The sequence below is a fragment of the Myxococcus sp. CA005 genome (genome assembly GCF_006518205.1).
GTDB lineage: Bacteria > Myxococcota > Myxococcia > Myxococcales > Myxococcaceae > Myxococcus > Myxococcus xanthus.
Genome location: NZ_SRLV01000043.1, coordinates 1 through 56,514, shown reverse-complemented (window position 1 = coordinate 56,514; position 56,514 = coordinate 1). Strand labels below are relative to the sequence as shown.

Annotated in this window: 53 protein-coding genes (1 of these 53 only partly in view); 20 read left to right on the top strand and 33 right to left on the bottom strand. The window is 70.0% G+C overall.

The annotated features are described in order from the left end of the window. On the top strand, positions 1-171 hold the 3' end of the coding sequence (locus FMQ63_RS20020) for a sigma 54-interacting transcriptional regulator (protein ID WP_020478381.1). Its footprint begins 1,179 nt before the window's first position; the window shows 171 of its 1,350 coding nt (coding positions 1,180-1,350); its start codon lies off the left edge, out of view; it ends in the stop codon at positions 169-171. A gap of 57 nt (positions 172-228) precedes the next feature. Here the strand turns inward: FMQ63_RS20020 and FMQ63_RS20015 are convergent, their stop codons facing one another. The 3 genes from FMQ63_RS20015 to FMQ63_RS20005 form a co-directional block, all read right to left on the bottom strand. Next, on the bottom strand, positions 229-639 hold the full coding sequence (locus tag FMQ63_RS20015) for a hypothetical protein (protein WP_011555626.1): 411 nt from the start codon (positions 637-639) through the stop codon (positions 229-231). 303 nt (positions 640-942) lie between these two features. Continuing rightward, a complete protein-coding gene (locus FMQ63_RS20010; RefSeq protein ID WP_225909467.1) occupies positions 943-2,094 on the bottom strand; it encodes a hypothetical protein in 1,152 nt (383 codons plus the stop codon). 173 nt (positions 2,095-2,267) lie between these two features. After that, a complete protein-coding gene (locus FMQ63_RS20005; RefSeq protein WP_225909468.1) occupies positions 2,268-2,960 on the bottom strand; it encodes a type IV pilin protein in 693 nt (230 codons plus the stop codon). A gap of 136 nt (positions 2,961-3,096) precedes the next feature. On the opposite strand from FMQ63_RS20005, the gene FMQ63_RS20000 reads away from it, so the two are divergent. From FMQ63_RS20000 to FMQ63_RS19980, 5 genes are all read left to right on the top strand, one after another. After that, the gene (locus FMQ63_RS20000) at positions 3,097-4,110 is read left to right on the top strand and encodes a DUF2157 domain-containing protein (RefSeq protein ID WP_011555629.1); all 1,014 of its coding nucleotides are present in this window, start codon (positions 3,097-3,099) and stop codon (positions 4,108-4,110) included. A gap of 1 nt (position 4,111) precedes the next feature. Then, positions 4,112-5,209 (top strand): DUF4401 domain-containing protein, encoded by a 1,098-nt coding sequence (locus FMQ63_RS19995; protein ID WP_011555630.1) that lies wholly within the window; start codon positions 4,112-4,114, stop codon positions 5,207-5,209. Then, positions 5,209-5,697, top strand: a complete 489-nt coding sequence (locus tag FMQ63_RS19990) for a GDYXXLXY domain-containing protein (RefSeq protein ID WP_171452316.1) — start codon at positions 5,209-5,211, stop codon at positions 5,695-5,697. Before FMQ63_RS19995 ends, FMQ63_RS19990 begins: the two co-directional genes overlap by 1 nt. A 138-nt stretch (positions 5,698-5,835) precedes the next feature. Continuing rightward, entirely contained in the window at positions 5,836-6,090 is a 255-nt protein-coding gene (locus FMQ63_RS19985) for a hypothetical protein (RefSeq protein WP_026113777.1), read from the top strand. After that, on the top strand, positions 6,087-6,890 hold the full coding sequence (locus FMQ63_RS19980; RefSeq protein WP_020478384.1) for a heme oxygenase (biliverdin-producing): 804 nt from the start codon (positions 6,087-6,089) through the stop codon (positions 6,888-6,890). The genes FMQ63_RS19985 and FMQ63_RS19980 overlap by 4 nt, the downstream gene beginning before the upstream one ends. A gap of 18 nt (positions 6,891-6,908) precedes the next feature. Here the strand turns inward: FMQ63_RS19980 and FMQ63_RS19975 are convergent, their stop codons facing one another. The 8 genes from FMQ63_RS19975 to FMQ63_RS19940 all read right to left on the bottom strand — a co-directional run bounded on the left by FMQ63_RS19975 (position 6,909) and on the right by FMQ63_RS19940 (position 15,769). Next, positions 6,909-8,633, bottom strand: coding sequence for a sigma-54 dependent transcriptional regulator (locus tag FMQ63_RS19975; protein ID WP_026113778.1), 1,725 nt, complete (start codon positions 8,631-8,633; stop codon positions 6,909-6,911). Between the two features lie 338 nt (positions 8,634-8,971). Further along, entirely contained in the window at positions 8,972-9,856 is an 885-nt protein-coding gene (locus tag FMQ63_RS19970; RefSeq protein ID WP_011555634.1) for a bifunctional 2-polyprenyl-6-hydroxyphenol methylase/3-demethylubiquinol 3-O-methyltransferase UbiG, read from the bottom strand. A 9-nt stretch (positions 9,857-9,865) separates the two neighbouring features. Next, positions 9,866-10,654: a ZIP family metal transporter gene (locus FMQ63_RS19965; protein ID WP_011555635.1), complete on the bottom strand. Its 789-nt coding sequence runs from the start codon at positions 10,652-10,654 to the stop codon at positions 9,866-9,868. A 30-nt stretch (positions 10,655-10,684) separates the two neighbouring features. After that, positions 10,685-11,941 carry a COG3014 family protein gene (locus tag FMQ63_RS19960; protein WP_011555636.1) on the bottom strand — a complete coding sequence of 419 codons (1,257 nt, stop codon included), beginning with the start codon at positions 11,939-11,941 and terminating at the stop codon, positions 10,685-10,687. A 15-nt stretch (positions 11,942-11,956) separates the two neighbouring features. Beyond that, on the bottom strand, positions 11,957-12,565 hold the full coding sequence (gene lpoB / locus FMQ63_RS19955) for a penicillin-binding protein activator LpoB (RefSeq protein WP_011555637.1): 609 nt from the start codon (positions 12,563-12,565) through the stop codon (positions 11,957-11,959). Positions 12,566-12,579: 14 nt separating this feature from the next. After that, positions 12,580-13,407: a hypothetical protein gene (locus FMQ63_RS19950; protein ID WP_011555638.1), complete on the bottom strand. Its 828-nt coding sequence runs from the start codon at positions 13,405-13,407 to the stop codon at positions 12,580-12,582. A 15-nt stretch (positions 13,408-13,422) separates the two neighbouring features. After that, positions 13,423-13,989, bottom strand: coding sequence for a hypothetical protein (locus tag FMQ63_RS19945; RefSeq protein ID WP_011555639.1), 567 nt, complete (start codon positions 13,987-13,989; stop codon positions 13,423-13,425). 121 nt (positions 13,990-14,110) lie between these two features. Further along, positions 14,111-15,769: a mechanosensitive ion channel family protein gene (locus FMQ63_RS19940; protein ID WP_011555640.1), complete on the bottom strand. Its 1,659-nt coding sequence runs from the start codon at positions 15,767-15,769 to the stop codon at positions 14,111-14,113. Between the two features lie 188 nt (positions 15,770-15,957). Here FMQ63_RS19940 and FMQ63_RS19935 point away from each other — a divergent pair, with 188 nt between their 5' ends. From FMQ63_RS19935 to FMQ63_RS19925, 3 genes are all read left to right on the top strand, one after another. After that, the gene (locus FMQ63_RS19935; protein ID WP_002634498.1) at positions 15,958-16,341 is read left to right on the top strand and encodes a PleD family two-component system response regulator; all 384 of its coding nucleotides are present in this window, start codon (positions 15,958-15,960) and stop codon (positions 16,339-16,341) included. A 5-nt stretch (positions 16,342-16,346) separates the two neighbouring features. Then, entirely contained in the window at positions 16,347-17,900 is a 1,554-nt protein-coding gene (locus tag FMQ63_RS19930; protein ID WP_026113779.1) for a multiheme c-type cytochrome, read from the top strand. A 151-nt stretch (positions 17,901-18,051) separates the two neighbouring features. Further along, a complete protein-coding gene (locus FMQ63_RS19925) occupies positions 18,052-20,082 on the top strand; it encodes a LysM peptidoglycan-binding domain-containing protein (RefSeq protein WP_011555642.1) in 2,031 nt (676 codons plus the stop codon). On the opposite strand, the gene FMQ63_RS19920 is transcribed toward FMQ63_RS19925, so the two are convergent. Then, entirely contained in the window at positions 20,069-20,422 is a 354-nt protein-coding gene (locus FMQ63_RS19920) for a hypothetical protein (RefSeq protein WP_020478385.1), read from the bottom strand. The two genes, FMQ63_RS19925 and FMQ63_RS19920, sit on opposite strands and share 14 nt — an antisense overlap. 88 nt (positions 20,423-20,510) lie before the next feature. Between FMQ63_RS19920 and FMQ63_RS19915 the strand changes: the two genes are divergently transcribed. Further along, positions 20,511-21,503, top strand: a complete 993-nt coding sequence (locus FMQ63_RS19915; RefSeq protein ID WP_011555644.1) for a L,D-transpeptidase family protein — start codon at positions 20,511-20,513, stop codon at positions 21,501-21,503. Between the two features lie 46 nt (positions 21,504-21,549). On the opposite strand, the gene FMQ63_RS19910 is transcribed toward FMQ63_RS19915, so the two are convergent. From FMQ63_RS19910 to FMQ63_RS19860, 11 genes are all read right to left on the bottom strand, one after another. Further along, positions 21,550-23,001 (bottom strand): DNA/RNA non-specific endonuclease, encoded by a 1,452-nt coding sequence (locus FMQ63_RS19910; protein ID WP_011555645.1) that lies wholly within the window; start codon positions 22,999-23,001, stop codon positions 21,550-21,552. 69 nt (positions 23,002-23,070) lie between these two features. Continuing rightward, entirely contained in the window at positions 23,071-23,628 is a 558-nt protein-coding gene (locus FMQ63_RS19905; protein ID WP_026113780.1) for a hypothetical protein, read from the bottom strand. A 60-nt stretch (positions 23,629-23,688) separates the two neighbouring features. After that, complete coding sequence (locus FMQ63_RS19900) at positions 23,689-25,446, bottom strand: ATP-binding protein (RefSeq protein WP_011555647.1); 1,758 nt, start codon at positions 25,444-25,446, stop codon at positions 23,689-23,691. Positions 25,447-25,521: 75 nt separating this feature from the next. Beyond that, positions 25,522-28,044, bottom strand: a complete 2,523-nt coding sequence (locus tag FMQ63_RS19895; protein ID WP_011555648.1) for a serine/threonine-protein kinase — start codon at positions 28,042-28,044, stop codon at positions 25,522-25,524. 100 nt (positions 28,045-28,144) lie between these two features. Further along, complete coding sequence (locus FMQ63_RS19890; RefSeq protein WP_011555649.1) at positions 28,145-28,924, bottom strand: hypothetical protein; 780 nt, start codon at positions 28,922-28,924, stop codon at positions 28,145-28,147. Continuing rightward, the gene (locus tag FMQ63_RS19885) at positions 28,921-30,204 is read right to left on the bottom strand and encodes an ABC transporter permease (protein WP_011555650.1); all 1,284 of its coding nucleotides are present in this window, start codon (positions 30,202-30,204) and stop codon (positions 28,921-28,923) included. Before FMQ63_RS19885 ends, FMQ63_RS19890 begins: the two co-directional genes overlap by 4 nt. Continuing rightward, entirely contained in the window at positions 30,201-30,902 is a 702-nt protein-coding gene (locus FMQ63_RS19880) for an ABC transporter ATP-binding protein (protein ID WP_011555651.1), read from the bottom strand. The genes FMQ63_RS19885 and FMQ63_RS19880 overlap by 4 nt, the downstream gene beginning before the upstream one ends. Next, a complete protein-coding gene (locus FMQ63_RS19875) occupies positions 30,899-32,554 on the bottom strand; it encodes a hypothetical protein (RefSeq protein ID WP_011555652.1) in 1,656 nt (551 codons plus the stop codon). The genes FMQ63_RS19880 and FMQ63_RS19875 overlap by 4 nt, the downstream gene beginning before the upstream one ends. 109 nt (positions 32,555-32,663) lie before the next feature. Further along, the gene (locus FMQ63_RS19870; RefSeq protein ID WP_011555653.1) at positions 32,664-33,467 is read right to left on the bottom strand and encodes a hypothetical protein; all 804 of its coding nucleotides are present in this window, start codon (positions 33,465-33,467) and stop codon (positions 32,664-32,666) included. A 15-nt stretch (positions 33,468-33,482) separates the two neighbouring features. After that, entirely contained in the window at positions 33,483-34,670 is a 1,188-nt protein-coding gene (locus FMQ63_RS19865) for an ABC transporter substrate-binding protein (protein WP_011555654.1), read from the bottom strand. A gap of 10 nt (positions 34,671-34,680) precedes the next feature. Continuing rightward, the gene (locus FMQ63_RS19860) at positions 34,681-35,418 is read right to left on the bottom strand and encodes a PspA/IM30 family protein (RefSeq protein ID WP_011555655.1); all 738 of its coding nucleotides are present in this window, start codon (positions 35,416-35,418) and stop codon (positions 34,681-34,683) included. Positions 35,419-35,697: 279 nt separating this feature from the next. On the opposite strand from FMQ63_RS19860, the gene FMQ63_RS19855 reads away from it, so the two are divergent. Then, positions 35,698-37,047: a sensor histidine kinase KdpD gene (locus FMQ63_RS19855; RefSeq protein ID WP_228556453.1), complete on the top strand. Its 1,350-nt coding sequence runs from the start codon at positions 35,698-35,700 to the stop codon at positions 37,045-37,047. 3 nt (positions 37,048-37,050) lie between these two features. Here the strand turns inward: FMQ63_RS19855 and FMQ63_RS19850 are convergent, their stop codons facing one another. The 4 genes from FMQ63_RS19850 to FMQ63_RS19835 form a co-directional block, all read right to left on the bottom strand. Continuing rightward, a complete protein-coding gene (locus FMQ63_RS19850) occupies positions 37,051-38,397 on the bottom strand; it encodes a 5'-deoxyadenosine deaminase (RefSeq protein WP_011555657.1) in 1,347 nt (448 codons plus the stop codon). 20 nt (positions 38,398-38,417) lie between these two features. Beyond that, positions 38,418-38,822 (bottom strand): cytidine deaminase, encoded by a 405-nt coding sequence (locus tag FMQ63_RS19845; protein ID WP_011555658.1) that lies wholly within the window; start codon positions 38,820-38,822, stop codon positions 38,418-38,420. 34 nt (positions 38,823-38,856) lie between these two features. After that, complete coding sequence (locus tag FMQ63_RS19840; RefSeq protein WP_043611561.1) at positions 38,857-39,222, bottom strand: TIGR02266 family protein; 366 nt, start codon at positions 39,220-39,222, stop codon at positions 38,857-38,859. 299 nt (positions 39,223-39,521) lie between these two features. Then, positions 39,522-39,932: an SET domain-containing protein-lysine N-methyltransferase gene (locus FMQ63_RS19835; protein WP_011555660.1), complete on the bottom strand. Its 411-nt coding sequence runs from the start codon at positions 39,930-39,932 to the stop codon at positions 39,522-39,524. A gap of 427 nt (positions 39,933-40,359) precedes the next feature. Here FMQ63_RS19835 and FMQ63_RS19830 point away from each other — a divergent pair, with 427 nt between their 5' ends. Then, a complete protein-coding gene (locus tag FMQ63_RS19830; RefSeq protein ID WP_225909471.1) occupies positions 40,360-40,953 on the top strand; it encodes a DUF4328 domain-containing protein in 594 nt (197 codons plus the stop codon). Between the two features lie 82 nt (positions 40,954-41,035). Here FMQ63_RS19830 and FMQ63_RS19825 read toward each other — a convergent pair whose 3' ends face one another. Then, entirely contained in the window at positions 41,036-42,340 is a 1,305-nt protein-coding gene (locus tag FMQ63_RS19825) for a thymidine phosphorylase (RefSeq protein WP_011555662.1), read from the bottom strand. 74 nt (positions 42,341-42,414) lie between these two features. On the opposite strand from FMQ63_RS19825, the gene FMQ63_RS19820 reads away from it, so the two are divergent. The 5 genes from FMQ63_RS19820 to FMQ63_RS19800 all read left to right on the top strand — a co-directional run bounded on the left by FMQ63_RS19820 (position 42,415) and on the right by FMQ63_RS19800 (position 48,672). Then, entirely contained in the window at positions 42,415-43,605 is a 1,191-nt protein-coding gene (locus FMQ63_RS19820) for a BMP family protein (protein WP_011555663.1), read from the top strand. A 44-nt stretch (positions 43,606-43,649) separates the two neighbouring features. Continuing rightward, entirely contained in the window at positions 43,650-45,128 is a 1,479-nt protein-coding gene (locus FMQ63_RS19815; RefSeq protein ID WP_225909991.1) for an ABC transporter ATP-binding protein, read from the top strand. Next, on the top strand, positions 45,121-46,236 hold the full coding sequence (locus FMQ63_RS19810) for an ABC transporter permease (RefSeq protein WP_011555665.1): 1,116 nt from the start codon (positions 45,121-45,123) through the stop codon (positions 46,234-46,236). Before FMQ63_RS19815 ends, FMQ63_RS19810 begins: the two co-directional genes overlap by 8 nt. Then, complete coding sequence (locus FMQ63_RS19805; protein WP_011555666.1) at positions 46,229-47,158, top strand: ABC transporter permease; 930 nt, start codon at positions 46,229-46,231, stop codon at positions 47,156-47,158. Before FMQ63_RS19810 ends, FMQ63_RS19805 begins: the two co-directional genes overlap by 8 nt. A gap of 350 nt (positions 47,159-47,508) precedes the next feature. Then, on the top strand, positions 47,509-48,672 hold the full coding sequence (locus FMQ63_RS19800) for a sensor histidine kinase (RefSeq protein ID WP_026113782.1): 1,164 nt from the start codon (positions 47,509-47,511) through the stop codon (positions 48,670-48,672). Here FMQ63_RS19800 and FMQ63_RS19795 read toward each other — a convergent pair whose 3' ends face one another. The 4 genes from FMQ63_RS19795 to deoC form a co-directional block, all read right to left on the bottom strand. Then, positions 48,673-49,314, bottom strand: coding sequence for a hypothetical protein (locus FMQ63_RS19795; RefSeq protein ID WP_026113783.1), 642 nt, complete (start codon positions 49,312-49,314; stop codon positions 48,673-48,675). Between the two features lie 65 nt (positions 49,315-49,379). After that, the gene (locus tag FMQ63_RS19790; protein WP_011555669.1) at positions 49,380-51,107 is read right to left on the bottom strand and encodes a phospho-sugar mutase; all 1,728 of its coding nucleotides are present in this window, start codon (positions 51,105-51,107) and stop codon (positions 49,380-49,382) included. Between the two features lie 64 nt (positions 51,108-51,171). Next, positions 51,172-51,564 carry a TraR/DksA family transcriptional regulator gene (locus FMQ63_RS19785; protein WP_011555670.1) on the bottom strand — a complete coding sequence of 131 codons (393 nt, stop codon included), beginning with the start codon at positions 51,562-51,564 and terminating at the stop codon, positions 51,172-51,174. A 15-nt stretch (positions 51,565-51,579) separates the two neighbouring features. Further along, positions 51,580-52,401, bottom strand: a complete 822-nt coding sequence (deoC, locus tag FMQ63_RS19780) for a deoxyribose-phosphate aldolase (protein ID WP_020478387.1) — start codon at positions 52,399-52,401, stop codon at positions 51,580-51,582. A 113-nt stretch (positions 52,402-52,514) separates the two neighbouring features. Here deoC and FMQ63_RS19775 point away from each other — a divergent pair, with 113 nt between their 5' ends. Genes FMQ63_RS19775 through FMQ63_RS19765 form a run of 3 tightly spaced genes read left to right on the top strand, consistent with a single transcriptional unit; the run spans position 52,515 to position 55,310 of the window. Continuing rightward, positions 52,515-53,711 carry a ComEC/Rec2 family competence protein gene (locus FMQ63_RS19775; RefSeq protein ID WP_011555672.1) on the top strand — a complete coding sequence of 399 codons (1,197 nt, stop codon included), beginning with the start codon at positions 52,515-52,517 and terminating at the stop codon, positions 53,709-53,711. Then, positions 53,708-55,051, top strand: a complete 1,344-nt coding sequence (locus FMQ63_RS19770) for a ComEC/Rec2 family competence protein (RefSeq protein ID WP_011555673.1) — start codon at positions 53,708-53,710, stop codon at positions 55,049-55,051. Before FMQ63_RS19775 ends, FMQ63_RS19770 begins: the two co-directional genes overlap by 4 nt. Before the next feature lie 13 nt (positions 55,052-55,064). After that, on the top strand, positions 55,065-55,310 hold the full coding sequence (locus FMQ63_RS19765; RefSeq protein ID WP_011555674.1) for a DUF3006 domain-containing protein: 246 nt from the start codon (positions 55,065-55,067) through the stop codon (positions 55,308-55,310). 4 nt (positions 55,311-55,314) lie between these two features. Here FMQ63_RS19765 and FMQ63_RS19760 read toward each other — a convergent pair. Further along, positions 55,315-56,514 (bottom strand): AgmX/PglI C-terminal domain-containing protein (locus FMQ63_RS19760; protein WP_141276681.1); only part of this gene is annotated, 1,200 nt, incomplete at its 5' end.

The window sequence follows — 56,514 nt, the reverse complement described above, 5'->3', positions numbered from 1 at the left end:
GAGCGGCTCATCGAGGTCTTCGAGCGGGACTACCTCCAGGGCCTCATCGCACGCTGCGACCGGAACATCTCCCGCGCGGCCCGCGAGGCAGGTATCGCCCGGGTGTACCTGCGCAAGCTGCTCACGAAGCACGGGATGATGCTCGTGGACGACGACGATTCACGGGATTGAGGGAGACGACGCATGCGACCGCCCGTCCGCGCATGACCGCTCACGAAAGCGTGCGCGTCAGTCCTTCAGGTCGTTCATGAAGTGGAGGGGCTCACCAGGATTCACAGGCTGTCCATCCAGCCCGGTGAGTTCCTTCGAGGAGATGAGCCACACGTCCAGGTCGCCATCCCGGTCGAGATTGGCGACACAGGCGGCCGTGATGGCACAGTCAGGGCACTCCCCCGAAAGGCCGACCTGCTTGGCCACGAGCACCGGCAGTTCGCCGAACTGGATGGCCTTCAAGGCCGGGTTCGTCGCCACGTCCACGCCCACGGCGACGGCGTCCTCCACCGCGGCGGCCCCAGCCGTGTCACGCGCATCCGCCGGCTCGACACCCGCCAGGAAGGCGAAGTGATTGCCCCGCGGAATTTCATGGTTCAACTTCGCGAAGACAGGCTCATAGGCGTCGTGCTCGGCGTAGTGAACCATCTGGGCGATGTACCACTGACGAAGAATCCCCCAGTGAATGTCCGCCCCCCAATGAACGGACAGCGCGACACCCTATCCCCCCCCCATCTCGCCAATGAGCCATCCCTCGCAACCGCCTCATCAATAGCAGGGAGTGTCCCTTGCTCCCCATCCGATGCGAACAGCGCAGGCGCGGTCCCCTCACCGCGCGGGATGCCTTCGCTGACCTGCGGATGCTCGCCTGGGAGGATGGCTCCGCCTGGACTGCGCGGAGCCCCTGTTCACGCCCGAATTCGGCCCTCCCACGGCCGAGCCTGTCTCCGCTCAGCGCGTCTGCGGCTCGCGGCTGGACTCACGCGTCGAGTGGATGCTCTGGAAGCCCGCGATGCACAGCTCGGCGCGCAGCGGCGCGGAGTTGTAGTACGGGCCACCGTCATACGGGGTGTCGATGCCGTTGCGGCGGTCCGGGTGCGAGTAGCCGGCGATGTGCATCATCTCGTGGATGAGCGTCTGGGCAATCTCCGTGTCCCCCTGAGGGAAGAGCACGCCGAAGTTGATCCAGACATCGTCTCCCCCCAATTCCGCCCGCGCGTTGATGCCGGCCTCGTTCGTGCCCGTGTGGCGGATGGCCTTGCGGTAGGCACTGCGCAGCGCGGACTTCTCCAGGGTGGTCAGGTGGGTGCAGGTCTGGATGGAGTCCTGCGCTGCCTCGTGGCGCCGCAGCGTCCGGGCCCAGTTGTCGCCCGTGACGGTGGCGGTGTCGGAACTGAAGCGGTCCTGCATCGCCAGCACGTCCGCGAGCACGTCCCGCGAATCGGCGTAGCCCGGACGGATGAGGTGCATGCCATACACCCTCGTGCCGCTGTAGATGGCGGAGTGGAAGGTGGGCAGGCCCCCGGCGAAGCCGTTCGAGGAGGCGTAGTCGCTGGCGGCGCGCATCATGGCCCCGGCGTCCGTCACGTCCGGGTAGCCAATGGCCCAGCCCGGGACGTCGCGGAACTCGACGACGCTGGGGTGGAGGAAGTGGACGCCGTACTCCACGACGGAGCCGTTGAGGCCCTGCTCGAACGAGGGCAGCGCGATGCCCAACCCGTGCGCGTTGCCGTAGTCCTGCGCGCGGCGGAACAACTCCGGGATGTTGCTCAGCGCAGTGTTGCCCAGCGAGGAGCGGGGCACTGCGAGGTAGTGCGCCACGGTGCCCGGCTTGAGCAGGATGGTGCCACGCACCACGCCCGCGCCGTAGTTGGCTTCATGAAAGTTGCCGTAGCCCGCCGCGTAGCCGTGAATGCCCGCGTAGCGGTTGGCGGTGCGAAAGCGGAAGTCACTGGCCGTCTCCACCGCGGACGCGGTGGTGCCCACGGCCTCCTCGGGCAGCGCCATGTCCGCCATGGCGTCGGCGTCCATCATCTCGCCGCCGCACCCCAGCAACGCCATCGACGTGGAAATGCATACACCCAGGGAGAGACGCTTCATCATTGAGCGCACGGTTGAAACCTTTCTGTGGATTGGCGGGCGAGGTGGAACGGGATTCAGGCCCGTCCATCCGTCGGTCGCTCTCAAAGTCAGATACGAAAAGCGCGGGATTTCCGGGTCGTCCGCCCATGGCGATTTCGCCGGGCGAAGCGACGGCTCCCGGCGGACCGGGCCCGTCAACCGTCGACGTCGTTCACGACATTCGTCGGGGTGCCAGGAGGAACGGCCTCGCCGTACTCATCCTTGAGCGGCTTCGTGGAGATGAGCCAGACGTCCACTGTGTCATCGATGTCGATGTTCCCCGCGCAGCCCATGGTGACGTAGCAGTCCGGGCACGTGCCAAAGACGCCCACCTGCCGGGACACCCAAGCAGGAAGGTCCGCCAGGGTAATGGCTCGGCGGCTCGCGTCCCGAGAGCGGTCCACGCCAATACCACCGGCGTCCGCCGGAACCGCATCCCCTTCCGCGTCGCGCGTCACCAGCGGCCCCGTGCCCGTGAAGTACGCGTAGCGGTTGCCTCGCTCCGGGATGAAGCCCGCATTCACGATGCGCGGCTCGAAGGTGCCGTGCTCGGCGTTGTGGTTGCGTTGGGCGGCGTAGAGGCCACGGAGGTTCGCCTTGCACTCCTGCTGCTTGGAGCGCACCGGAAGCTTGTTGTAGTTGGGGATGGCGATGGCGGCCAGGATGCCCACACAGGGGCAGAGCAAGAACACCCCCAGGGCCAGCGCCACGCCGCGCGGGCTCGCCCAATAGGAGCGCTTCGGGACGGCTGACAGGTTCCCGCAGGCACAGCGAATGATGGCGCCCGGGCCCCGCCCCGTCACGTCGAGCTCGCTGCCGCACTTCGGGCACTCCAGGTTCGCCGCCATGGACAGGGCCCCTTGGCACATGTGCGAGCCGCGCACGAGGGCCGGCAACCTACCATGCCCCTGGGGCCGCTCTCCGGCCAGGGGCGGCAGGCATGCCGATGGACGCGCTCCCCGGCCGGACAGCTAGACTGCGCCCGTGTTGAAACCCTTGCTCGACCTTGACGCGACGCCGGAGCGACTCCGGGCACTCGCGGACGCTGGCATCCTGATGCCGACCACCCTGGAACGCGCGCTGCACCTGTCCGTGGCCACCCCGCCGCGGCAGGACTGGCGGCGCTTCCTCTCCACCACGCTGATGGGCCTGGGCGCGCTGCTGGTGCTCGCGGGGGTCATCTACTTCTTCGCGTACAACTGGGCGGACATGCACCGCTTCGCGAAGCTGGGCCTCATCGCGGCGGCCATCACGGGCACGGCCGTGGGCGCCTGGAAGCAAGGCGCGACGCTGGGCGGGCAACTGTCGCTGTTCGCGGCCTCGGTGCTCGTGGGCGCGCTGCTGGCCGTCTACGGGCAGGCGTATCAGACGGGCGCGGACCCGTATGAGCTGTTCATCGGCTGGGCCGTGCTCATCCTTCCCTGGGTGGCGGTGTCGCGCTTCGCGCCTCTGGGGTTGCTGACGCTGGTGCTGGTCAACACCGGCATCCTCCTCTTCTGGGAGCAGGTGCTGGATACGGAGCTGGACCAGACCTACTGGCTGGCGGTGGTCCTGGGCGGGCTCAACGGCTTCACCTGGGCCACCTACGAGCACTTCGCCAACCTGCGCGTGTCCTGGCTCCAGGCGCGCTGGGTGCCCCGGGTGCTGGCGGTGATGGCGGTGGCCCCGGTGCTCATCGCCTCGGTGCCATTCATCATGCACCCGGCGCGAGCCCCCACCGGCGCCGTGGTGGCGCTCCTCCTGGTGCTGGCCTCGCTCGCGGCCGAGTACGCCCTGCACCGGCACCTGAAGGGCGAGCTGTTCATGCTCACGCTCGGCGCGGTGAGTGTGATGACGCTCCTGACCTCCGGCGCCGTCAGCATCGTCTTCGACTCCTACCAGGACGTGGAAGTCCTGGGCCTCTTCGTGCTGCCGCTCTTCGTCATCGCCCAGGTGGCGCTCGCGGTGTGGTGGCTGCGGCACGAAGCCCGCGTCACCGGCGCCACGGAGGAGTCCTGACATGGCCCTGCGTCCCTCGTTGCAGGACGTGTTGAACGCGCTCCAGGCCGAAGGCCAGCTCGAGCCCGACTCTGTGGACCGGGCCCGCGTGGCCCTGGAAGCCCATCAGCGCCAGTCCGTGGCCGTGCCCTGGTTCGTGAAGGCCTTCGCTGGCGTCGGCGCCTGGCTGTCCGCCATCTTCGTGCTGAGCTTCTTCGCCTGCGCGGGCCTCTGGGAGGAGCAGGTCGTGATGGGCGTGGTGGGCCTGGGCCTGTGCGCGGGCGCGACGATGCTGCGCCGCACGCTGCGCGGCGTCTTCGTGGAGCAGCTCGCGCTGGCGCAGTGCCTGGCCGGCGCCGCCATGGCCTCCGCCAGCTTCGGCATCGAAACGGAGAACGAAAACGTCGCCGCGACGCTGGTGCTGGTCATCAGTGGCGTGCTGCTCTTTGTCTACCCAGACGCCATCCTCCGCTTCCTGAGCACGTTGGGGGTGGTGGGCGCGGCCGGCTTCCTCGCCTGGCACGTGGTGGGCGGCTTCGCGCTGGACCTGCTGATTCTGGGCTGCGCGGCGCTGATGTACTTCCTCTTCCTGGAGCAGGCCCGGCTGCGACGGGGAACCCCGGGCGAGCTGGTGGGGCCGGTGGCCTTCGCGCTCGCGTGCGCCATCCCCGGCGTGCTGCTGGCGCGCGGCATGCGGGACGTGGCCCGGCACCTCTTCGACACCGTCTCCGCGCTCCCGGATGCGGTGCTGACACTGGGGCTGACGGTCCTGACGCTGTACACGGCGTGGCGGGTGCTGCGTGAGCTGGCGCTGGAGCCCACCGGCGTGGCGGGCGCGGCGGTGTTCGCGGCGCTGACGCTGGTGGCCGTGCTCACGCCCCATACACCGGCGGTCATCACCGCCGTGGGCATGCTGGTGCTCGGCTTCCACCGGCGCAGCAACGTGCTGCTGGGGCTGGCGGTGGCGTACCTGCTCGCGTCCGGCAGTTGGTACTACTACGACCTGGGCCTCACGCTGCTGGCCAAGTCGCTGGCGTTGATGGGCAGCGGCCTGGTGTTCCTGGGCCTGCGTTCGTTCCTGCTGCGGCGCTTCCCCGCCCCGGCGTCGGAGGTGCGGTGATGGTGCGCACGGCGGTCATCTTCGGCGGGCTGGCCTTCGCGCTGCTCGTCCCCGCGGGGCTCGTCGTCCAGAAGGAGCACGTGCTGCGCTCGGGTACGCCGGTGCTGCTGGAGCTGGCCCCCGTCGACCCGCGCTCGCTGATTCAGGGCGACTACATGGTGCTGGACTACGCCATCAGCCGCGAGCGGGACGCGAATCCCGTCACCACCGCCAAGGACGGAAACATGGTGCTGCGGCTGGACGCGAATGGCGTGGGCTCCTTCGTGCGCTTCGACACGCCCGACACCCCGCTGGCGCCCGGCGAGCTCAAGCTCCGGTACCGCCTGCGCAAGGAGCGCTTCCGCCTGGGCGCAGAGGCCTTCTTCTTCCAGGAAGGTCACGCCGACCGCTACGAGGGCGCACGCTACGGCGAGCTGCGCGTGGCGGACAGCGGCTCCAGCGTGCTGGTGGGCCTGAGGGACGCACAGCGCCAGCCCCTGGGCCGCTGACGCCCCGCTGTCCCACGCCGTTCTCCTTCCCCACACTCGGAGCAAGTCGAGAAAAGGCCGGGGCTTGCTCTCCGCCGGCCTTTGGCGCATCATTCATTTTGATTTCGATACTCAAAATCAAAATCAAGGATAGCAACGATGCCCGGTCAGGGATGCGGCAAGACGGTACTGGCGCGAGGTCCATGCGCGGAAGTGACGCAGTGCTCGTGCGGGCACATCCACCTGGCCATGGGGCCGGTGACAATTCGCGTGGAGGAGGAGGTCCTCCGCGCCATCGGGATGACGCTGGCGGAGGCGCTCCAGCAACTGGGGACACCGCTGGAGGCCCTGTCGAACGAGGACGCCGGGCCCCTCGCGATGAGCACGCTGGCCGGTGGCGGGTGGAAGCAGTGAGCGCCACCGGCACGTTGCGGCTGCCGCGGACGGATGTGTCCGCGCGTGTGAAGCGGCTGGTGGAGCCCCAGCTCCCTGCGTCCCCGCAGCAGCCCCAGGCCGCCACCCCGGCGCCCCTGTCCGTGCTGCTGGCGGAAGGCACGGCGAAGCTGGCCGCGCAGGCGGAGCGCTCGCTGTTCATCCAGTCCCTCTTCTTCGACGCGTGGGAGGGCGGCATCTATGGCCAGTACGTCCGGGCGCAGCACTACGTGAGCCACCTGCGGCAGCTCCACACGCTCTACGCGGCGTTCGAAGCGGCGCTGCCCCACGTCATGGGCACCACGCTCACCACCGCGCTGCTGCTGCCCGAGCTGCGGCTGGCCTCCGCGCTGGAAGCGGACCTGACGTACTTCTGCGGCGAGTCCCGGGCGGACACCTTCGCCTGCGTGGAGACGCGGCTGCACGCCGAGCGCATCCGGGAGGTGGCCGAGGACGCCCCTCACCTGCTGGTGGCGCACGCCTACGCACGCTGCGTGCTGGACGTCTTCAGCGGGCATCGCCGGGCGCGGCGAATCACGGACGCCTTCGAGTTGGCGGAAGGCCAGGGCACCACCTTCTACGGCACGGTGCCCGAGGCCGGGCTGGCGGCCTTCCGCGTCCGCTTCCACTCGCGCATCGACGGGCTGGAGCTGGCCGAGGACGAGACGCGCGAGGTGGTGCAGGAAGCGCGCATGGCCTTCCGGCTCCACGCGCTCGTGTGTGACGAGCTGGCCCGGGGCGCCACGGGCATCGCCGCGGGCCCCCACGCCGACGCCCGGTAGCTTCCCGGGCGCCGCGAGTCAGACGGCTTCGACCTCCGACAGCAAGTCGGAGAAGGGCGAGCCCTCCTCGCCCAGTGCCTTGTAGAGCGAGTCCACCTTCTCCAACTCGCGCTTGAGCGCCTTGTGGTGGTTGCGGTTCTTCACCAGGCTCTCGCGGCCCAGCAGCTTGAAGCCCTCGTCCCGCCCCACCTGGCGGATGGCGAGCCCCAGCACCATGCCGCGGAAGGCATCGGCCAGGTCCAAATCCAACGGGGCATTGCGGCGGCGTGCTTCGGCGACGAAGGCCTGCGCGGCCGCGCGCAGCGCCTCCGGCAGCGGCCGGGCTCCCGGGGCCTGCTCATAGTCGAGCGCCCGCGCGACATGCTTCTCGTGCAGCACCAGCTCGCCCGAGGCGTCCGCGTGCTCCACCATGGCCAGCGTGTAGGCGCGGCGGACGATGTTGTCGAGCTGCCGCAGGTTGCCCGGCCAGGGGCTCCCCACCAGCAGCCGCTCCGCCTCCTTCATCAACCGGGCGTGGCCGTCCGGCGAGCGCTCGCGGTGCCGGCGGTTCACCATGTACTGCGCCCACAGGGGGATTTCGTCCTGGCGCTCCTGAAGGGCCGGCATGCGCACCGGCAGCACGTTGACGCGGTAGTAGAGGTCCTCGCGGAAGCGGCCCGCGCGGACCTCCGCGTGCAGGTCCGCGTTGGTGCCGATGATGAAGCGCACGTCCGCCTGCCGCTCACCGGTGCCCTCACCGAGCGGCCGGTAGCTGCGCGACTCCAGCAAGTGCAGCAACCCCGCCTGGGCCTTGAGCGACAGCTTGTCGATTTCGTCGATGAACAGCGTGCCGCCCTCCGCGCGGGCCACGCTGCCGGGGGCATCTCGCACCGCGCCGGTGAAGGCGCCCTTCTTCCAGCCGAAGAGCTCCGCCATCTGGAGGTCTTCCGGCACCGTCACCAGGTCCAGTGTCTCGAAGGGCTTGCCGCGGCGGTTGGAGCGCTCGTGGCACCAGCGCGCCAGCCGTGACTTGCCCGCGCCGGTGGCGCCGCTGATGAGGATGGTCTCATCCTGCAGCGCGAAGACGCGGAGGATGGGCAGCAGCTCCGCCATGGAGCGCCCCACCACCGGGAGGAACTCATCCACCTCCGGCCGGGCCACGGGCCGCTGCGGCAGCCGGGCCAGGTACGGCGCCGCCACGTCCGCCAGCAGTTGGAGCCGGTCCCCTGCCTCCAGCCAGACGAAGTCCTGCCCCATCGCGGCCAGGCAGTCCGCCTCCAGCGAAATCATGCCCTCGATGTCCCCACCCGGCGTGCGCAGCGGAAGCACGCAGACGTGTGTCGCATGACGGCCCAGGAAGCGCTGCCGGCTCTCATGGCTGTTGAAGCCCGCCAGGCTCGGGTCTCCCGTCACGGGGGCGTTGGGCGCATGGGGCTGCACCGTCCCGACATTCACGTCGATGGAGACCGCGCACCGGTGCTCCACCACCGCGCGCCAGGCCGTGGCGGAGGTGAAGAAGGGCGTGCCTACACTGGCATCCGTAATCTCCGCAGCCCCTACCTCCAGTGCGGCCAGACTGCGGTAGGCCTCGCCGGGGCGGAGGTGGACGATGCCTCGCAACACCCGGCCCCGGGCTGCGTACCGACTGGACGCAACGGCCTCCTGGGCGACGGCCTGCAGCCGCCGGAGCGTTGCGGCAGCCGCGGCCTCGAAGTCCTTGGCTCCCCGCAAATCCGTGAGGAGTTGCGCCATCTCGTCTTGCATCCACTCGCCTCCGTCCAATGCCCTCCGACAGGCTCTGTCAGGAACCACATCAGGGGGACGGAGTGTAGCGGAGATGAAGAACGCGGAAGGAGCGGCCCCTCCTTCCGCGTTCCCGAAACTCCGATACTGCGGGGCAGCCCGGTTTCCCGAAGCGCCACGGCAAAACGACATGCGCGTCCCGTGCCAGACGCGACATTCGTGTGATTCCAGGGGGATGGGTGAACGCGGCCACCACGAGGGGCCTGTTTTGCGTTCCAGCAGGACGCGCCTGCGTCCCATCAGAACGCAGGCCGCTCAGAATTCACCAGGAGTGCCTCTTCAACCCTCCTAAAACGTCCTCATCGTGAAATCTTGCGCGATTTCTGGGGCGTCGAGGCCCTCTTGGGCGCTTTCCGCGCGGACGCACGCCCAGGCTCGGCAGGGTCCACGGACGGAGACTCGGGGTCCGGCTGGAGGACGAAGACTCGGTCCAACCGGAGGCTGCCGCGCTCCACAGGTGCGTTGATGTCGTAGTCGAAGGTGTACCCGGCCAGCACCCGCATGCCCGCGTCGCGGAACAGCTTCGCCGCCTGGGCATTGCTGTACGTGCGGAAGTACCACTGGGTTTCGATGAGCCAGTCCTTGTCCGGCCCGGTGACGCGCAGGCGGTTGCGCATGGGCGAGCGCCGCGCCCGCTGCTCCGGAAGGCCCTCGTTCGTGTTGCAGACGACGCGGTCCTCCCCCACCTGCCCCACCCAGCGCTCGTGTTCGGGCCGGGCGCGCGCGTAGTCCGTGAGGTGGAAGCCGAGCACGTAGATGCCGCCCGGCTTCAAGAGCCGCCGCGTCCCCAGCAGGTGCTGGCGCGCCGCGGCCTCACTGTCCAGGTAGCGGAAGGTCGACACCAGGCAGTGCGCCAGGTCCACCTGCCCCTCCAGCGACGGGTCGGAGAAGGACTCCATGCGTGACGGCCCCAGCTTCACGCGCCGCCGCTGCGCCGGCGTCAGGCGCTTGCGCGCATGGGCCAGCATCGCCTCGGAGATGTCATAGCCCACCACCCGCAGGCCCCGGCTCGATGCCTCCTCCACGAGCCGCCCCGCGCCGCAGGCGGGCTCGAGCCACAGCTTGCCGCCCGTGCCGAAGCGCTCGCTGAGCGTCTGGAGGAAGTCCACCTCGCGCACGGTGTCCGTGCCGAAGATGGCTTCGTAGTACTGCGGGTGTTCGTACCAGTCGGTGCGTTTTTCCATGAAGGGCGCTCAGTGGCCGGGGTGCTCGGGGTGCCCCATCAGCCGCGCGAGCAGGAACATCAGCAGCAGGCCCGCGAAGAGCGCCAGCACGTTGCGGCCCGGCTGGTCCTTGCCGTGCCGGTGCACATGCGGCAGCAGGTCCGACACGGCGATGTAGAGGAACGTGCCCGCGGAGAAAGCCAGGGCCTTGGCCGCGAGGCTTTCGAACTGCAGCATCGCGTCGAAGAGGAAGTAGAGCAGCGCGCCGGCCGGCACCATCATCCCGTACAGCGTGGACAGCGACAGGATGGAGACCTTCGAGCGCCCCTCCGTCTTGAGGATGGAGGCCAGCGACAGCGCGGAGGGCACCTTGTGCGCGACGATGGCCAGCAGCGCCATGCCCCCCACGCCCTCCTCCACCGCCGAGCCCAGGGCAATCCCGTCGAACAACGTGTGCGTGGACAGCCCCAGGAAGGCGGTGAGCCCCAGCACGTGGCCCGGATGCACCGAGTGCCCGGTGCCCGCCATGGTGTCTCCGTGGGAGATGTCCTCGCCCGCGTGCGCGACGAGGTAGCGCTCCAGCACCAGCAAGAAGGCGAAACCCGCGGGCACCAGGGCGAAGGCCCACCATCCGCCACCCAGATACGCCTCCGGCAGCATGTGGAAGAAGGCGGCGCCCAGCATCACGCCCGCGGCGAAAGCCAGGAAGCGCACCAGATGGGTGGGTCGGTCGTTCAAGACGACGACCACGGCGCCAGCCAGCGCGCCGAGGACGATGATGAGGGAATACAGGGCCACCGTGGCCAGGACCGGCGACATGGGGCGCGCACCCTACATCAAAAAACCAAATCAGTAGCGCCGGAGCACCAACAACTCCACCCGGCCCGGTTTCACCTCCACCGGATGCTCCGTCACCTGCCCCCAGCTCGTCACACGCACGGTGTGATTCCCCGCGGGCACGCGGAAGCGCGCCACCTGGAACTCCGCAGGCAGGGAGAGCCAGGAACGCAGGTCTGGCGCATTCATCGCGTTGAGAACGAGGAAGGTCAGCACGCCCAGTTCATCACTCTTCGTCAGCGCGCCCACGCCCGCCGCCACGCCCGCCTTCACGGCCACGCCCGCGAGCTGCTTCGCCAGCATGCGGCCAATCCGGTCATTCAGGTGGACCACGGCCACGTCCGCCAGGGACGTCACCGTCACTGCCTGCTGGGACTGGCCCTCCAGGGCGACACTCACGGGCGGCGCGAGCCCCCGGTTCCGGTAGGTGGGGACTTCAATCAGGTCGCCACCGCCGCCCGGGTCCCTGGAGCCGCGCTGCTTCTCGGGAGACAGGCCCGCCTCCACCACGACGACGAGCTGCCCTTCGTCCGGCGCCAGCGGCGCGTGCGGGACGTCCGGGTACTTCGCCAGCAGCTCCGCGTACATGTCGTCGCGGCCCACCTTCTTCGCCAGCCGCAGCAGGGGCTCGGCCAGCGCGTCCTCGCGGGGCGCGATTTCATAGGCCTTCGCGTAGTCGATGTAGGCCGAGTCCCAGTCCCGCTGGTCCTCCCGGATGACGCCGCCCAGGTAGCGGGCAATCGCGAGCTGCTCGTAGGGCTTCTTCTCCTCGGCGATCATCTTCTCCAGGCGCTCGTTGACCTGGCGGACCTCCACCATGGCGGCTTCGTCGTCGCCCAGCTCCGCGTAGTTGAGCGCCTGGAGGACGGAAATCATCAGCTTCTCGAAGTCCTCCCCCCGGTAGGTGCGCTGACGCTCGTTGGTGACGAGCGTCTTCGCCTCCTCGCTGACGGAGACACTGTCGATCTGCTCGCTGAGCCGCTCCGCCTCCTCGAGCACGGCGTTGCTCTCCGCCCACTGCCCGGCGGCGTGCAGCACCATGCCCTTGTCCATCAACACCAGCAGGCGGTCCTGTTCGGGCCCTTCCTTCGCCGCGGCCTCCAACGAGGACAGCGCGCGCGAATAGTCCCCTTGCTGGTATGCGGACCGCACGCCCCGGGTGCGCGCGACATAGTCACCCGCGCAGCCCGACGACAGGAGGAGCACGCTCGCGAGCGCGAGCGCGCCCCACCCGCTCAGGCGGACCGGGCTGCGGGAGTGGATGGACATGGAAGGATGCGCCCGTTACCAGCTCACGCCGCGCTTCTCGAACTTCTTGCGGATCTGCTTCTCGTCCGTCCATTCGATGAGGCCGGTCCGCACGTTGCTGAGCTTCGCGGTCATCTTGTAATAGACGAGCTTGTCCCGGCCGACCTCCTGGATGATGGAGGCGAGGTCGCCCGTCATCAGGAAGTCCACCGACGTCTGCTGACCCGGGCCCTTGGCGGTGTTCGGGTCGACGTAGCCGGACTGCTGGTACTCGTACTCCTCCGCGATGTCCTGGCGCGCCTGCTGGTCCACCAGGGCGAAGCGGCCCGTCTGCGCCAGCGCCGTCTGAATCTTGTCGCCCAGCGAGCGCATGTCGATGTGCTCGGAGGTGCTGTTCTTCAGCTTGCCCACCAGGACAATGGGCAGCGAGCCGTCCGGCCGGGGCTGGGAGAAGCGCGGCGAGGTGGCGAGCGACTCCGCCATCTTCTTCGCGATGAGCTGCAGGTCGTTCTCGTTGAAGCGGTCCGACAGCATCTCGATGGTGTTCGGGTCCTCGTACGTGCCACGCGTGAAGGCGCGCGGGCCCGTGCAGGCGGACAGCGAAGCGGCGAGACAGGCGGACAGAATCAGGCGGCGGGTGTTCATGGTGCGGGTCACTCCTAGTTCCATTCGCATTCGAAGCGGCTGCCTTCGAAGTTCCACTTGTAGGCGAGCACCGCGTCGCGGCGGTACCCGGCCGTCAGGCGGCAGACGTTCTGCAGCGACGCACGAGGGTAGTCGAAGGTGTAGCGCTGCGACCGCGACAGCTCCTGCGCGGTGAGCTGGGACGGATGCGTGAGCGTGGGGCTGGCGCTGGCGACCACCAGCACGTTGTGCTTGCCATAGGTACGCAGCGGCACCTGGCCCGCCAGTTGGACACGGCGAACGGTGCGCGCGACGAGGATGTCGCTGCGGTCCACCGTCGTCTCGTGGCTGTTGCGGCGGCGCAGCAGCTCCGGGATGTTGGCGGTGAAGACGCGGGTGATGTCCCCATCGTCCACGAAGAAGTAGAGGAACGCCTCGCGCGCGTTGCGGCTCTCACCGGTGAAGTCCAGCGTCACCAGCAGGTTCAACCCGCGGTTGGGCGCCAGTCCGTGCCGAGACACCGCGGCCAGCACGTCCTTGTCCACGCCGGCCTTCTTGAGCCGGATGAGGCCGTCCGCGCTGGCGTCGCAGGCGCAGCGGCGCTCTTCAATCATCTTCACGAGCTGGGCGGGCTCGAAGCCAGCCTGGGACAGCTTCGTCAGCTCTTCGTCGGTGAGAGGGAGCTGGTCGGAGCGCTCGTAGATGCGCGGGAGCTGGTTGGGGTCCCACTGGATGATGTTGTAGGTCTGCACGTCTCCGGACGGAAACGGCAGGTTCACCTGTGGGCTTCCCCGGCCGGAAACAGAGACGGGCGCCTGGCTGGAGGTCAACGCCAGCGTGGCGGCAAGCAGCTGGGCAATCATGTCAAAACCTCCTTGCTAGAACTTGTAGCCCACGGACATGCCCAGCCGGTGCGTGACGCCGCCACCGCCAATGGGGATGTCCGGGGTGTAGTTGAGGGCCATGAGGATGTTCTCGCGGTCGCCCAGGAGGATTTCGGCCCCCAGCTGCGGCGAGATGCCGAAGCGCAGGCCCTCTCCCTCTGGGATGACGATGGCGCCGGCCTTCAGGCCCGCGGTGAACACCAACGGCCAGCCCCAGGTCCGGAAGCGCGGGCCCACCATGCCGACGAAGCGGCCCCCGTCGAACACGTAGGCACCACTCACGTCCAACTGGTACCAGTCCGCGCCCCACAGCGACAGCGTGGCGCCCACGAACAGCGGCGGGCCTTCCGGCGCGCCCCGAGGCGGCTTGCGGGAGTTGATGGCCGCGCCCCAGTCGAGCTGGAGCGACACGCTCCGGCCTCCGGGACCGCTGTAGCCACCCTTGCCGTACTCGGACTCCTCTGGACCGTCCGTGCGGCCTCGGGATTGGGCACTGGCGGTCAGCGGCACGGTGGCGGCCACCATCGCAAGGGCCCCACACAACCTGACATGACGCATCATCTCGAAGACTCCCCCGGGCGGTAGGTGCGAATTTCCAGCGCTATGACGGCGCGGCGCGCCGACTATTCAAAACCCCATGCCCCCAGGCAAGGGCTCACTGCGTCTGGGGGGCAGCCCGCCTTCACACCCGAGGCGGCGTGGGCGGCGCGGGCGGCGAGTCCGGGGAAGTGGACAGCCGCGCCGGATCCAGCTCGGGCGGCGGGAAGGGACGCGCCTCCGTGCGGGTGACGGGCAGCCACAGCGGGTGGGCGCGAAGGAAGGCGACCAGCTTCTCGCGCACCAGGGCCCGCAGGTCGAAGAGCTTGCTGAAGTCCGACACGCTGACCAGCGCGCGCACCGTGAGGGTGCGGTCCAGCACGTCCAGGACGACCACCGTCGCCACGCGGCCGTCCCACAGGGCCTTGCCCTCGTTCTCCAGGATGCGGCGCAGCTCCGCGCGCAGCGCGTCGATGTCTGTCTGGAAGTCCACCTGGAGGATGACGGGCCCCAGCATCTCCGGGTTCCCCTTGCTCCAGTTCTGGAAGGGCTTGTCCAGGAACTGGACAATGGGGATGACCAGCCGGCGCTGGTCCCACGTCCGCAGCACCACGTAGGTGAGCGTGATTTTCTCCACCGTGCCCCACTCGCCCTCGGTGATGAGGGTGTCGCCAATGCTGATGGGCTGGGTGATGGAGAGCTGGATGCCGGCCAGCAGCGTACCAATGGACTTCTGCGCCGCGAGACCGAGCACCAGGCCGGCAATACCGGCAGAGGCCAGCAGTGACACTCCGACGTTGCGCACCACCTCGAACTGGATGAGCAGCAGCGCCGCGGCGATGACGTACGTGGCCACCTCGAAGATGGCGCGGAGCACCACCAACTGCGTGCTCACGCTGCGCGCCCGTGCCGCGTCCTTCATCTCCGACGACACGCGGCTCTGCACGAAGGCGACGGAGACGTGGAGGATGCGCAGCACGGCCCAAGCCAGCGCCACGACGCTCAACGAGTAGCCGATCCGGATGAACACGCCCTGCGCCGGACGAGGCAGCCGCAAGAGCAGCGTGCCCACCACCAGCAGCGCGGAGAAGGTGAGCAGCTTCAGCGGCCCCTTCCCCGAGGAGACCACATTCTCCTCCCAGGTGAACCGGGTCCACCGCGCCACACGGCGGGCGAAGGCCAGGACCAGGCGCTCCAGCAGCACCGCCAGGCCCAGGCTGCCCAGCACCGTCACCAGCAGCCCCAGCCACTGCCAGGGCTCCAGTCCCAGCACCGTGTCACTGAAGAAGAAGGCCGGCAGGAGGCCCACCAGCCGGGGGCCATACTCCGCGAAGAGCGGGTCCACCTGCCGCACCGTGGACTCGCTGAAGACCCAGACCATCTCCCCCTCAGCAGAGGAGACACGCTGGACGCGGACGGGGACGTTGTTCCCCTGCAACGGAATGGTGCCCAACTGGTCGTAGCGCGCGTCGGCCGGGTCGCCCTCCGGCTCCTTGCTCAGCGAGCCCACGTCCACGGGCAGCTTGCGGTCCAGCACGAACTTGAGCGCGCGGGCCAACTGGAAGCCCCGCTCCGCCTGCTGGGCGCGGGGGATGTAGTCCAGGTCCAGGTAGTGCGCCGCCAGGGCGTAGTCCCCCCGGTGCGCGGCGGCCAGAAAGCCCTGCACGGTGGCCTGCGGCGTCTTCCGGTCCACCGAGGAGGGCGGCGGGTTGAGACCCGCGTTGAGCGCGGCGGCAGGAAGGCTCCACAGCAGCCCCAGTCCCAGGACGAGTGCCCTCAGGGTCCATCTGTCACGGTGCATCATGGCTGACTTCCATATCCCTATCCCTTTTCGGATGTCTCACTGGAAAGAAGTCGTCCCCGGAGACCCGGCGGGCGAGCGTGCGGCGGTGGACTTCCGAAATCAGGGAAACACCGGCCCCGGGAGCGCACGGGAAAGCGTTGGTGCGGCGCGTGGGGGTAGGATAGATAAAGGAGTGAAGGAAGGTCGCCGTGTCCGAGAAGCGAAGAATCCTCCTGATTGATGACAGCGAGATTACGCTCGCGATGGAGAAGGCCGTGCTCGAAGCGCGCGGCTACGAGGTCATCGCCACCTCCACGCTCATGGAGTTCGAGAAGACGCTGCAGACCTGGCGCCCGGACCTCATCCTCACCGACATCCACATGCCCGAGGCCAAGGGCACGGATATCTGTCGCACGCTGAAGAACGAGTACGGCACGCAGGACATCCCCATCGTCCTCTTCTCCAGCCTCCCGGACGACGAGCTGTCCAAGCTGGCCGAACAGGTGGGGGCAGACGGCTCCCTGTCCAAGGTGAACGGACTGGAAGCCATGGGCGAGAAGATCGACGAACTGGTGCAGAGCATCCTCTGGTGAATCCCATGCGTGCCTTCCTCGCCGCGGCCCTGCTGGCCGCGTCGCTCGCTGGCTGTGCACGCAAGGACCCACCCCCCAAGCCCGCGGAAGCAGACGCTTCGTCTTCGCCGGCCACCGCCGCCGCGAAGCCCGCCGCGGCGGCAAGCCAGGGCTCGGGCGCCATCCTCTTCCTCTCTGCCGACACGCGTGGCTACCTGGGCCCGTGCGGCTGTAGCGAGAACATGCGGGGCGGCATTGCCCGCGCCGCCGCGCAGGTGCAGTCGGCGCGCAAGGGCTCGCTGCCCGTCCTCTATGTGGATGGCGGCAACAGCCTCTTCGGCGAGCAGCGGCTCAAGCCGGGACAGGTGCCTCAGGAGGAGCGCAAGGCGAAGGCGCTCGCGGACGCCATGCGGCACATGGGCCTGGCGGTGCGCGCCACCGGTCCGCTGGACGACACGCAGGGCGTGGACTTCCGCAAGGGCCTGGGGCTGCCGGAACTGGCGCCGGGCGCGGTGAAGCTGCTGCCCGCGGGCGAACGGAAGGTGGGCGTGGTGGCGGCGACCACGGCCGCGCAGCTCGCGGAGGCCAGCGCCCAGGCCCGCGCGCAGGGAGCAGACTTCGTGGTGGGCCTGCTGGACGTCACGCTGGACGTGGCCCAGCAGGCGGTGGAGCAGCCGGGTTTGAAGGCCGACGTGGTGGTGGCCACTCGCACCGCCACCGAGTTCAGTGGCGAGGAGAACCGACTGGTGCGGTCCGCGGTGCCGGTGGTGGCGCTGCAGAGCAAGGGACGCTCGCTGCTGCGCGTGGACCTGGCCTATGCACCCCAGGCTGGCCCCTTCGCGTTGCAGAAGGGTCAGGATGATTTGGAGCGTGAGGCCGCCGCCCTGGAGCAACGCACGGCGCTGTTGGACAAGGACATCAACCTCCCCGGCACGGACCCGAAGCTCAAGGCGCTCAAGCAGGGCAAGCGCGACGAACTGGTGGCGCGCCGGCAGGCCCTGCTGGACGCTCCTCCCGTCACCTCGGACGGCGTCAACGCCTTCACGCTGCGCTTCGTGCCCCTGGAGTCCAGCCTTCCCTCCGACGCGGAGGCGGTCGCGCTGGTGTCCGCCTACGACGCGGACGTGGGGAAGATGAACCTCGCCTGGGCGAAGGCGCATGGACAGGACTGCCTCCCTCCGGCGCCGGGCCGCGCGGCCTTCGTGGGCAACGAGCCCTGCCGCACCTGCCACGAGGACGCCTTTCCCGTCTGGAAGAAATCCAAGCACCACCTCGCCTGGGAGACGCTGGAACAGGTGGGCAAGCAGTTCCACCTCAACTGCGTGGGGTGCCACGTCACCGGCTGGGAGCAGCCCGGCGGCGTTTGCCGGCTGGACAAGGTGGCGGGCCGCGAGGACGTGGGCTGTGAGAGCTGCCACGGTCCGGGCTCGGAGCACGCGGACGCGCCGGGCACCCACAACATCATCGCCTCGCCGGGCGAGAGCGTGTGCGTCACCTGTCACAACCCGGAGAACTCGCCTCACTTCGATTTCGCGACGTACCTGCCGCGCATCGTGGGGCCGGGACACGGGAAGCCCTAGTCATCCAGGAATCCAGGGGCTCGCCTGGGCGGTTGCTCCTACCCTGCGTCCAAACAAGACGCGCAGGCCGCGACTCCTTGTTTGACTGTCAAGGAAAAGGGCGATTACTTCCCGCTTTCGCCCGCCTCCGGGCGCCCGTTCCCGCGACTGTATGCCGCCTCTACCTCTGCTCCTGCTCGCCCTGGCCTCAGCCCCTGCCTCGGGGCTCACCCCACCGCCCGTGGGGCCCGTTCCTGCCAAGGCTCAGGTGGTGGAATCCGAGGGTGCGCAGGCACCCGCAGCGCAGTCTCCGGCCGAGAAGGAACCAACGGCCGCCACGGAACCTGGCGCCGCGGATACCGGGACCGATGCTGTCGATGAGCCCGGTTTGGAGCCGCTGGAGCCCGGCACGCCGATGGTGGCCGAGGACGCCTCCGAGCAAGGCGAGGCCACGCGCGACGCGGTTGAGTCCGAGTCCGCTGAGTTGGAGGAACTGCGTGCACTGGAAGGCGCCGCGCTGGACCCGGCGTCGCGCTCCACCGCGGAGGTGATGCAGTCGCTGCGGCGGCTCGGGGTCGCCAACCCGCTGCGGATGCGCATGCTGGACGCGCTCGACGAGCACACCTTCCGCGAGGACGAAGAGCTGCCGGAGATTCCGCTCATCACGGACCTGGCCACTTTCGACGTGGGGCAGATTCAGGACCGTTACGACATCCCAGTGGAGATGCAGCCGCTGGTGGCCCAGTACGTCCAGTTCTTCCAGGGGCCCGGGCGACGCTGGTTCCGCAAGTGGATGTCGCGCGCGGCCCGGTACGTGCCGGTGATGCACCCCATCCTGGAGCAGTACGGCCTGCCGAAGGACACGGTGTACCTGGCGATGATTGAGAGCGGCTTCTCGGCGCATGCCTATTCGTGGGCGCACGCGGCGGGGCCGTGGCAGTTCATCTCCAGCACTGGCAAGCAGTACGGGCTGAAGCAGGACTTCTGGGTGGACGAGCGGCGGGACCCCATCAAGGCCACCCACGCCGCGGCGTCCTATCTGAAGGACCTCAAGCGCGAGCTGGGGCACTGGTACCTGGCATGGGCCGGATACAACACCGGCTCCGGGCGCGTCCGGCGGATGGTGGAGCGGCACGGGACGACGAACTTCTGGCTCCTGTCCGAAGAGCGCGGCCTGGCGAAGGAGACGAAGCACTACGTGCCCAAGCTGATTGCCGCGGCGCTGGTGGCCAAGCACCCGGCGGCGTTCGGCTTCAACGAGAACGAGTTCGACCCCGAGCCCGTGCTCGACTTCGATGAGGTGCAGCTCACCGACGCGGCGGACCTGGACGTCGTCGCCCGCGCGGCCGGCGTGCCCGTCAAGGTGGTGCAGGACCTCAACCCTGAGCTGAAGCGCTGGTGCACCCCGCCGGCGACGGCCAAGAAGCCCTACACGCTCCGGCTTCCCAAGGGGGCAGGGACGCAGTTCGCGGACAACTACAAGCGCATCAGCCCCGCGGAGCGGCTCACCTTCCGCATCCACAAGGTGAAGCGCGGCGACACCCTGTCCCAGATCGCGGAGACGTACGGCACGGCGTCCGAGGCCATCCTCCAAATGAACCAGCTGAAGTCGGCCCGGACGTTGCGCGTGGGTGGAGAGCTGGTGATTCCGATTCCCGCCGGCAAGAGCTCGGGCGGCGCGCTGGCGACGAAGGTGGCGCAGGCCCGCCGCAGCGGCGTGGTGGTGCGGCCCGAGGACGAGGTACCAGCGGGCACGCCCAAAGGCCCGGTGGCCGCGGGCCCCGTGAAGAAGGAGACCATCAACGGGCGCACGCGCGTGACGTACGGCGTGATGTCCGGCGACAGCCTCTGGGTGATTGCGAACAAGTTCAACGTGTCGGTGGACTCGCTGAAGCAGTGGAACAACCTCAAGCGGCGCAACCCGACGCTCCAGGTGGGCTCCACGCTGTTCGTCTGGCCCGATGGCAACACGGCCACCGCCAGCGTGCAGGAGCGCGGCGGCACGGTGCTGGCGAAGCACTCGGTGAGCGTCGCCAAGCCCGCGGGCAAGGCTGGCAAGGTCCACGCGCTGGCGGAGGGCGAGACGCTCTGGTCCGTCGCGCAGCGCTACGGCGTCAGCGTGGACGACATCATGCGGTGGAACAAGATCAAGGACCACCGCACCCTCCCCACGGGGAAGGTGCTCCTCCTCAGCGCCCCGTAGTCTCCGGCGCGTACACGGTGAAGGCGAGCTCCGCACCCACACTGGCGAGCTGCTGGACGACGAGTTCCGGCACGGGGAAGGCGCTCGAATGGGGCTCCAGCCCCACATGAATCCCGATATCGAAGCGCCGCTGGGTACAACCGTCCCACGCCGCGCGCGCCTCTTCGGGAAGGGCCTGGATGAGCCCCACGAACTCCATCAGCGCAGACTCCACGCTCGTCGGCCAGGAAGCCAGCTCCAGACAGGCGAAGTGGGGCTCCTCGTGAAGCGCGAACGCGCCCGGAGCCAGCGCGCGAACCAGGCCCTCAAGCCGGTGCGGGCTTCGGATTTCGAGGTCCACATTCAGAAACGTCGTGGCGGAGGGTGTGGTCCTCAAAGGCAGGCCTCGCGTGGTTGGGTCGGGCGAGCGATTTGCACTGAGGCCGGGGATGACCTCATCCATCTCGCCACCGGAGTCACGTATCTCGTTCCTTCCGCCTGACGTCCCGGACGCGGCATCAACACCCGCCCTCGGGAAGACGGCACGCAGTCCCAAGCCTGTCTCCCGAGTCACCGTCGGCCAAGGTCCTCAGCCCTCGCTGGATGCACGTCCACGGTCCGGGACGCCCTTGCCTCTGGAAGGCGTGGACCGGCCCGCGCGCACTCCAGCGCCCCCTGACAACGCGCGCTTCACCGGACTGCCCCAACTGGCGGACGTCGCGTCAGGGGCCCAGATCCTCGGCCCCGGCAGCCAGGGCGAGGGCCTCCGCGCCGTACAGGCCACCCTGCTCGACATGGGCTTCGCCCTGCACGGCGGCGCAGACGGACACCACGGCCCGCACACCACCCGAGCGCTGCGGAACTTCCAGGTCCATGCCTCGCGCACCTTCCCCGCCGTCCTCCCCACGGGCGCGCTGGATGCCTCCACGCTACGCGCGCTGGATGCACTGGCGCCAGCGCCAGGGACGCGTGGGCAGACACGGGGATTGCCTTCCGCCTTCTTCGACGGACAACAGGTCCGCGTGGTGGTGGCCCTCCGGGAGCACCGGACCTTCCTCTTCGACACCCGTGGGCAACTCGTGGACATCTTCCCCAACGCCACGGGCGCCGCGGCCTCCCCTACCCGCACCGGGATCAAGGTGGTCCGCACGAAGTTGGATCAACTGGCCACCGAAGCGGCCGGCGCACGGCTGTGGAATGACCGCCATGTCTTCGGCGTGCGCATGCTCGACCTCTCCTGGGCGGATGGCCGGCACTCTGGTGAGGAGCTGCACGGAACGAACGCCCCCGCCCTCCTGGGCACGGACGTCTCGCACGGCTGCATCCGCCACTCGAACGAGGCCGTGCGCGTGCTGCACGACGCGCTCTCCGTGGGAGACCGCGTGGCCGTCGTCGAGCACGTGGATGACCCACACCTGGGGGTACCGCGTCCCGTGGCGTAAGCCCGTGCTTCCCCCGGAAGCGAAGCCCAGGCTGTGAAGCCCCGCGTCAGTTGCCGGGCGCGAAACGGAACAGGCTGGCGGCGAAGTACAGGCTGTTGCGCTGGAAGACGCCTTCGGCCGACGTGCCCTTCTCCAGCTTGTCCTGCACCCGCTTGGGCAGGTTTGCGTAGAGGTCCTGCCCCAGCAGTTCCTCGATGCGGTCCACGGGTACGCGGTGCGAATCGAGCAGCGGGAGGATGTCCTCCTTCTTCGACGGCCCGTCCTTCGTGTTGGGCACCAGGTACGCGTACATCGTGAGGCTGCCGTTCGGCAGCTCGTGGAGGACCGTCTTGAAGTTGTGCGTGGGCACGGCGATGCGGCGCTCCCCCGCCCCCGTCGTCTCCCGCTTCTCCGGAGGCAGCGGCTGTCCCTTGTCATCCAGGTACAGGTTGCCGGTGAGGATGTACGCCTTGCCGCCCTGCGAGTTCACGAGACCGGAGACGCCCTGCTCCAGCGTGCGCCACACCTGCTGGTTGTGGTTGCCGTGCTGGGGGGCGATGTTGGTCATCAGGTGGCTCTCGTTCATCGCCTCCTGCGTGGGCGAGTCCTCCGCCGGCTTCATGTGGCCCCGGTCGAAGCCCGTCCGCGTGTAGTCGGAGTCGGTGACGCCGGTGCGCCCCAGCTCGGGGTCGCGAACGAAGGTGCTCTCCAGCCGGGACACCGTCGCGGGCGTCTCCTGGATGTCGGACGCGGACAGCATGTAGCTCACGAAGGTGGGGACGTTCGCCCCCTGGTCCAGCGCCAGGCGCGAGTACTCCTTCACCAGGCTGAGCCCCTCCGAGCCCAGCGCTCCGGCGGGACGCATCGGGTCCAGCTCTCCGGCCGCTTCGGCCACGCGGCTCTGGAACGCGGCCATCTGCTGGTCCGGCACCCAGCGGGTGTCCGCGTGCTTGCCCGCCTTCGACGCCTGGATGAACGCGTCCAGTTCCTCCGCGCTGAGCTGGCCGTCTCCATTGCCCCCCAGCAGGTCCGCGCGCCGGGCCACCGTGGCCTGCCAGCCACTCTCGAAGGCGTCCACGCCCACCGCGGAGCCATTTCCCTGCGCGAGCTTCGCGTCCAGCGAGGAGCGCTTCTGCTGAAGCGCGGTGGACGTCAGGTACTGCCCGTCCTCGGGCGCGGCCAGGTAGCGCTCCAGCTCCGCCGCGGACACCTGCCCGTTGCCACCGCGCGTCTTGCTGCCCGCCGCGTCAGCGGCCTGCATCAACCCCACCTGCCAGCTGTCATCCTTCCAGCCGAACTTCTCCTGGAGCTCGTTGATGGGCACCTCGCGGGCCGTCGAGCGTCTCCAGCTTCCTCCCGGCGTGGTGACGGCATTGAGGGGCGAAGCGGCCGATGCCGGGCGCGGGGGAACGGCTCGCGTCGTGGTGGGTCGCAGCGTCATCCTGAATGTCCTCGGGGCCGACGAGGTGAAGCACGAGGTGGAGCCCCGTCCCTCATCGTCGGCCGTTCGGCGCGCCAAGTTGCGTCACGGCTCCGTTTTCTTACGAAGAAAAAGAACCTGGGGGTCGCTTCGCACCTGGATACCCGCCTAACCCTTCTTTCCTGGGGCTTTCGAAGGGTTCAGGGCCTCGGGGCCCGCCTTCTGGAGGGCCTGGACGATACGGGCCTCGGCCTGGAGCCGCTCCACGTGGTCCGGGGACAACCCGGCCTCCTCGGCTGATAGCGCCAGGGTGACGAGGAACGCCTCACTCACGAGCCCCTGAGCGGGCGTCGCGGGAGCCGTGGGCGTGAAGACATGGGCGCTGAGCACGGCCCCGGTGAAGGTGCGCACCTTCACCTGCCGGACCTCGGTGGCGCTCGCCATTGCTGACTCCAGGCGGACCAGCGCGTCCCAGGCGTCCGCGGGAACGCGGCGGAGCATGCCGGGGAGCTTGTGGCCTGGCGCATCCACCAGCCGGGCCACCTTCCCGCCCCAGGCCGCCGACGCCACGTCGTAGACGACGTCCACGTCGAGCGCCTCGGCCAGCTCGCCCTCCAGCACGTCGGGAATGGGCGGGAGCCCCGGGAGGCGCTCGTGCGCAATCACCGGGGCCAGGTCGAGGGAATACGCGAACCAGGAACGCGGAGCAGTGGGGCCATCAGCCATGTCCCAAGTCTCAGCGGGCCGTGCGCCCAGGACAAGCGCCTGGGCGTAAGGCAGCACCGGCTACTGCGACTCCAGCAGCGCCTTCAGCTCGCGCACGCGCCGGGTGATGTAGTCCCGGTCCAGTTGGCGGAAGCCCTCGGGCAGCAGCTCGCGGCTGGTGCACTCCTGCACCGCCACCAGGTTCTGCAGCTCGATTTCCAGCGGGTAGCTGGGGGGCACGAAGTCCGCGAGCACCGCGGCCAGGTCGTCCTTCGTCACCGCCTCGCGGCCCTCCGCCAGCGCGCGGAACTTCGAGCGCACCATGACGGCTTCGATGTCCGCGCCGCTGAAGGCGCGCACGCCCTCCGGAATCAGCGTGGAGAAGGATTCGATGCCTTCCACGGACACGCCCGTCTTCTTGGACATGACCTGGAACAGCTCGTCCCGCTCCGCGTCCGTCTGCGGATAGAAGAGCGCCAGGTGCTCCTCCGCGCGCCCCTGCCGCTTGAGGTCGATGGGCAGCAGGTCCGGCCGCGCCGTCATCAGGAACCAGACAATCTTCCCGCGGTAGAACGTGTTGCCCATGAACGAGGCGATGGAGCCGAACACGCGGCTGCTCGTCCCGGAGTCTCCGCCGGAGTCACGGTTGCCGAGGAACGTATCCGCCTCGTCAATCATCACCGCCACCGGCCACAGGGCCTTGAGCAGGTTGAAGATCTTCTCGAGGTTCGCCTCGGTGACGCCCTGCCACTGGCTGCGGAAGTTGAGGAACTTCACCACGGGGATTCCAATCTCCCCGGCGAAGCAGCTCACCATGAACGTCTTGCCCGTGCCCACGGGGCCCGACAGCAGGTAGCCCATGGGCATGACCTCCAGGCGCCCCTTCTTCAGGGCCCCGGCGGCCTGCCGCAGCATCTGCTTGGCCTTGGCGTGTCCCGCCACGGCGTCCAGCGTGTGCACCGGCTCGATGAACTCCAGCAGGCCGTGGCACTCCGCCTGGATGATTTCGCGCTTCTTCTCCTTGAGCAGCTCGGAGGTGATGCGCACCTCGCGCTCGAGCGCCTCGGTGAGCACGCGGTCCAGGTTGATGCGGGACAAACCCGCCGTCATCTTCGCCAGGCCCGCCAGCGGCACGTCCGACACGGACTGGAGCCGCTTGCCCTCCAGCTTGTAGCGCACGTACTCCAGCCGCTCCTCCTCGGTGGGAAGGGGCAGCTCGATGGGCGCCACGTACGGGTTGCGGCTGATGCGCGGCGACACGTCCGCCAGGTTCTCCGCCAGCAGCACCACGGACACGTCGGACGCGAGGAACTGCGGATCGTGCGCCCACTTGTCCAACGTGGCCACCACGAAGCGGTCCTCGCTGGAAAGGTGGCTCATCTCTCCGCCGGGAACGAGCGTCTCCGCGAAGTCGACGATGAGCGCCAGCGAGCGGCCCTCGCTCAGGCGCATGCGCATGAAGTTCTCCAGAATCTGGAGCGCGCGGCCCGGGTCTCTCGGCATGACCTTGGCGTAGTCCGTGCCGTACATGGCGTCGTAGCCCGCCATGGCCCGCTGCAGGTCCTTCTGCGTCTCCGGCGTCGCGGAGCGGATGCCGGACGACCGGTCATAGAAGATGACGTGGTCCCGGCCGCCGAAGAGCTCCTCGGAGAGGAACGTCTTCAGCGTGCCGAAGCCGCGGCCGCCCTCCTCGAGCTGCAGGGGCTGCAAGTCCCGCACGGCCCCGTACAGCAGGAAGGCGCTGACCGTCTTCGTGTAGTACTTCCGGGCCAACTGCTGGGCCCAGCGAGGAAGATCCGCCAGGGGATCCGCCTTGTTCACCTTGCGCACCTTGCTCACGAACTCCCGCCTCCTCTCGCTCCGCCCACAGGGGAGCTGGCGCGCCCGCCCCCTTCTCGGGAAGCGGGCCTTCGGCTAACGGCAGCGCGGCTGCCGCTTGAGGGAAACGCTCGCGGTGGCCGGCTCATTGCCTGGCGCCGCGTCCGGGACGTCCACCTCGGCCTCGTTGTGGCACTTCAGCTTCAGGGTGAGCTGGCGCGCGTTGGGTGGCACCTGCACGACGGCGGGCGTGGTGGCGCCCATGTCCTTGCCGTCCACGAAGATGGTGGCACCGGCCGGCTTGGACTCCACCTTCACCGACACCCGCGTCACCGATGGCTCCAGCTTGAGCGACACCTCCACCGGTCCACCGCCGGACACCGGCACCCGCTTGGACGCGGGCTTGTGGCCAGGCGCACTCACCTCCACCACCCACTCCGGCCCGCTGATGGGCACGTCCTTGATGTAGGCCGCCGACTTGCCCTGCTCGCGCACCACCCGGCCATCCACCTTCACCTCGGCCGTGGCGGGCTCCGTCGTGAGCACCAACGCCGCGGTGCGCACCAGGCTCTCCAGCACCGCCTGCACGGGCGTGACGTCCTTCCCCTCGGAGACATCCACCGTCTTCGTGAAGGTGTTGTAGCCCTCCGCGCTCACCACCACCATGACCTTGCCGGCGGGCACCTCGCGCAGGAGCGTCGCGCTGCCACCCTCCAGGGGCACCAACTGCGTGTCCAGGCGCACCTGCACGCGGTTGCGGACCTCCGAGGGCACGCCCTGCAGGTCCACCAGCACGTAGCCCACACCGGGCCCCGACACCGCCCAGCCGATCAGCGCCAGCAGGAGCACGGCGACCCCGCCGATGCCGCCGAAGAGCACCTTCCTGGGAATGGGCGCTCGGCCGCCCACGGCCGGCGTCGCGCCGGTGGTCCGCTCCGGGGCATCCCCATCGTCTTCATCGTCATACGCGGGGGCCACCGGCGCGGGCGGAGCCACGGGAGACGGTGGCGGCAACGGGCGGGCCGCGGCCTGCGAGGCGTCGAGCACCTGCACATCCCGCGTCATCCGCGGCAAGCCCCCACCCCGACTCGTCCGAGGCGTGGCCCCCGAGGCGGGCGGCGGCGCGTCCGAGGGCGGCAGCGTGGGCACGGACATGGACGGCCGCACCACGGGGATGTTCGCGTGCGACAGCCGTGGCGGGCCGACGGGAGGCGACAGGGGCGAGGGCGGCGAAATGACCGCCGTCCTGCCGCTGACGGGCTCGTCGTCCGCGTCGTGACCCGGCGTCGACGGCACCTCCAGCGGGGTGATGGCACGCCCGACGGCGGCCCCCGGCTGCGTGGTGGGCTCTGGCGTGTCCGCGAACTCGTGGTCGCTGGAGACAAGCTGCGTCGCCCCGCCCTCGTCCTCGTCGGGAGGGGGCGCGGCGGTGGCGGCCGTCAGCCTCGGCAGCGCGGCCAGCGTGGGCGAGCGACGCACGCCCCCTGGAGACACCGTCGGCATGGAGCCCGTCATCCGGGGCTGCGGCGCCACCGGCTGCACCACCGGCACGGGCGCCGGCGGCGGCGCGGAGGGCATGATGGGGCTGTTGAAGGACGCGGCTTCCAGCGCGGCCTGCATGCCGTCGGGCGGCTTGATGTCCGCGTAATCCAGCAGGCGCTGCTTCTCTCGCTCCACGTCCTCCGCGAACGTGGACTTCATGTACTGCGCCAGGTCCTTGCGGCTGAAGATGGTGTCGCTGGTGATGAGGAAGCGCTGCAGGTCGTCGCCCAGCTCGCTGGCGTACTGGTAGCGCTCGTCCACGTCCTTGGCCAACGCCTTGAGGACGATTCGCTCCAGCGTCTCCGGGATGCGCCGGTTGTACGTGGTGGGCGACGGCACCTCCGCCTTGCGCACCTTCTCCAGCACGCTGAAGTCGCTGTCACCCACGAAGAGGCGCTCACCGGTCAGCATCTCGTAGAGGCACACGCCAATGGCGAACACGTCCGAGCGCCGGTCCAACGGCAGGCCGCGGATCTGCTCCGGGCTCATGTAGCCGAACTTGCCCTTGAGGATGCCGGCCTGCGTCTTGGTCGCCTTACCGGCCGCCTTCGCGATGCCGAAGTCGATGACCTTGACCTCGCCCTCGTAGGAGATGAGGACGTTCTGCGGCGAGATGTCGCGGTGGACGATGTTCATCTCCCGCCCCATCCCGTCCTTCTTCCGGTGGGCGTAGTCCAGGCCCTCGCACATCTTGGACACGCAGAAGGCCACCAGCGGCACTGGAGCGGGCTCCCCCTTCTTCCGGCACCGGTCGAAGATGGCCCGCATGTCCTTGCCGGGGATGTACTCCATCGAGATGAAGTAGCTGCCGAGGATGTTGCCCAGCTCGTAGATGGACGCGACGTTGGCGTGGGTCAGCTGGACGCTGATCTTCGCCTCGTCGATGAACATCGAGATGAACTCGTCGTCCTCCGCGATGTTGGGGAGGATGCGCTTGATGGCGACGAGCCGCTCAAAGCCGCTCGCGCCGAACTGCTTCCCGCGCCACACCTCCGCCATGCCGCCAATGTTGATGCGGTCCAGAAGGAGGTACTTCCCAAACGGGATGGGCTGCCGCTTCGGTTGAGTGGTCGTCACGTGGGGGAGGGTCCGTTCTCGGCGAGCCTATCGACCGGGGCTCCAAGGGGTCAACCTCGTGAAAGCCCCGCCCAAACTGACCAGGCGGGCAAGCGGCGGATCAGGGCCCCGCCCGAGGAGAACCCGCGTCCGTGTCACCGGCAGGTGACGGTGGGGCAGCAAGGCTGTCGCGGAATGCGGCTCCTGGCTCCGCTTCATCGGGTGGAATGGGGCGAACCAGCAGGAAGCGCGCCTCGCCCGCGACGGACACGACGGCCGGCGGGCCGAAGCGCTCCTCCGCGGGGAGGCCCACCATCGTCACCCAGGCGCCCTGCCGCGCTGGCGCCACGCAGTAGAGGATCGTCCCGGCACGCACGCCGGGGGCATCTCGCACGGGCCCTTCGCAGTCCTTTCTGACCTGGAGGGTGTACGCCGGGAGTGACTCCCCCCGCACGAGGTACGGCGGCCGGCCCAATTCCTCCAGCAGGGACTGGAGGAGGCGCGGGTCATCCGGTACCTCCAGCGCGGAGGTACGTTCCTGCGCCGATTGGTGGAAACGCTGGAGCGCCATGGACGCGATGTCCGTGGACGTCAGCGGCGTGCGGCTCTCTGACAGCACCAGGTCCACGAAGAGCGAACCCACCAGGACGATGGGCAGCAGCCGGTAGCCCTTGAAGCCCTCCTCCTTGCGCTGGAGCAGGCCCACGACGAATGCGAGCGCGGCCACCGCGGCCACGGCCAGCACCACGGCGGGCCGCTCCAGGGAGGGCACCGTCATGAAAGCGGACACGTCCGCGGTGCGGGCGCGCACGGCGTCGGAGAGGTCGCCTCCGTAAATCCAGGCGATGGCCATCAAGCTCAGCGCATTGCCAAGCAGCGTCTTGCGAGAAGGAAGTGTCATCCGGCGAGCGTGCGTGCGGGGTCGGTGGCGGCGGCGCGGCGGCTGGGGAAGTACGCGCCCACGAGCGCGGCGACGAGGCCCAGGACGACGCCTCCGGCCACCACCGGCCAGGGGAAGGAGAAGAAACTGTCGGGCTTGAAGGGGAAGTTGGGCAGGTAACCCGCCGCCAGGCGGTTGACGCCCAGGGCCAGCAGCAGCGCGGCGATGGTTCCCGCGGCGCCGCCCGCGAGCCCCACCACGGCGGCCTCGGCCAGGACGATGGCGCGGATGTCCGCGCGAGAGGCCCCCACCGCCTGCATGACGCCAATCTCCTTGGCGCGCGCCCGGACGGAGGCAGACAGCGCGTGGGCGATGTTCACCGCCGCGAGGATGCAGATGAGCAGGGACAGCAGCGCCAGCGCGGAGGTCGTGAGCGCCACCGCCGCGCCCGAGTTCTCCGCCATCCGGCGCTCCTGGTCGTCGATTTCCAGCCCCATGCCCTTCACCGCGTCCACGATGACAGGCACCTGCGACGGGTCCGTGGCGACCAACGTGACACCGGAGTAGTTCTCCGAGTCCACGCCGAACGCGCGGTTGAGGCGGATGGCCGCGTCCAACGGAATGGTGATACCGGCCAGGAGTGCCCGGTCCGACGCCCCCACCACCTGCGCCTGCCCGGACTGCGTGGGCCCCGACGCGGACGCCGCGGCCACGTAGGAGCGGTTGAACTCCACCGGGAAGCCGAAGCCCACCAGCATGTTGGCGGAGAGCTGCGGCAGCTTGCGCGCCGGGGCGAACGTCTTGTTGTACAGCTCCAGGAGCCGCGTGGACACGAGCGCCGGAATCGGCTGCCCCTCCCCCGCGTCCTTGAACTCGCCCATCTGCACGTCGCCCTGCACCAGCGCCGGCTCCACGCCCAGGGCCAGCACCTCCATGCCCATGCGAAGCCGGGTGCCGAAGAAGACGCCGTCGTAGCGCGTCACCGCGGGCACGCGCACGTTCATCTTCCGGTAGGCGGCCTCCACGCCGGGCAGCTCGCGCAGGCGCTCCACGGTGGGCGCGTCCAGCTTGCCACCGCCCAGCAGCGAGCCCAGCGACACCGCCGGAGGCACCACGTCCACCAGCCGCGCGTCCGTGGGGAAGACCTTCTCCCGGATGACGCGGCCAACGCCCAGGCCCAGGCCCACGAAGAACACCAGCGCGCCCACGCCCATGGCAACACCGAAGGCGGAGAAGAACGCCCCCTTGCGCTCGCGGGCGAGGCTCAGCCGGACCAGCCGGGACAGTGCGTCCAGCCTCATGGCGCACCTCCCGTGGCCACCTGAAGCCCCGCGCGCTCCTCCACGAGCTGCCCGTCCTTGAGCCGCAGCACGCGCCCGGCCGCCGCGCTCATCCGTTCCTCATGGGTGACGCACAACACGGTGAGTCCTTCGCGGTGCAGCTCCTGGAACAAGGCGATGACGCCCGTGCCCGTGGCCGCGTCCAGGTTGCCCGTGGGCTCGTCGCACAGCAGCAGGCGGGGCTTGCCGAACAGGGCGCGGGCAATGGCTACGCGCTGCCGCTCGCCACCGGACAGGCGCACCGGCGCGCGGTCCTTCTTCGCGCCCAGGCCCACGCGCTCCAGCAGCGCCTCCGCGCGCTTGCGGGCATCCGGGGGCGCCACGCCGAAGTGCGACGGCAACAGCACGTTCTCCACCGCGGAGAGGTTGGGGATGAGGTGGAAGGACTGGAAGACGAAGCCCACGTGCGTGTTGCGGAAGTGCGCCAGGGCCTTGTCGCCCAGGCCTCGCAGCTTCACGCCGCCTACGCTGATGTCGCCGCGGTAGTCGACGTCCAGGCCGCCCAGCAGGTGGAGCAGCGTGGACTTCCCGCTGCCGGACGAGCCCACCACCGCGACGAACTCCCCTTGCGTCACGTCCAGCGACATGCCGTCGAGCACGCACACCGGGGTGCCGTCGCCGTCCACGTACGTCTTCACGACGTCCCGGGCTTGAATCACGGCGCGGCCGACGGGCTGGAGGTGGCGGCGGAGGGCGCCAGGCGCAGGGACAGCTCCGCCTGGAGCGCCTTGTCCTTGCGGGACACGGCCAGCGTCACGGCGCGCAGGTCATCCACGGCCTCCAGCCAGCGCACGGTGGTGGCCTTGATGGCGAAGCCGCCAATGCCCCAGGCCTCCGACGGCAGGTTCTTCACCGCGTCCGACAGGCGCCGCAAGTCCAGCACGGCGCTGAAGGCCGCGTCCTTGCCAGCGTCCTTCAGGTCCGCGGCCACCGGCCCGTCGCCCGAGGGCTTCGCGAGCGAGGTCAGCGTGGACTCCAGCCGCGCCTTGGGCGAGGCCACCACCAGCCGGCCGTTGGGCGCGAGCGCGAAGTGCGCGCCTTCGCCCGCGCGGTAGGACGTGAGGTACACGCGCTGGCCGCTCAGCTCCGACGCCTCCACCTTCGCGCCGAAGTTCTCCGCGATGCGCGGCAACTGCTCCAGCGTGGACTGCATCTTCGCAGCGTCCTCGGCGTCCGCGAGCGCCACCAGGTGGACGAAGCGGAAGGGGTTGGTGCGGCGCAAATCCAGCACCGGCATGCCCGCGCCCAGATTCACGGTGGGCGACAGTGACAGGCCCAGCACCGTGCCCGGCTTGAGGTTGTCGAGCAGCTCCGTTTTCACGTTGAGGCCGCTGTTCTGCACCGCCCGGGTCAGGTATCCGCCGGCCAGATAGGGCCACACACCGTCGAGGTGCGACGCGTCCCCACGGAACTGGGCCACCAGGAAGCTGTCGGCGGGCAGCGCGGTGAGGAGCGTGCTCGCGGCGGGCGCCACCGCGTCCAGCGCCGCCAGGGACGCCTGGGTATCCGGCCAGGGCGCGTCCGCGTTCAGCGTCACCGCGCGGTCCTCGATGCGGCCCGTGAGCGTGACGCCCTGGACGGTGCCCGGCGGCACGAGCCCGGCGCCGCCCGGGAGCCAGACGTGGAAGTCACGCTGGGCCGGGAGCCGTTGCAGCGACGCCGCCATCACCGGCTCCTTCGCGAGCGAGCGCTCTTCCGGCTGCGTGGCCAGCGTCCCCAACGTGGCGGCGGTGGGCCCCGCGCCGAGCAGCGCGAAGCGCGTCCCCTTCACGAAGAAGATGCCCAGCGCGGGCGTGGCGCTGCCGGGCCGGCTGAAGGTGACCAGGTCCCCACCGTCCACGGAGGACTGCTTCTTGTCGGACGCGCCCAGGCGGCTGCGCGCGAAGTTGCCGAACGTCTCCTTGAGCTTGCCCGCGTCCTTGACGCCCACCACGGAGATGGCTCGGTGGCCCCCGAGGAACGCCGCGCCCGCGCCGAGCTCTGGCGCGATGCCGGCCGTTTCGAGCGCCTGCCGGCTGCGCAGGTCCACGCCAATCTGGCGCATCACCGCGGAGACGTAGCCTTCCGCGGTGGAGAAGTTCTGGAGCTGCGCGGCGAACGAGGCGGCCTTCAGCTTCTGGAAGCGGGCGAGCTTCTCTCCCAGCGCGCCCAGGTCATTGATGACCACGGCGGCCTGCGCGTCGCGCGGCAGGTAGCGAGCCACCCCCACGGCCGCGGCCGGGGCGGCGGGGTCCACGTCCTTGCCACAACGGGAGCAGCCCGCGACGGCGAGCACGAGGAGGAGGGACGGAAGCCAGACTCGGCGGAGCATGCGGGCACCTCAGGCTGCCTGGGGCGGAGAGTCAACCGATTCGTGGGGCCCCCAGAGCCAGTCCGGGAGCCCGGAGGATGGGCAGGCGACGGCCCCCGGCCGTGGAGCTTCAACGCACCCGGCTGCCGTGGGGCAGCGGGCCCCGCGTCTCCTCGGAGAACTCGAGGAACTGCTCCATCTGCCGCACGGATTCCTCGGTGGCCTCCGCCTCCGCGCTCAGCATGGTGAGCTGGCGGTTGACGACCTCCGGGTCGCGGATGGCCACGGATTGCTCGTGCGTCAGCCGCATCAGGTCCTCGATGCCCGCCAGTTGGTGGCTCACCACCTCGCGGCTCTCACCGGCCTGTTCGAAGCGCGCCAGCCGCTTGCGGAGGATGTCCACGCGGTTCTGCTTCACGTCCTTCAGCCGCGGGTTCGTCTCCCCCGCCACGTCCACCTCCAGCTCCGCCACCTCGCGCTGCAGGTGCTCGCGGTCGGAGCTGTTCAGGTACGTGCGGTACTGGTTCAGCGTGGAGATGAGCCGCAGGAAGGACGTCAGCAGCGCATCCAACCGGGGCTCGCTGTCCGCCTCCAGCACCTTGCCGCCCGGCAGCTTCCGGTAGTTGGCGAGGATCTTCTCCTTCAGCCCGACGAGCTGCTGGTAGTGCTCGCGCTGAGAGGGCGCCAGGTCCGCCTGGAGCGCGTCCAGCGCCTTGCGCGCCGCTTCCGGGTCGTCGAGCGTGTTCGCCCGCACCGCCCGCTGGAAGCGCTTCATGGACGACATGACGCCCAGGTAGAGGCCTTCCAGGCCCAGGGCCACCAGCATGGGCAGCGGCTCGCCCGTCATGGCCGCCGAGGCAGCCGCCGTGCCCAGCCCCACCAGGTTGGCGGGCATCATGAAGGCGGCCTTGATGTAGTTCGGCGACTTCGCCACGTCCGTCCTCCAGCGTCAGGGGCCGCGAGCCTCCGACACGTACTTCAAGGCCCCCAAATCCTTCGTGTCCTCCGCGGGAGGCACCGGAGGCCCTTGCTTCAACTTCTGGAAGAGCGCCGCGGCGCTCTGGAAGAGCTCGTCATAGGTGACAGGCGCCTCGCCGGAAAGCCCGAAGAAGGCCCGATTGTCCGCCAGCGTGGCCGGCGGCGCGCTGCGGATGGCTTCAATGGGGTCGCCCAGGTATGGCGCCACCTCACCCAGCATCCGGGCCCCCGCCGTCGGGTCCTTCAACACACTTTGCCCCGCGTCCAGGAGCCCCCGCAGCACCCGCCGCACGGCATCCGGGTAGCGGGCGGCGAAGTCCCCCCTGGCGACCAGCACCGTGGCCACCAGGTGCGGCGCATCCGCCGTCGTCGCCAGCACCGCGCCTCCCCGGTCCCGAGCCGCCAGCTCCACGTCACCCCACAGCCCCACCACGGCGTCCGCCCGGCCCTCGCGCAACGCCCGTCCCGCATCCAAGGTGGTGGGTAGCTCCACCCAGCGCACGTCCGTGATGCGCAGCCCCACGCGCGACAGCAACCACAGCGCGAAGTAGTGCGACGAGCCATACGGGTACACGCCCAATCGCCTGCCACGCAGGGAGGCGAGGTCCGGCACGCCCACCGCAGCCAGGGCCTCCTGCCCCCGGCTGCGCCCCACCAGCAGCAGCGTCCGAGGCGCCGCGTCCCGCAGCAACGGCGCCCATGCGGCCAGCCGGTCGACGGACAGGGTGGCCATGTCCACGCCGCCGTTCTCCGCGCCAATGGACAGCGCGTGGCGCAGGTCCTCCTCCTTGGCGAAGAGCACCGCCCGCGCGTCCAGCGCATAGGCCGTCTTCAGCAGCCCCTGCGCCGCGCCGGGCGGAGGCACCGGGTTGTCCAGGGTGGTGGCCCCACCCGTCGCCACCAGCAGGCCCGCGGAGGCACCGCGCGGGCTGAAGCCGATGAGCACCGGCCGCAGGGGCACGGAGGCCACGTCCGCCACCGGGGCCGCCACGCCGGCCGGGAAGTCTCCCGGCGACAGGCGGACCGCCTCACGCGTGGACGGGAAGTACCGCTCCTGCAAGCGATCCAGGTACCCCATGCGCGACGCGAGCGCATAGCTCGCGCCGAGCACACAGAGGAACAGGAAGAGGAAGAGACCTGGACCGCGGTGGAGCCTCATTCAAGACGGACTACTCGACGCCGACCTTCTTGCCGATGGTCTTCTCCGGCCCGCTGCCCACCTCGGACACCGGCGCCGGGCTGCTGACGAGCCCCATCTCCATCTTGAACTGCTTCACCAGCTCGTTGGCCTGGATCTTCTCGGCCTCTTCCTCGATGGACGCCGCGGTGTGGTCCACCGACTCGAGGGCCATCTGCATGCGGGCCTCGTTGATGGCGGACTTCTCCTGCACCTTGCGCAGCATCTCATCGTGGGTCGAGTCGATACCCGCCACGGTGAAGGACTCCATCGTGTCGGCCACCTTGGCCTGCCACTTGGCGCGGCGCGCCTCGCGGATGGCGTTCATGGCCTCCTGCGTCTTGCGCTCCTTCTCGCGCATGAACGCCTTCTTCACCGACAGGGCCTTCTCGTACGCCTGGCGGGCCGTGGCCAGCTGTTGCTCGTTGCGGGCCAGCGCGTCCTTCTCAATCTGGAGCTTGGAGGCGTACTGCGCGGCCAGGTCGTCACGGCCCGCCTGGATGGCGGCCTTCACCTTGGCCGTCAGCGAGCGCACGTCGTCCTGGTACTTGGCGTTCTCCTTCTCCAGCAGCGTCACGTTCGCCCGGACCATGGCGATGGACTCGTTCATCTTCGGGACCTGGTCGTTCAGGTCACGGACGTTCTGCTCGAGAATCAACTCCGGGTCCTCGATGGAGGAGACGAAGAACCCGGCGAAGCTACGCATTGCTCTCTTGAATCGTTGCCACATATCGGCGGTCTACCTCCGTCCAGACCTACTTGCAGCCACCTTACACGATCCCCGGGGCGAGCAAGCAGACACAGTCCCAATGTCTTCTCAGTGCTTACGCGCTTCTACCTAAGGCGATTGCGGCGTTTCCAAAAGCGTGACGTGACGGTTCCACGTCGGAAAATGGAGCCCGCCCGCGCTACGCCCGCCCGTCCGTCCGCTTCCGCACGACAGGCGGCAGGGCTTGCAAGCCACGAAGGAAGCAGGGAAAACCCACGCCTCGTGACGTCTCCGCCTCCCGTGTCCGGCCCGCTCGAAGAGACGATGTCCCGGGCCATGGACGCCCAGCGGAGGAGCGTCGTCGGCGCGGGCGCGGCGGTGCGGCTCGTCGGCGCGGCCCTGTTCCTGGCCATCAGCACCACGCTGTGGCTGGCCGGAGGCCGGGACTGGGGTGTGTACCCACCGGCGTTGGGGCTCTACGCGTCGGTCGCCGGCGTGCTGTTCATGCTCCGCCAACGGCGCGTGGCCCGGGGCCTGGGCGCGGTGCAGTCCCTGGTGGACGTGGGGCTCGTGTACTGGATTCAGTCCACGACCCTGCTTGTCTCGCCCTTTCCCGCAGGTGTGGCGGGCTTCAGCCTGGGCCTGTTCGCGCTCGTCGTCGCCCTGAGCGGGCTGGGCATGCGAGGCACCGTCGTCTACGGGACCGCGCTGTTGTCCGCCGTGGCCCAGGCGGCACTCATGCGGCAGGCGAGCGTGGGTTGGGGCGCGGTGGCCATCGCCGTGGTGGCACTGGTGCTGGTGGCCGTGGTGAGCCACTACGGCACCGGGCGGCTGCGCAACCTGGCGGTGACGCTCTCCCGCCTGGAAGTGGACCGGGCGCTGGAGGCCCGCCGCTTCCAGGAAGTGGAGGAGGCGCGCCGCACGATTGAGCGCATGCTGGCGGACGCCCAGGCACAGAACGCCGAACTGCAGCGGCTGCAACGGGACAAGGAACAGCTCACCGAGTTCCTGGTCCACGACCTGCGCTCGCCCCTTTCGGCGCTGACGCTGTCCTTGTCGTGGATGGAGCAGGAGGTGCCCCAGCAGGGCATCCTCGGCGAGTCCGTCCGCACAGGGCTGGCCGTCACCGCGCGGTTGGACCGGATGATTTCCGACCTCATGGACGTGCCCCGCCTGGAGGAAGGCCGGCTGGAGCCGCAGCGGGCCACCTTCCCCGCCACGCGCATCGTGGAAGACGTGCGCCGCTCCCTGGAGAGCGTGGCCCGCGCGCGCAAGCTCACCCTGGACGCGGAGGTCCCCGTCCAACTGGAGCTGGAGGGCGACGCCGACCTGCTGGTCCGCGTCCTGGAGAACCTCACCACCAATGCCCTGCGCTACGCCCCGTCGGGCGGGAGGGTGCGCCTGGAAGCCGGCGCGGATGTGAACGGCCGCTGGCTCGCGGTGCGCAACGACGGCCCGCCCATCTCCGAAGAGGCGCGCGGGCGCATCTTCGACAAGTATGAGCAGGCCGACGCGGAGCGGGACAGCCGCCGTGGCTACGGCCTGGGGCTCTACTTCTGCCGGCTCGCCGCGGAGGCCCACGGCGGGCGGTTGGCGGTGGAGGACGCGCCCGGATGGTCCACGTCCTTCGTGCTGCGGCTGCCGGCCTGAGCCTCAGCCGCTGCGCGCCTTCTTCTGGCGGCGCTTGAGGATGCGCGCCACCTGCGCGTTCGCGTTCGCCAGGACGGAGGGCGCGTCCAACGTGGTGAGCACCCCATCGCGCAGCACCGGCTGGCCGTCGATGAAGACGTGCGCCACGTCGCTGCCCCGCGCGGAGTGCACCAGCGGCACCAGCACGTCCTCGGGCGTGGGGCCCGCGTGCAGGCCGCTGACGTCCACCACGGTGATGTCGGCGCGCTTGCCGGGCTCCAGCGAGCCCACCTCGTCCTCCAGGCCCAGCGCCCGGGCGCCGTGCAGCGTGGCCATCTCCAGCACGCGCATGGGCGTCATCGCGCACGGCCCCACGCGCGGGTTGTGCATCACCGCGGCGAGCTTCATCTCGTAGAAGATGTCGAGCGTGTTGTTGCAGGGCGCACCGTCCGCGCCCAGCGCCACCGCCACGCCGGCCTCCAGCAACTCCGGCACCTTGGCGATGCCCGACGCCAGCTTGAGGTTGGAGCCGGGGCAGTGGCACACCACCGTGCGGGTGTCGCGCAGGATGTCCTGCTCCTCCTGGGACAGCCACACGCAGTGGGCCATCGTCACGTGCGGGCCGGACATCCCCACCGTGTGGAAGAAGGCCACGTTGTCCTCGCCACCGGTGTACTGGCGGACCGCGTCCGTCTCCTTCGCGTTCTCACTGGCGTGGGTGTGGATGCGCAGCCCGTGCTCCTTGGCCAGCCGCGCCACCTCGCGCAGCAGCTCCGGGGTGCAGGACAGCACGAAGCGCGGGGCGAAGGCGTAGCGCAGCCGGCCGCCGTGCGTGCCGTGCCAGCGCTCCTTCAGGGCGAGGCTCTCCTTCAGGGAGTCCTCGGTGCTCTCACGCAGGCCCGCGGGGACGCCCGCGCCCGCGTCCATCATCGCCTTGCCGCCCACCAGCCGGAAGCCGGAGTCCCGCGCCGACTCGAAGACGGCGTCGTAGTGGTACACGCTGCCCATATCGAGCGCCGCCGTGGCGCCCGAGCGGATGAGCTCCGCGAAGGTCAGGTCCGCCGAGGCCCGCATGGACGCGGCGTCGTGCGAGGCCTCGAAGGGCCAGATGCGCTCGCGGAGCCAGTCCAGCAACTCCAGCCCGTCCGCGCGGCCACGAAAGAGCGTCTGACAAGCGTGGAGGTGGCCGTGGATGAGGCCCGGCAGCACCACCTTTCCCGTCACGTCCACCACCCGCCGGGTGCCGCGAGGCTTGAGGCCCCGGCCCACCTTGGCGATGCGGCCATCCTGGACGAGGACGTCCGCATCCACGAGCACCTCGCGCTCGCGGTTCATCGTTACAACCGTGCCACCAGTCAGGAGCAAATCCACGGCGTGCTCAGGCTCTCTCGCTAGAAGAAGTCTTTGGTGAAGGCATGCGGCAGCAGGCCTCCCAGGGTGTAGCGCGCCTCGCCGCCCTGGGGCGTCCGGCTGCGTACGGGCAGCTCCTGCCCGCCAAACTCGGCCATGACCTGGCGGCACATGCCGCACGGAGGACAGGGCTCGGGGGTGTCCACGACGATGGCCACGGCCACCGGCTGGGTGTGCCCCTGGGCCACGGCCGCCGCGAAGGCATTGCGCTCCGCGCAGACGGTGAGCCCGTAGGTGGCGTTCTCCACGTTGCAGCCGGCCACCACGGCGCCGTCCGCAAAGAGGACGGCGGCCCCTACGGGGAACCGCGAATAGGGCACGTGGGCGCGCGCTCGCACGCGCGCGGCTTCCTCAAACAGGCGCTCCCAGGGAATCTCGTCCGCCATGACGCCCTCCTACACGAAGCCGGATTGAGGTCCGTTACGAGCGGGCCGTGCCGCTCTGCACATCATCCAGGTGGCGCGCGATGGCCAGCTCGGACTCCACCGGCAGGTCCACGAAGCGGACCCGCGCCGCCGGACCGTTGGCGCCCGGCGCGGCCTGGAGCACCTCGCCCTTCGCTTCCACCTCATCGGGAAGGATGGGCAGCCGGAAGCGCACTTCCACGCGCGTCCCCTGAGCCCAACCGGAGCCCTGCCAGGCGCAACCGCCCAGGGACAGGTCTCCCTCATGCTGCTCGAAGTCCTCCGAGCTGCCTTCCCGGCGCACCTTCAGGCGCATGGGGACCCGGGGCGAATCCCGTCGGTCCTCGGCCTTGTCGCTCATCGAGTCGTTCCTCTCGGCCATCGCCGTTACCTCCCTGCCGCTCATGCTCGCGCCACCGCCAGTCATTGGAAACCCACGTGGGTCCTGGCCCGCGAGCCCATACCGTAGACGCGTGCCGCCGTCTCGTCCGAGGCGACGTTCCCCCCTCCGACAACCCGCCCCGCCTTGTCACGACGCCCCATCACCCGGCCATCATACGGGGGAACACCGGCCCGCGAGGCTGGGAAAAATTGGGGCCCCCACCGTTCCGGGCGGGGCCACCTGGCCGATTGCCGGCGCCCCCCTCTCGGTGCTGGCCCCGTGAGACCTGGGAGTGGCGCTCAGGCTGGGACGCCCTGATCCCGGGACGCCCACCAGTCCTCGCCGTAGCTGATGCAGAGCTGCTCGCCGGGGTGGATGTCCCGCAGCGCGTGGTAGCAGAAGACGTCCCGGGTCGCCTCGCGGTGATAGGACGTGTTGGGCTCTCGGGCGTGGTTGTAGATCATCCCATACCCCAGCACGAGCGCCACCCACTCCCCCTCTCGGGGCACCTCGTGCCTGGCCCATTGGAGCAGGAAGACGTAGTCCTGGAGCTGGGGGTTCTGCGAGAGGGCGCGGGGCAGTTTGAGGTAGTGGCATTCCTCGATGAGGTCGCCCGCCTTGATGAAGGCGTCCGTGAAGACGCCGTAGCCCCACTCGCATGGACGGACCTTCACGCCCGGATGGATGTACAGCGCCGCGCCCTGGTTCATGGCCCCCTGCCCCGCATGGCTCAGGGCTGAAGGATGGCGCCTTCCCGGTGCGGGGTGAAGCCACAAGATGCCGCCATGCCCCGGCGCCTGGGCGGGTCCGAGCCGCCTCTGTGCGGGCGGTGCGTCAGGCCGCTAGAGTGCGCGTCCGAAGTTCCTCCCCGCCCGCCCCCCATCCCATCCAACGCGCGATGCGTGCGCGGCGGCCCGCCCTTGCCCTGACAACACCATGCTGACCGAATCCGCCGTTCCCGAAACAGCCCCCGTCTGCCCTGACCATGCCGGCGAACCGTCCACAGGGACGTGTGAGCGGTGCGGGCGCTTCGTCTGCGCGAAGTGCCGAACAGCCCAGGCGGGTGTCTGCGCCGCCTGCTCCGCCCGGCAGGTCCAGGCACTGCCCCACACCCGAGGCCGGACGCGGTGGGCGAGCGTGGCCCTGGCTGCGAGCGCGGTCCTCGCCATCCCTGTCGCCATCCTCAACCTCTGGCTCTACCTGCGCTTCGACAATGGGAGCCCCAGCCTCGAGGACGCCGAGTCCTTCGACCAACTGAACGCGCTGCTCGCGCTCCCCTCCCTGCTGACGATGCTCGCCACCGTGGTCCTCTACCTGCGCTGGCTGCGCCTGAGTGTGAAGACCGCCAATGCCCTGGGCTTGAGCAACGAATCGACGGGCTGGGCCACGTTCTGCTGGTTCATTCCGTTCGCCAACCTCTTCAAGCCGCTCGAGGTGGTGCGAGACCTCTGGCAAGGCCTGGGCGGCCCCCCTGAGAGGCAGTCCATGCTCACGGCCTGGTGGGCGACGTGGATCCTCAGCAACATCATCAGCAACGTCGGCAACGCCTTCGCCAGGGCGGATACCGCGAACCCCACTTCGCTGTCCGTGTCGCTCCTCGCCGGGATTCTTTCAGAGGGCCTCTCCATCGCGGCGGCGGTGCTGTGCATCCGCGTCATCGGGGACATCGAGTCGCTGCTCGTGGCCCGCAGGGCGGAGGCAGAGGCGACCATGACCGGCGCCACCCTCTGATGCCCCACGTGAAAGGAGCCCCACGCCGCGCCCTGGCAGGGCATCGACGGGGGGCTCCCAGGTCACCACACGGCTCGGCGCCCTACTCCACCCGCTCGCGGATGAGCGGCCGGGCCACGGGGGCCACGTCGCCGAACCGGTACGCGGCCAAGAGGCGCGCCTTCACGTTCTCCAACTGGGCCGCGTCGTTGTAGTGCACGCGCACCACGGGCTCGCCCTGCTTCACGGACTCGCCCGACTTCTTCAGCAGCGTGAAGCCCACGGCCGGGTCGATCTTGCTATCCGTCCGCTGCCGGCCCGCGCCCAGCGCCACCGCCGCCATGCCCACGCCCTCCGTGTCGATGCCGGTGACGAAGCCGTCCCGGGGCGCCACCACGTCCACGGTGGCCTTCGCCTGGGGCAACAGGGAGTAGTCGTCGATGGAGCGCGGGTCTCCGCCCTGCACCTGGACGATCTCCTTCAGCTTGCGCACCGCGCTGCCGTCCTCCACCACCTTGCGCAGCTTCTCGCGCGCCTCCTCCACCGTGGCGGCCTTCTTGCCCAGCACCAGCATCTCCGCCGTGAGGGCATACGTCACCTCGGTGTAGTCCTCCGGCGCGTTGCCGCGGAGCATGTCCACCGCCTCGATGACCTCCAGCGCGTTGCCCACCTTGCGGCCCAGCGGCTGGTCCATGTCGGTGAGCAGGGCCACGACCTTCTTCCCCATCTCCGCGCCCAGGCCAATCATCGTCTTCGCCAGCGTGCGCGCGTCCTCGTCGCGCTTCATGAAGGCGCCACTGCCCACCTTCACGTCCAGCACCAGCGCGTCGATGCCCTCCGCCAGCTTCTTGCTCATGATGGAGGACGCAATCAGCGGGATGCAGTCCACCGTCGCCGTCACGTCCCGCAGGGCATAGAGCTTCTTGTCCGCCGGGGCCACCTGCGCCGTCTGGCCAATCAGGCAGCAGTTCACCTCGCGCACCAGCCGCCGGTACTCCGACGTCGGCAGGTTGACGTTGAAGCCGGGGATGGACTCCAGCTTGTCCAGGGTCCCACCCGTGTGCCCCAGGCCCCGGCCCGAAATCATGGGCACCGGAACTCCGCACGCGGCGGCCAGCGGCGCCAGGCTGAGGGAGACCTTGTCACCCACCCCGCCCGTCGAATGCTTGTCCACCTTCACACCCGGCGTGTCGGACAGGTCCAGGACCTCACCGGACTCCAGCATGGCGCGGGCCCAGGCGCCCAGCTCCCGGGAGTCCATGCCCCGGAAGAAGATGGCCATGCACATGGCCGCCATCTGGTAGTCCGCCACCGTCCCCGCCGTATACGCCTCGATGAACGCACGGATGTCCGCCGGTTCCAGCCGGCCGCCATCCCGCTTGGCCTTGATGAGTTCGTAGGGTTGCACGAGGCGAGCCCATAGCAGGAACCCCCCCTTCATGCACTCCGGGAAAGGGCGGGCATCTGGTAGATAGGCGCCTCATGATGCTCCGCCTCCACGTCCTTGCCCTCACCGCCCTCCTGTGCGCGTGTTCCAAGCAGAAGGAAGAAGCGCCCCCCTCCGGCGCCCAGACCCCCGCCGCTGGGAAGACGGAAAAGAAGGCCCTCCCCGTGGGGCTCGTCATCGACGTGGGCGGGCGCGGAGACCACTCCTTCAATGACGCGGCGCTCCGTGGCCTGGAACTGTGGGCCGCGGGCAAGCGCTACGAGGGCGGCAAGTACGTGGACGCCACCCCCGATGAGGTCCGCCAGTCCCTGCCGCCCCACCTGAGCTCGGACGCCGCCAGTTTCAAGGCGCTGGCCATCCAGCCCATCGTCCTGCAGAGCAAGGCCCAGGAGGACTACGTCCCCAATCTCCAGCTCCTGGTGGACCAGGGCGCCCGGCTCACCGTGGGCAATGGCTACATGCTGGCCAACGCGGTGCGCACCTCCGCCCAGGAAAACCCAAAGGCCCAGTTCCTGCTCATCGACAGTCAGGTGCTGGACGCGCAGGGCAAGGCCATGAAGCTGCCCAACGTGCGCACCGTCCTCTTCAAGGAGCAGGAGGGCAGCTTCCTCGTGGGCGCGCTGGCCGGGCTGGTGACGAAGACGAACAAGGTGGGCTTCGTGGGCGGCATCGAGGTCCCCCTCATCCAGCGCTTCGAGGTGGGCTACCGCGCGGGCGTGAAGACGACCAACGCCCAGGCGTCCCAGGCGCTCATGTCCGTCTACACGGGCAGCTTCAACAACATGGCCGCCGGCAAGCAGGTGGCGCAGGACCTCATCTCCAAGGGCGCGGACGTCCTCTTCCACGCCGCGGGCGCGGACGGCATCGGTGTCATCCAGGCGGTGAAGGAAGCGCGCGCCGCGGGCAAGAGCGTGTACGCCATTGGCGTGGACTCCGACCAGTCGCACGTGGCGCCGGACGCCATCCTCACGTCGATGATGAAGTACTCCGACCTGGCCGTGTATCAGGCGGCGAAGGACCTGGTGGACGGCACGTTCTCCGCGGGTGAGCAGGTGCTCGGCCTCAAGGAGAACGGCGTGGGCATGGCGGAGGTGCGGGTGGACTTCCCCGGCAAGGCGGAGGCGCTCCAGAAGGTGGAGGCCCTGCGTCAGCGCATCATCTCCGGGACGATCCAGGTCCCCGCCGTCCCGGCGGACCTCGCCTCCTTCCAGGCTGCCGCCCCCTGATTTCCCTCCAGAACATCCACAAGGCCTTCGGCACGTGCGTCTCGCTGGCGGACGCGTCGCTGGACGTGCGCCGTGGCGAGCTGCTCGCTGTGGTGGGCGAGAATGGCGCGGGCAAGTCCAGCCTGATGAACGTCCTCTACGGGCTCTACCAGCCGGACGCGGGCGTGCTGTCGCTGGACGGCCAGCCCGTGCGCTTCAAGAGCCCCCGGGACGCGATTGCGCGGGGCATTGGCATGGTGCACCAGCACTTCATGCTCGTGCCCACGCTGTCGGTGGCGGAGAACGTGGTGCTGGGCCGAGAGCCCACCCGCAACGGACTGCTGGACCTGGAGCGCGCGGTGCAGGACGTGTCCGCCACCTGCGCCCGCTTCGGCTTCCAGTTGGAGCCCCGGGCGCGAGTGGACACGCTCAGCGTGGGCTCGCAGCAGAAGGTGGAGATCGTCAAGGCGCTGCACCGCGGCGCCCAGGTGCTCATCCTCGACGAGCCCACCGCCGTCCTCACGCCGCAGGAATCCGACGAGTTGGCGCGGGTCATGCGCGGACTGGTCGCGCAGGGCCACACCGTGGTGCTCATCAGCCACAAGCTGAAAGAGGTGCTCGGCGTGGCGGACCGCATCGCCGTCATGCGCCGGGGCCGCTGCGTGGCGGAGGTCCGCGCCGCCGACACCACGGCCGAACAGCTCGCCGCGCTCATGGTGGGTGACGGCCAGCGCGCGCCGGCCGCCGCTGCTCCCGCCACGGCCGCGTCGCAGGCTCCCGGCGAGCCGCTGCTGGACGTGCGCGGACTCCAGGCCACCGGCGACAACGGGCGCCCTGCCCTGCGCGGCGTGGACCTGGAGGTGCGCGCGGGTGAAATCGTCGGCATCGCGGGCGTGGACGGCAACGGACAGCGCGAGCTGGCGGAGGTCCTCACCGGCCTGCGCCCGCTGACGTCTGGGAGCGGAGCGCTCCTGGGAGGCCCCTTGAGCGACCTCACGCCGGCCCAGGCGCGGACGCGCGGCGTGGGACACATCCCCGAGGACCGGCTCCACCGCGCGGTGGTGAAGGCGCTCAGCGTGGAGGAGAACGTGGCCCTGGGCCGGCACACGCGGCCGCCCTTCGCGAAGGGCCCGTGGATTGATTTCAAGGGCCGCCGCGAGCGCACGCGCGAGCTGACCGTGGCCTACGACGTGCGGCCTCCCGACCCGGAAGTCGCCCTGCGGGCCCTGTCCGGGGGCAATCAGCAGAAGGTGGTGGTGGCGCGCGAGCTGGATGCGCGGCCCCGGTTGCTGGTGGTGGTGCAGCCCACGCGCGGGCTGGACGTGGGCGCGGTGGCGCAGGTCCACGCGAAGCTGCGCGAGGCGCGCGACCAGGGCACGGGCGTGCTGCTGGTGTCACTCGATTTGGAAGAGGTGCTGGCCCTGTCAGACCGCGTCTATGTCTTCTTCGAAGGCCGCGTGACGGGCCACTTCCTCCGTCACGAGTTCGACGAACGCGAGCTGGGACGGCGCATGCTGGGGACCACGGAGCCGGGCCATGCCTGAGCGCGTGAGACAGATGCTTCCGTCGGTGCTCTCCGTGCTGCTGGCGCTGGGCGTGTGCTGGGCGCTCATCGCGCTCACCATGGAGCCGGGCACCGCGACGGACGCCTATCTGCAGATGCTGTGGGGTGGCATCGGCAACTGGCCCGCGTGCCTGGACGGCGCCGCGGCCACCGTCATCACCCGCCCGCTGGGCGAGTCCGCGATGAAGGCCGCGATTCTCACCCTCACCGGCCTGTCCGTGGCGGTGGCGTTCAAGGTGGGCCTGTTCAACATCGGCGCGCAGGGACAGATGCTGCTGGGCGCGGTGGCCGCCGCGGTGGTGGGCGCCCAGGTGTCACTGCCGGGCGTGCTGCACGTGCCCGCGGCCCTGCTGGGCGCGGCGCTCGCGGGCGCGGCGTGGGCGGGCATCGCCGGGCTGCTGCGCATCTACCGGGGCGTGCACGAGGTCATCTCCACCATCATGCTCAACTGGGTGGCGCTGAGCCTGGTGGACAACTGGCTGGTGGTGGGCCCGCTGCGCGGCGCGGCCGAAGGCGGCCAGTCCATCACCGGCACCGCCGAAATCCAGGCCACCGCCGTACTGCCCCGGCTGCTGGGGGAAGGCTCGCGGCTCAACCTGGGCTTCCCGCTGGCGCTCGCCGCGGCGCTGGCGGTGTGGGTGTGGCTGACACGCACGCGCTCCGGCTTCGAGACGCGCGCGGTGGGCCTGGGCGCCGAGGCCGCGCGCGCCGCGGGCATCCCCGTGGCCCGGCGCATGGGCCTGGCCATGGCGCTCGCGGGGGCCATGGCGGGGCTGGCGGGCGCGGTGCTGGTGCTGGGGACGGAGGGGCGCTACCCCGGCACACTGGGCGCGCCCTACGGGTTCGACGGCATCGCCATCGCGCTCATCGGCAACAACCACCCGCTGGGCGCCACCGTGTCCGCGCTCTTCTTCGGCGTGCTGCGCGCGGGCGGAACGCGCATGCAACTGCTCGGCGTGCACAAGAGCTTCCCCGAGCTCATCCAGGGCCTCGCGCTGCTCTTCGTCGCCGGGCGCATGGTCTGGCTGGCGCTGCTGCGCCGGCGGAACGTGGCGCCCGCGGCGTCGGCGGAGGTGCCCCGTGCTTGATGTCCTCCACTCACTGCTGTTCTCCACCCTGGACGCGGCACCGGCGCTCGTCTTCGCCGCCCTGGGCGCGGTGCTCTCCGAGCGCGCGGGCGTGATTGCCGTGGGCATGGAGGGGATGATGCGCGTGGGCGCCTTCTGCGCGGCGGTGGCGGCGCTGACGATGCCCACGCCCCTGGCCGTCGTCATGGGCATGCTCGCGGGCGCGGCCCTGGCCGGCGTGCATGGCTTCCTGAGCATCCGCTGGCGCTCGGACCAGGTGGTGTCCGGCATCGCCCTCAACCTGGTGGCCCTGGCCGGCGGCACCTTCCTGCTGGAGTCGCTCTACGGCCCCAATGGCACCCCGCCCATCCAGCAGCTCACCCGCTGGAACATCCCCGGGCTCGGCGCCGTGCCGGTGCTGGGCGCGCTGTCCGGGCACTCGGCGCCCACGTACCTGGCGCTGCTGCTGCCCTTCGCATTCCAGGGCCTGCTGACCCGCACGCCCCTGGGCCTGCGGCTGCGCGCGGTGGGCGACAAGCCCCAGGCCGTGGCGACGCTGGGCCTGTCGGTACCGGGGCTGCGCTGGGGCGCGGTGCTGGGCAGCGGACTGCTGGCGGGCCTGGGCGGCGCGGTGCTGTCCACCGCCGTACTGGACCGTTTCGAGCAGCACACCCCCGCGGGCCTGGGCTTCATGGCCCTGGCCGCCATGGTGTTCGGCCGGTGGACGCCCGTGGGCGCCTTCCTCGCCGCCACCTTCTTCGCCTTCGGTAACGCGCTGCGCATCGGCCTGGTGTCGAGCGCCCCCGGACTGGTCGAGCTGATCCCCCAGGGCGTCCTCCTGGCCCTCCCCTATCTGCTCACCTTGGTGGTGCTGACCCTCCAGGGCCAACGCAGCAGCGCCCCCGCCGCGCTCGGAACGCCCTACGAACAAGAGTCGCGCTGACACTTTGCGCGCAACGAGGTCATTCCATACCCGGGTGAAAATCGATTTCGGGTCAGGAGCGACCTCGTCTTTCGTTGGCCGGATTCCAGTTGAGATAACTTTCTCCAGTGTCGCAACGATTCAACCCCCTGACGTTACAGGGCTTCCACCGTTGGTGGTGCAATGGGCGGCTCCGACGCGCCAGGACGAAGCGCGGCATGAGCCTCGCATAGACACAGCGCGGTATCGGATCACGTACCGGACTGGACGCAAGCGCCCGGGGGGGAGCTCCATCCAGGGCGAGAGGGGTCCGTAGGACGGCCTGGAACACCCGGGTGAGGCTCACCTGGTCACCATGTAGGGGTGGCGTGATGCTGGAGACGACGGAGACCGCGACGTATCGGCCCCGAGTTCTGGCCGTGGACGTGGAATCGGGCGGCATGGAGCGGCTGTGCTCCATCCTCGCGCCGGCGGGTTATGACGTGCTGACCGCGAGCGGACTGGCGGCGGCCGCGGCGGCCCATCAGTCCGCGGACCTGGTGCTGCTCGACGTGGAGCGTCCTGGCACGGATGGCCTCGCGACGTACCGGCGCCTTCAGGACGCGCTGGGAAGCCCGGCCCTCCCCGTGCTCATGCTGACGCCCAGCGCGGACCGGGAGACGCGCCGCGAGGTGCTCGAGGCGGGCGTGGATGACCTGCTCATCACCGAGCCCCTGGACCCGCTGGAGCTGAAGGTCCGCATCCACACGCTGCTGGAGCTCAAGGCGCACCGCGAGCGCGGTGGCCAGCGCGCCGAAGCGCTGCAGGACCCGCGCGTCCGCTGGGTGGAGATGGAGCGGCTGGCCCGCGTGGGCACGCTGGCCGCGGACGTGGCGCAGAACCTGGGCCGCGTGGGCGAAGGCCTCCAGCGGGCGCTGGAGCACGTTCGCACTCGCGCGCTGCAAGGCCTGCCGCCGGACGCAGACGAGCTCAAGAAGCTGGGCGTGGCCGGCGAGCAGATGCGCCTGCACGGCCAGCACCTGCTGTCGCTGGGCACCACCAATCCGAAGGACATCCAGCGCTTCGACCTGCGCGACCTGGTCCCCGCGGTGGTGGAGCGGATGCGTGACGCCGGCCGCCTCGGCACCGCCGAGGTGAAGGTGCAGCTGCCGGACGAGGCCATCGCCGTTGTCTTCAACCGCCGTCAGTTGGAGCAGGTGCTGGTGGAGCTGCTGGCCAACGCGGTGGATGCGGTGGAGGACGTGACGGACCGCCCGCGTCGCATCCATGTGGGCGTGGAGCTTCCGGACATCTTCGGGGACTTCGGCCCGCGCCTGTACGTGAAGGACACGGGCATCGGCATCTTCGAGGACGAGCTGCAGGCCGTCTTCGAGCCCTACTACACGACGAAGGCGCCCGAGAAGGGCGCCGGGCTGGGCCTCACCGTCGCGCGCACCCTGGTGGAAGCCATGGGTGGCGCGGTGACGGTGCACAGCCGCGTCAACCTGGGCAGCACCTTCACGGTGGAGCTGCCCGAGCAGACGTCGTCCTGGTAGCTAGAAGCGGTAGGCGACGCCGAAGAGCGCTTCCAGCGTGAACTCGGTGTCGTCGATGTCCGGGATGACGGCGGGCCCCAGCCGGACGTTGAAGGTGACGCCCAGCTGGCGGTTGACGAAGTACTCCAGGCCGCCGCCCACGAGGACGGGGAACACCGGACCGATTCCCTCGCCGAAGTAGACGTGGAAGGGGATGTCCAGGCCCAGGTTCACCATGACGGCGCTGCCGGCGGGGATGCCCACCACCACGCCCACGGGCAGCGCCAGGCCCACGTCGGTGTCATGCCGGTTGAAGTAGAAGAACGGGCCCGGCTGGAAGGTGAGCGCCAGCGAGAAGTTGCGCTCCTTGACGAGCTGCAACCGCATCCACGCCTGGAGCTTGATGCCCGGGTCCGTGTAGCGGACCCAGCCCTCGCGGCCCCAGTTGAAGCTGAACTTGCCGCCGATGTCGAAGCGCTCCGAGCCACCGTGCAGCAGGCCCAGGGAGATGCCGGGCCAGCCTATCTGGCCATGGAAGGCGGTGTTGCCCCGTCCCAGCGTGTCACCGGCGAGGACAGACCAACCCTGACCGCGTTGCGCCAGCGCGGTGGCCGGGAGGGCCAGGAAGCAAGCGAGGAGGACTCCGGGGAGCAGTCGCTTCACACGGTACCTTTCTGCGAGGGCCGCCGAGGACGGCGGGCGGTGGGTGCGGTGCTGCGTCTCTAGACTCATGCCGGCTGCCCGCGCTCACGCGCGAGGCCGAGGAAAGCATCGATGAAGCGGGCCAGCCGGGACTCGGCGCGCGCACGGGCCTGAGCCAGGGGCTCACCGTCGGCGAGCGTCTCCTTCAGCTCGAAGTAGTATTTGATTTTCGGCTCGGTGCCGGAGGGGCGCAGCGTGACGCGGCCGCCGCTCTCCAACTCGAGCGCGACGACGTTGGACGGAGGCAGGCCCCGCTCGCCCTTCTTGTAGTCGCTCACGGCACGGACGGCGTCGCCGCCAATGTCCTTCGGAGGCGAGGCACGGAACGCGTCCATGATGCCGCGGATGACCTGCGCGCCCGCCGCACCGGGGAACGTGAAGTTGCGCTGCGCGCCCACGTACAGGCCATGCGCGCGCTGAATCTCCTCCAGGTAGCCCAGCACCGTGGTGCCGCGCGCCTGACACCACGCCGCCAGGTCCGCCATGACGAGCGCCGAGCCCACGCCGTCCTTGTCGCGCGTCACCGTGCCCACGGTGTAGCCCAGCGCCTCCTCGTAACCGAAGACGAAGCGGGTGCCCTCGGCCTGCTCGCGCTCCAGCGCGCGGTTGGCGATCCACTTGAAGCCGGTGAGCACCTCGTCACACGCGGCGCCCAGCGAGCGCGCGATGTCTCCCAACTGCGCCGAGGAGACGATGGTGGTGACGACGTGGGGCTTGCCCTGCTTCGCCCCCTGGGTGAGGACGTAGTGGCCCAGCAGCACGCCCACCTCGTTGCCCGTCAGCAGCCGCAGCGACCCGTCCGCGTCGCGCGCCATGACGGCCAGCCGGTCCGCGTCCGGGTCATTGGCCAGCACCACGTCCGCCTTCACGCGCTCGGCGGTGGCGGTGGCCAGGTCCATGGCGCCCGGCTCCTCCGGGTTGGGGAAGCGCACGGTGGGGAAGCGGCCATCCGGCTGCTGCTGCTCGGCCACGGGGGTGACGCGCGGGAAGCCCGCCTCGCGCAGGGCGCGCACGGCCCAGTCGCCGCCCACGCCGTGCATGGCGGTGTAGACGATGGACAGCGACTCGGAGCCCTTGCCCACCACGCGCAGCCCCAGGATGGCGCGCACGTAGGCATCGCCGATGGCCGCAGGCAAATCCCGCCACAGGCCCTTGGCGCGCGCATCGGCCGGCGTCAGCAGCGGCACGCGGTTGGCGGGCTCCACCCGGGCGATGGCGGAGGCGATGCCCGTGTCATGCGGCGGGATGATTTGCGCGCCGTTGCCCCAATAGACCTTGTAGCCGTTGTACTCGGGCGGGTTGTGGCTGGCCGTCACCATGACGGCCGCGGCGGCGTTGAGGTGCAGCGCGGCAAAGGCCACCAGCGGCGTGGGCACCGGCTCCGGGAAGACATGGGCGGGGATGCCCTCGGCGGCGAGCACCGCGGCGGTGTCCTCGGCCAGCTCCGCGCTCAGGTTGCGCGCGTCACGGCCCACCACCACGCCCCGGGTGGCGACGTCCGGCACCTGCTCCTTGAGGTAGCGCGCAAGGCCCGCGGTGGTGCGGCGGATGACGGCGCGGTTCATCCGGTTGGGACCGGCGCCCAGCACGCCGCGCAGGCCCGCGGTGCCGAACTCCAGGTCCTGCGAGAAGCGGTCCTCCAGCTCGGCCCAGTCCGCCTTCGCCAGCAACGCCGCCAGCTCCGCCGCGGTGGACGGATCCGGGTCCGCCTGACGCCACGCCTCCGCCCGCTCCTTCAGTCCGGTGGTGTCCATGAGCCCTCGAAGCCTCGTGTAGCCGTTGAGGGCGCGCGAGGCACGGGGCTCGCACGCCGGTTGTTCAGGTGTAGTCGGTCAGCTTGCTGCGGGTGGCGCGACCCTTGGGGCCGTCCTTGTTGCCCTGGCACGTCACGCAGAACTCCGCGTAGGGCATGGCGCGCAGCCGCCCGAGCGGAATCTCGTCGCCGCACTCCTCGCACTCACCGAACGCGTCCGGGTCGTCGCGCAGCTTGCCCAGCGCCTTGAGCACGCGGGCCAGCACGCCATCCATGTTCCGGTTCCGGTTGGAGGCGATGGCCTGCATCATCTCATTGAGCGGCTGCTCATCCTCGTCGCCGCCGATGCGCGCGTCATCGGTGCGGTTGGGCTCGATTCTCGACGGCGTCTTGTCCGTCAGCTCCGAGTGGAGCGCGAGCAGCAGCGCCTTGAGCTCGTCTCGCTGTTTCGCGTTCACGGTGTCCGCCCCGGGTCAGTACTTCGCGGAGGAGGTCTGCCCGGAGACGATGGCCACCGACGCGGACGCACCCACACGGTTGGCCCCCGCGCGCAGCATCTTCATCGCGTCCTCGGCGGAGCGGATGCCGCCCGACGCCTTCACGCCCACCGTGTCGCCCACCACCCGGCGCATCAGCGCCACGTCCGCCTCGGTGGCCCCGCCCGGACCGAAGCCCGTGGACGTCTTCACGAAGGCGGCGCCCGCGGCCTTGGAGAGCGAGCAGGCGATGACCTTCTCCTCGTCCGTCAGCAGGGCCGTCTCCAGGATGACCTTCACCGGCACGGGCCGGCTGGCCTCCACGACGGCGGCGATGTCCTGGTGCACCAGCGCGTAGTCGTGCGCCTTGAGCGCGCCGACGTTCAGCACCATGTCGATTTCCCGCGCCCCGGCGCGGATGGACTCCCGGGCCTCGAAGGCCTTGGCGGACGGCAGCGAGGCGCCCAGCGGGAAACCCACCACGGCGATGGGCACCGTGGACGAGCCGGCCAGCACCCGCGCCGCGGTGGCCACGTGCGTGCTGTTCACGCAGACGGTGGCGAAGCCGTACTGGCGGGCCTCCTCGGCCAACTTCACCACGTCCTCGGCGCGAGCCTCGGGCTTGAGCAGCGTGTGGTCGATGTACGGCGCCAGGTCCGCGTGGGAGCGCACCGTGTCCATGGCCACCCGGGCGGTGGACGGGCCCGACGCGGGAGCACGGGCCCCGGGCGTCTGCCCCTCCTTCCACGCCTCGAGCCGGCGGCGCGCCTGGTTGGCAATGTCCTCGACGAAATGGAAGAGGTCTTCGGAGTCGGACATGCCCGGCCCCTTAGCCCACTTCCAGGCCCTCGGGAAGCGCTCGCGGGAGAAGCGCGCATCATCGGTGCCCCTGGGTGCCAGGGGGGGGACGGAGCGGTAGAGTCCGCCTCGTGATGTCCTTTGCCCGGTGGCTCGCACTCCTCGTCCTTCTCCTCGCCTCGGTTCCGGGCCAGGCCCTGGCCCAATCCGCCGGCCAGCCGCTCACGGTGCATTTCTTCGACGTGGGACAGGGGGACGCCGCGCTCATCATCTCCCCCACCGGCAAGACGGTGCTCATCGACAGCGGCCCGCCCGACGCGCGGCACCGCCTGGAGCAGCGGCTGCGGGAGTTGGTGAAGGAGCCGCTGGACCTCGCCATCCTCACGCACCCCCACCTGGACCACCTGGGAGGCATGTCCACCGCGCTGCGCTCGGTGGGGGCCCGGCGCTTCATGGACCCGGGGTTCGACCACCCGAGCGAGGCGTACCGCGACCTGCTCAACGTCGTGGGCGACGAAGTGGGCCAGGTGATGACGCCCGTTCCCAACCCCCAGGACCCGCGCTCCCTGGTCACCATTGGCCTGGGGGATGGCGCGGCGCTCACCGTGCTGTGGCCTCGCGTGCCGGAAGATCCCTTCCTCACGGGCACCCGCTCGGACCCGAACTCCAACTCCATCGTCGCCAAGCTGACCTACGGCAAGACGGCGTTCCTCTTCACCGGCGACGCCGAGCCGGATACCGAGGCCACGCTGCTACGCAAGCCCATCGACCTCACGTCCACCGTGCTGAAGGTGGCCCACCACGGCGGGCGGCACTCGTCCACCGCGGACTTCCTGGCCGCGGTGAAGCCCCAAGCCGCCGTCATCTCCGTGGGCGCGAAGAACGACTACGGCCACCCCACCTCCGCGGTGCTGGAGCGGCTGCGCGCGGTGAAGGCCACCGTGTTCCGCACCGACCAGGACGGCGAGGTGGTGGCGACCAGCGACGGCAACGTCGTCTCCCTGCGCGCGGAGAAGCGCGGAGGGGCGTCGGAGCTGGTTCCCGGAGGCGTGAAGCCCGGCTCGGTCGCGCTCGGGCCCATCACCCGGGGAACGCGCCGGACCAGCACGCCCCGTGGGCGCGGCGCCGCGTCCGCCCCGGCGGAGGCCCCCGGCACCGACTCCACGCAACGCGACACGGACGCGCCCCGATACTTCAGCCTCAAGGGCAGCAAGGTGTTTCACAAAGAGAGCTGCCGGACCCTGAAGCGCTCCAAGTCGGACCGCACCGCCTATTCGAGCCGCGCCGAAGCCATGCGCGAGCGCCGCCCCGCCGAGGACTGCCACCCATGAGCTTCCGCCCGCGCGTCCTCCTCCCTGTCCTGCTGGCACTGGCCGCCTGCAAGGAATCACCGCCACCTCCCCCGCAGCCGGTAGCCACGCGACCGGCGGAGCCCCCTCGGCGCTACTTCGGTGGCACCCCGGACGGGAAGCTCCACGTCTACTTCTTCGACGTCGGCCAGGGCGACGCCGCGCTCATCGTGTCGCCGGACGGGTACACCGCGCTGGTGGACACGGGCCCCGCTTCCGCGGCGGAGCACCTGGTCAACCGGCTGCCCGAGCTGCTCACGCAGCGGCTGGACCTGGTGGTGCTCACCCACCCGCATTCGGACCACCATGGCGCGCTGGAGCCGGTGTTGAAGCGCGTGGGCGCCAGGCAACTGCTGGAGCCGCAGCTCGGCGCCACGCCCAAGGCCTATGACGCCCTGCTCGGCGCCGTGGCCAGCCAGGGCGTGGAGTTCATCTCCCCCTCCCCCTCCCCCGCCACGCCCAATGCGCTCCAGCGGCTGCCCCTGGGCGCGGGCGTGTCCCTCACGGTGCTGTGGCCCCGCGCGCCCACCGAGCCGCTGCTCGACGTGCCCGAGGCCGCGCTGGAGGCCAACTCCGTCATCCTTCGGCTCACCTATGGGGACACCGCGGTGCTCTTCATGGCGGACGCGCATGCCCGGACGGTGGACCACCTGCTGGCGCGCAACGCCCCCATGCAGGCCACGCTGCTCAAGGTGGCCGCGCACGGCACCGAAGGGCCCACCACCGCCGCCTTCCTGACGGCCGTGGGGCCTCGCGCCGCCGTCATCTCCGCGGGTGAAGGCAACCTGATTGGCGCCCCCGCGCCGGCCATGCTCAAGCAGTTGGAGGCCACCGGCGCGCAGGTGTTCCGCACCGACCTTCACGGCGAGGTGCAGGTGGTGAGCGACGGGAAGACGCTCGTCGTCACGCCGCAGCGCCTGTCGGCGGGCGTCCCGGAGGACACGCGCTACAGCTACCCGGGCCTGGGCACGCCCATGCCCCGGGACGCCGCGCTCGCGGGAGATTCCCAGCGCGCGACGGGCCGCTCCGGCACGCGTGACGGCTCGGGCAAGCAGCCCACGGGGAAGATGTACACCCTGAGCCTCGACGACCCGACAGACGAAGGGGCGCCCCCCTCTCGCGCGGGCTCGCGCTCGCGAAGCGAGGCCTCCGACTCAGGCGCCGTGAAGGTGGGCGCCTACGTCGGCAGCGTCCGCAGCGACGTGTTCCACAGGCCCACCTGCCGCAACGTCGTGAAGATCAAGTCATCGAACCTGGTGACCTTCTCCAGCCGGGAAGAGGCCTCGCGTGGACGGCGGCCTGCCCGGGACTGCAACCCCTGAGGAGCCACGCCCCATGACGACCCGGGCCACGCTGGACCGAATCGAAGACGACATCGCCGTGCTGGTGGTGGAGGGCCGCGAGCTGACGCGCCCCCTGAGCGACCTGCCCGCGGGCATCCGCGAGGGAGACGTGCTCGACCTCGACACCCTGGAGGTGGACCCTGAGGCCACCGAGGCCCTGCGCGAGGAAGTGCGCAGGGCCCGCGAGAAGGCGACACGCGGCAAGAAGCCGCCGCCGGCCGGAAGCTTCGACCTCTAGGCGGCTACATCGACTTGGAGAGGACCAGCGGAATCTCCAGGTCCACGTCCTCGCCAGCGAAGGCGGAGAAGACCATCCCCTTCGCGCGGTCACGGATGCAGGTGCCCACGGGGCTGTTGCGGTTCAGGTCCTTGCGGTCGAACGTGGCCGCCTTCACCGTGCCCGAGTTCCCCACGGTGGCCGTCAGCGTCACCTTGCCGCCCTTGAAGGACGGGTTCTTCCGCAGTTCGGCCTCCACGCAGTCACGGAAGGCGGGCTGCGTCTTCGCCAGCACGCGCTCCACCTCTTCGTCGGACGGGCCGCCGACTTCCTCGGTGTCCGCGGCGGCCACTTCCTCGCCGCTGCGCACCGTCGGGTCCACGTCCTTCTTGTCCGGGTCCACGTAGACGGCCTCCAGCGCCCCCTTGGACGGCGCCGCGGCGGCCTCCGGGTCCGCAACCGCGCCGGTGTCAGCGGGCGCGGCGGCCGGGCGATTGCCCTCCGAGGGGGGCACCGGGCGCTTGCCCTTGGGGGGCGCGGGCGGCGGCTCACGGCCCATCAGCTTGTCGCGCAGCGCGCCCACACCTTCCGACGAGAAGACGGGCTGCTCCACCGCGTTGCCGCTGGCGTCCACCGTCTGCACGCGCAGCGGCACCACGCCCAGCGTCTCCGACAGGACATACGCCAGACCCAGCGGGACGATGAGCAGCAGCAACGCGAAGAGGGCGTACTTCCAAACGGGGTTGCGGCGCGTGACGCCCGACTTCTTGGCGAAGTGGCGCGTGTCCTCCACGGCCTTGCCTTCGTCGTCATCCTCGCCGCCGCCCAGCGCGGCCCGCGGGTCATCGGGGTACGGCACGCCGCCGTCGTCCTGGGGCTCCTCGCCGTCACCGCCGTTGCGGTTGCCCGGCAGGTCCAGGTCGGAGAACAGCGCGTCGTCCAGCGGCGCGGCGTTGGCGGCCTGGGGCTGCGGCTGCTGCGCGCGGCGGGTCACCTGGGCCTGCTGCTGAGGCTGCGGCTGCGCGCGCTGCACGGGGTCGCCGTAATACGTGTTGTCCGGCGCTTCCTCTTCCTCGTCCGGCCAGGGCTGCTCGGACTCGGCGTGCCGCGGCTCGGGCTCTGGCTCCGGGATGAAGGCCTGCGGTTCCGGCTCCCGGCGCACGGGCGCGCCGCGCGAGGGGCGTGCAGGCTCGGGTGGAGGCGGCGCGGCGATGGCGGGCGGCGG

Excerpts from the sequence above, each read along its gene's own strand:
- FMQ63_RS20015 (WP_011555626.1), bottom strand. The coding sequence starts at position 639 with ATGGTTCACTACGCCGAGCACGACGCCTATGAGCCTGTCTTCGCGAAG.
- FMQ63_RS20010 (WP_225909467.1), bottom strand. The coding sequence starts at position 2,094 with ATGATGAAGCGTCTCTCCCTGGGTGTATGCATTTCCACGTCGATGGCG.
- FMQ63_RS20005 (WP_225909468.1), bottom strand. The coding sequence starts at position 2,960 with ATGGCGGCGAACCTGGAGTGCCCGAAGTGCGGCAGCGAGCTCGACGTG.
- FMQ63_RS19995 (WP_011555630.1), top strand. The coding sequence starts at position 4,112 with ATGGCCCTGCGTCCCTCGTTGCAGGACGTGTTGAACGCGCTCCAGGCC.
- FMQ63_RS19990 (WP_171452316.1), top strand. The coding sequence starts at position 5,209 with ATGGTGCGCACGGCGGTCATCTTCGGCGGGCTGGCCTTCGCGCTGCTC.
- FMQ63_RS19985 (WP_026113777.1), top strand. The coding sequence starts at position 5,836 with ATGCCCGGTCAGGGATGCGGCAAGACGGTACTGGCGCGAGGTCCATGC.
- FMQ63_RS19975 (WP_026113778.1), bottom strand. The coding sequence starts at position 8,633 with ATGCAAGACGAGATGGCGCAACTCCTCACGGATTTGCGGGGAGCCAAG.
- FMQ63_RS19970 (WP_011555634.1), bottom strand. The coding sequence starts at position 9,856 with ATGGAAAAACGCACCGACTGGTACGAACACCCGCAGTACTACGAAGCC.
- FMQ63_RS19965 (WP_011555635.1), bottom strand. The coding sequence starts at position 10,654 with ATGTCGCCGGTCCTGGCCACGGTGGCCCTGTATTCCCTCATCATCGTC.
- FMQ63_RS19960 (WP_011555636.1), bottom strand. The coding sequence starts at position 11,941 with ATGTCCATCCACTCCCGCAGCCCGGTCCGCCTGAGCGGGTGGGGCGCG.
- lpoB (WP_011555637.1), bottom strand. The coding sequence starts at position 12,565 with ATGAACACCCGCCGCCTGATTCTGTCCGCCTGTCTCGCCGCTTCGCTG.
- FMQ63_RS19950 (WP_011555638.1), bottom strand. The coding sequence starts at position 13,407 with ATGATTGCCCAGCTGCTTGCCGCCACGCTGGCGTTGACCTCCAGCCAG.
- FMQ63_RS19945 (WP_011555639.1), bottom strand. The coding sequence starts at position 13,989 with ATGATGCGTCATGTCAGGTTGTGTGGGGCCCTTGCGATGGTGGCCGCC.
- FMQ63_RS19940 (WP_011555640.1), bottom strand. The coding sequence starts at position 15,769 with ATGATGCACCGTGACAGATGGACCCTGAGGGCACTCGTCCTGGGACTG.
- FMQ63_RS19930 (WP_026113779.1), top strand. The coding sequence starts at position 16,347 with ATGCGTGCCTTCCTCGCCGCGGCCCTGCTGGCCGCGTCGCTCGCTGGC.
- FMQ63_RS19925 (WP_011555642.1), top strand. The coding sequence starts at position 18,052 with ATGCCGCCTCTACCTCTGCTCCTGCTCGCCCTGGCCTCAGCCCCTGCC.
- FMQ63_RS19915 (WP_011555644.1), top strand. The coding sequence starts at position 20,511 with ATGACCTCATCCATCTCGCCACCGGAGTCACGTATCTCGTTCCTTCCG.
- FMQ63_RS19905 (WP_026113780.1), bottom strand. The coding sequence starts at position 23,628 with ATGGCTGATGGCCCCACTGCTCCGCGTTCCTGGTTCGCGTATTCCCTC.
- FMQ63_RS19890 (WP_011555649.1), bottom strand. The coding sequence starts at position 28,924 with ATGACACTTCCTTCTCGCAAGACGCTGCTTGGCAATGCGCTGAGCTTG.
- FMQ63_RS19885 (WP_011555650.1), bottom strand. The coding sequence starts at position 30,204 with ATGAGGCTGGACGCACTGTCCCGGCTGGTCCGGCTGAGCCTCGCCCGC.
- FMQ63_RS19875 (WP_011555652.1), bottom strand. The coding sequence starts at position 32,554 with ATGCTCCGCCGAGTCTGGCTTCCGTCCCTCCTCCTCGTGCTCGCCGTC.
- FMQ63_RS19865 (WP_011555654.1), bottom strand. The coding sequence starts at position 34,670 with ATGAGGCTCCACCGCGGTCCAGGTCTCTTCCTCTTCCTGTTCCTCTGT.
- FMQ63_RS19860 (WP_011555655.1), bottom strand. The coding sequence starts at position 35,418 with ATGTGGCAACGATTCAAGAGAGCAATGCGTAGCTTCGCCGGGTTCTTC.
- FMQ63_RS19845 (WP_011555658.1), bottom strand. The coding sequence starts at position 38,822 with ATGGCGGACGAGATTCCCTGGGAGCGCCTGTTTGAGGAAGCCGCGCGC.
- FMQ63_RS19840 (WP_043611561.1), bottom strand. The coding sequence starts at position 39,222 with ATGGCCGAGAGGAACGACTCGATGAGCGACAAGGCCGAGGACCGACGG.
- FMQ63_RS19835 (WP_011555660.1), bottom strand. The coding sequence starts at position 39,932 with ATGAACCAGGGCGCGGCGCTGTACATCCATCCGGGCGTGAAGGTCCGT.
- FMQ63_RS19820 (WP_011555663.1), top strand. The coding sequence starts at position 42,415 with ATGATGCTCCGCCTCCACGTCCTTGCCCTCACCGCCCTCCTGTGCGCG.
- FMQ63_RS19810 (WP_011555665.1), top strand. The coding sequence starts at position 45,121 with ATGCCTGAGCGCGTGAGACAGATGCTTCCGTCGGTGCTCTCCGTGCTG.
- FMQ63_RS19800 (WP_026113782.1), top strand. The coding sequence starts at position 47,509 with ATGCTGGAGACGACGGAGACCGCGACGTATCGGCCCCGAGTTCTGGCC.
- FMQ63_RS19790 (WP_011555669.1), bottom strand. The coding sequence starts at position 51,107 with ATGGACACCACCGGACTGAAGGAGCGGGCGGAGGCGTGGCGTCAGGCG.
- deoC (WP_020478387.1), bottom strand. The coding sequence starts at position 52,401 with ATGTCCGACTCCGAAGACCTCTTCCATTTCGTCGAGGACATTGCCAAC.
- FMQ63_RS19775 (WP_011555672.1), top strand. The coding sequence starts at position 52,515 with ATGTCCTTTGCCCGGTGGCTCGCACTCCTCGTCCTTCTCCTCGCCTCG.
- FMQ63_RS19770 (WP_011555673.1), top strand. The coding sequence starts at position 53,708 with ATGAGCTTCCGCCCGCGCGTCCTCCTCCCTGTCCTGCTGGCACTGGCC.
- FMQ63_RS19765 (WP_011555674.1), top strand. The coding sequence starts at position 55,065 with ATGACGACCCGGGCCACGCTGGACCGAATCGAAGACGACATCGCCGTG.